Below are 57,671 nucleotides of genomic sequence, written 5' to 3' on the forward strand. Positions count from 1 at the left end.
TTTTCAAGCCAACATCGATGCCAACTTCTTTGCCTGTTTTGGGCAACTCATGGATGCTCGCTTCTGCAAGCACGGATACAAAGTATTTCCCGCTTGGCTTGCGGGTAATCGTAGCGTTCAGGATTCTCCCTTCAACTTCACGGCTTTTAGCCAATTTCACAAGTCCAAGTTTAGGCAACTTGATCTGATTGTCTACAATTTCAATATTTCCATTCGTGTAGTTTGTCTGATAAGACTGTACAGGATTCTTTTTACTCTTAAACTTTGGCGCACCGTTTTGTTTTTTAGGGATTGTTGTAATAGTCACCTAAACATGTATCGGATAGTTTACGCGGGCATAAGCCACGCCCTATCCGATGTTTTCTAACTCATGACTGAAGTCACGAGTTTGCGAAAACTATGTATCAATGCCCTTCCAGGCATCGTCACCGCCGTTGGTTCGAAGGTAACTACATATGTCCAAAACCATGCCAAGATTGTTTATCCCATGATGAGCTATCCAAGGCATTCCGCCATGTCGAGCAGGGTCACAAAACCGGTTCGTTACTCTTCCATCCCTGATTGATTCCCTATAGTTACCGTTTTGGCGGATATTCGTCACCTTATCGGCTGCATCATGAAAACAATAACCTCGAGACCATATCTTTCATCGTTCTTTTCCGAATGGAGATAACCTCTTCTTCGGAGATATCCCCGTAAAACTTTCGTATCGCCTTATGATGAGAGAAATAAAAGTAAACGGCTCCTAGCAAACTTACGATGAAATCTTCAGGATGATCGACCTTCCTGCATTCGCCGTTCTGAACGCCTAATAAATACATACTCATCACCCGCTCGAAAAAGATGTTCTGGTGATGCAGATTATTAAAAATGTCTCGACTATGCTTGACACACTGGTCCATGATTTTTACGAAAAACGGATTCTCATGAAGAAAATGCATAAAATGCTCCATGATTTGAAGCAAATTATCGCGTACGGATGTGCCTGTAGGCGTGATTGAGACGGACGCCGCTTTTTCGAATAAATCGTTAATAACCGCCGTATATAACTCTTCCTTGCTTTTGAAATGGTAATAAATTAATGCCTTATTGACACCAGCGCTTTTGGCAATGTAATCGATCCTGGATCCATCGTAACCTTTCTCTGCAAATTCCTGTAAAGAGGTTTGCAGTATTTTCTCTCTCCCATGACTCATAATCGATTCCTCCATCTAAAGCTCAATAATCCTGATTTTTTAGGTTTACGATAACATATCTGCAACTTTCTTCGCACTATCATAGCAGGGCATACCCAGCGCTCCGCACCCTTCAGTCGAATCTCCAACCAAGTACAACCCCTGTACCGACCGGCTTTGCAGCGGCAGCAGTTTTGCATTCGTTCTCCTGGCTATTCCGTTCACCATCGCTCTGTGAATGATCCGTTTGCCTACCACATATTTTTCCCATCCCGGGTATACTTTATGGAGCAAATTTTCAACTGCACTTTGAGAACCCTGAGCATGGCTATCGTCCAATTGCTCCTGTTCGCTCAAAAATTTCAGACCGTTGATCAACTGTCCGCCTGTAGAAACAGAAGAAGGATTATTTATGCTGTAGTCGTTCAAGTATAGACTTCCATCCAAATCCAACAAATTGCTGACATCGCCGCGCATCTTTTTGGAAAGCATAAGATCATAGACAAACACATACTGTGCCGGTTGATTTAAATAACCGCCGAACTCGTCTGCAAGGTAAGGATTACCTAGAAGCTTGCCTAACTCTTTCGGCGGAGCATTCAACACCACTTCATCGAATTCGTACTGTTCACCCTCACATACTACGCCTTTAACCTTGCCTGCTTCAATGATAACATCCGAGACTTGTTTGCCGCAAAGAATGCTGCCCCCATGATTCGTTATCACTTTTTGCAATTCATTCAGGAGTATGTCATATCCCATATAGCTTACAGGCTCATTCTTCTCATATCCTCTCGATGTAAGTTCGACGAAATGGTTCATGGAATACAAATCGAGAGCACCGTCGTAGACGGACAACGCTGCATATGCGGTAAGAACCTTAGCGATATCTGGGTTGCTGACGTTTTCTCGAATCCATTGTCCTACGGACATTGCATGTGAGAAGTCTGGGGCTTGCTTCACCATTTGATAGAATTGCTTCAAACACAGTATATGATTGAAAAAACCCGAAACCGCAGGAGATGTAAGCGCCCCGAAGCCGAGCGGGGTGGAGATCACCTTACCATCCTTAAATAGTTTGAATTTGGATAGGCTCGCCTTCTTATACACCATCGGCAGCTCAAGCTCGCGAATAATGGAACGCATCGGCTCCTGTTTAGGCGCAAGGACTGCATGGGCACCGTAGCTCATTGTAAAACCATTTTTAGAAATCACATGGCTCCTTCCACCCTGAATCGGCGAACGCTCCATAATAACGACCCGGTTCCCTCTCTTCGCCAATAAAGCAGCTGTTACTAAGCCACCTAAACCGGCTCCCACAATAACAACTTTTTTCATATCTCCAACCCCCTTAAAAATTAGACTAACCATTTAGTTTAATTTTACTATATCATACATCCGGGGGCAATAGTTTAAGGGACATTTTTCAACCATGACTACAAATAAAACGAAAGTTGCCATCTATGCACGTGTGAATACAGAACAGGAGAACTCAGCCTATGAGCTCATCGTTTTCTACCTTCATCGGCGACACTTTGGCGATCTGGCGAGAGGAGTAGAGGCGTTGTGTATAGGCATAGATCATAAAATAAAAGAACCGTCCCTGGGTCATATTCATGACTTTTGGAACAGTTCCTTCATTGACTCCTTATTTCATTTCCGCCTGCGTATGCCACAAACGCAATAGCAACGTAGTCGCTTCCGCCCTTGTGGCTGTATCCATTGGGCTGAACCGACTACCTTCACGCCCGTTCACAAGATTTCTCTGAACAGCGCCATGAACGTATCCTCTAGCCCAATCCGGAATATCCGCATCATCTGCAAAGGAGGTTCCTCCCTGCGCGATCTCCCACTTCATTGCCCTTGCCATCATGACAACCATCTCTGATCGGCTTACCCTGTGCATCGGGCGAAGTGTACGGTCCGAATAACCCTGCAATACGCCGTTCTCTACTGCCGTGCCAATCACACCGGTCGCCCAAGCAGGAATTTGATCCTGATCGGTGAAGGGGAGCTCGCTCCCGGCGGGCCCTGAATTGATGCCTAATGTACGTAACAGCATGGCCACAAATTCGACTCGGGTAATATTCGCTTGAGGTTGGAACGTCGTCTCGGACTGGCCTTCGACAATCCCTATCTCGAAGGCTTCACAAATGGAACTCTCTGCCCAATGACCCTTAATATCCCGAAATGTACAGGCGGGAATTTCTGCTTCTGGTTCCACGGGCTTTGTCAAACGATGAATTGTCAGGTTGTATGTCTTGAGGACGCCGCTCTCCGCTCTAACCTTGAATTCAAGCTCATTGTCTCCCTCATCAAGCGCAACTGTTATTTCTCCAACGTGATTGGCCTGATTTAAGGTTACAGTAGCTTTCGCATCGGATGGAATCGCTTCGATCGTTACCTCGTCCGCCGTCGTTTTCACTTCATAATGGGTTGTGCCCGCCGCGAACTCTGGCGTTAATGCCAGTTCGTCTTCCTCAGCCTTCACGGTAAGCTTTGCGAGATTCGCGTTGTCTGAAGGCTGATGACTATCTCCGCCTCCGCCCGAACTCCGCGCAATGACCTGTACCGTACGCGTTACCGGCACCGCAGCATTTCCCGCACGATCTGTCGCATCATATTGCAAGGTATAAGTGCCTGGAACCTGATGGTCTACGCTGCCCGTGATTGTGACCCGAATGTCTTCTTCCGCATCTGTTGAGGTCACACCAGGATCAACGAAGGATGTTCCTGCTGTGAGGGTGACCGACGCATCTCCCGACAGCGTGATGACAGGAGGCACCGTATCCACCGTGAACGCATGCTCCACCGATAAGCGGACTGGATTCCCGGTTGAATCGATTACACCAGCACTTACTGTATGCAAGCCATCTGCAAGTCCGCCAGGCGGCGTCCATGACCAGCCCCCATCATCCGCTACCGTTACCGTTGCCGCTTTGCTTCCATCCAGATTAATGACCACCGTTACGCCTTCATCCGCCGAACCACGGATCACCGGTGAGCGGTTATTCGTGTATTCACCGTTCATTGGTGTCATAAGCGCAGGTACAGCCGGCTGCTTCCAATCTGCATATAAAAGAATATTACTGCTCAATACGATCGTATCATGAGCACTATAAGCATCCCCGCTGCCATCTGCCGCTGTATTCCATCCATTAAATCGATAGCCCGCTCTCGTCCAATCGTGGCTTTTGTCCTGAACTTCCACTAACGATCCAGGCAAGTAGGACTGGCTGCTTAACTGTTCACTACCCCCATCCGTACCGTTCCCGACATAAGTTACAAAGGCTTGAATTGCCCTTATATAAGGGTATCCATCATGGTGTGGAGCTTGCATATCCCAAACCGTATCAAAGTCCCACGGGTAGTTCAGCATGTCCTTCATTTCATCAGAAGTTAGACCTTGCCCGCTACCACCTGACTGCCCTGTCGTATCCCTATTATAGAAGCTGCTGTTCACAGATCCACTACCGCTAATACCAACTAAGCCGCCTACGAGATAATCCCCTGTTACTCGCCCAATCGCATAACTATTTTCAATATCTCCATCGCTATTATCCCCTATTAGTCCCCCAACCGAGTCGCTTTGAAATCCAGATTCACATGAGCCGGTCACCGTTCCAGTTGCAAAACTGTTGGAAATGAGCGAGTTGCCGCCATTATCTCCTACGAAACCGCCGACATCTTCACAGCCTGCTACGTTACCAGTTGCATAGCTGTAAGAGATATTCGTATTCTCTTGTTTACCGATAAACCCACCAACATCAACCGGGCTGCTAACATCAACCGCAGCATAACTGTAGGATACAACCCCATTATCCATTCGTCCGCTTAAGCCGCCCACATCATTTGTACCAATTACAATGCCGGTCGCATAACTGTTCGATATATTTGAATCTTTACTTGCCCCCGTCAGGCCGCCTACAAAATTTTGACCGTACACGCTCCCTGTAACCCCAACGTTATGAATGGTCGTGCTATTCCTACCAGCCAATATCCCTACATAATCAAGGCCCCTTACTCCAACTGCATTTATGGTGAGATTTTGTATAAAACTGTTTGTCCCTCCTACAACACTGAATAGTCCCACAGGCTGACCAGAAGAAGGGGCATTGATGACCAAATTGGTAATTTTAAAATTTCGGCCATCTAAACTCCCTGTGAATGGCGTTGTCTGATTGCCAATCGGCTCCCATGGATGATCTGCATCGAACGTACTCATATCAATATCCTTATTCAAAATAAAGTGACTACCCAAATAATCCCTCACATGATTTAGTTGATCTGCCGATTCGATCTGAAAAGGGTTGCCTGTTGTGCCGTTTCCTCCTGCAAAGCCGCTTGCCGCGTAAACAGTCCCCCCAGTTACAATCAACCCTGGGTAAGAACCAACCAATAACACAAACATAAGAAAAGCCATCATAAATCGCTTTTGCATAACGTTCATTGTGCTACCCCCTAGTCGCAAATAAATTTGTAGTTTTCCCCTACGTACATCCACTCCATGATTTTCCACCCCATATCATAACATTGACCTATGAAAGAACTATGAAAGATTCTAAGTCTCAGCGATTACAGCTGAACCCAACACATTAAAGAGCCAGGCATTCCCCTAAGGTAAATGTCCTGGCTCCTTATCGTTGCATCTCGCATTACTGCTTGCTACCGTCTAACATCGAAGCTCCAAGACAAAAAAGCCGTTATTCCCGTTAAACTCCGTTGTGGCTATTATGGCGGGGCTTCTCTCTTACAAGCTCTGTTCGGTCACTCCCGTTACCGGATCGAAGATCAGCATTTTGGTCCCGATCTTATCAATGAAGAATCGATCATGGCTTACCGTTATGACCGCGCCGGGAAAATGGATCAGAGCTTGCTCCATAACCTGTATGCTCGTGAGATCCAGATGGTTGGTCGGCTCGTCCAAGATAATCACAGCTGCGCCCGAGAGAAGACACTTCGCCAGCGCCACCCGGGCTTTCTGCCCGCCGGACAGATGGCCGATCGCCTTGCTCAGATCCGCCTCCGAGAATTGCAGCATAGCCAGGAATTTGTTCACCTTTTTGCGTGGAGCGTCCAGCCCCAATCCATACGTATTCACCGCGTGGCTGACGGTATCCTTAGGATCGAGTTCCTCCCACATCCGGTTGAAGTAGGCGTAGCTGACTCCCTTCTCCCAGACAACCTCCCCGGAATCCGGCTTCTCCTGCCCGGTAAGCGCCTTAATGAGCGTGGACTTCCCGCTTCCGTTCGGTCCCACGATGACCAAGCGATCTTCCTTCTGAATATCGAAGCTTACGTTCTCGAAGATCTGTCTGCCCTCGTAGGTCTGCCCGATCGCCTTCACTTCGCATAGCTTGTCGGGAAAGCGCAACCTCTCGTAGATGTCGGTAATCAGCACGTTAACGGGATGAGGCTCTACCCGCTTCTTGTTATCCGCCAGCTTCCGCGAGAGACGGTCTTTCGAACCGGACTTCCGGCTCGCGCGATCGTCGATCGCCTCGGATTCCATGAGCAGCAGCTCTTCCTCCCACTCGAACTGGCGGTCCAGCTCCTTCTTGCGCATCTTCTTCTTACGGACGTAATCGGTGTAGTTGCCTTCGTATTCCTGGAAATGATAGTTCTCGATCTCGATCGTGCGCGTGACGACCTTGTCGATGAATTGCCGGTCATGCGACACCAGAATCAGGGCTCCCTTGAATCGGTACAACCACTGTTCCAGCCATGCGATCCCTTCCATATCCAAGTAATTCGTAGGCTCGTCGAGCAGAACGACGTCGGGCAGCTCGATTAGCATCTTCGCGAGCGCCGCGCGGTTACGCCATCCCCCGGACAACTCATCGATGGGCTGATGGCGAGATCTGTCATTGAACCCTAGCTTCGTAAGCACCGTATTGATCTCGACGGACACGTTCCAGCCATCGAGATGATCCATCTGTTCGAATAACTCCGCTTGCCTTGCTAGCAGCGCATTCATCTCACTATCGTCGGTCACCGCACCAAGCTTATCTCCGACTTCCTGTAACTCTTGTTCAATAAGGGCAACCTGCTTAAAGCATGCTTCCAGTTCTTGTTGAACGGACAAGCTTCCGCTGAGCTCCGAGAACTGAGAGAAATACCCGATTCTCACCTGAGGATCTATTTCCACTTTACCGGACGTCGGCTCTTCCTTGCCCATGATGAGCTTAAATACCGTCGACTTGCCGGCGCCGTTCCGTCCGATGAGGCCAATACGTTCCCCTTGCATAACTCGAAAATAAATGTCGCGAAAGATCATGGACTCTTCATACTTCTTCGTGACGTTCTCCAACCGTATTACGCTCATGGCTATCACCTTTCTCGCTCCAACACTCTGAAGTAATTATACCACCCTGGCCTCGCAGATACTTCCTCCCCCGTAACCAAAAGACACTGAGGTTCTATTCCTCAGTGTCTCTTTAGAAGGTTGTAATCTAAAGTAATTTAATCAGCTTTTCTAGCTCATCAACAAATCCTTTTGCAAGTTCAAAATCAGTATCTTTTAAAGCCAATTGTATTTTCATTTCAACTGCCTTTTTCTTTTGTTCCATTTCTAAATAGTCTTTATCAAAATGACTAGCATAAACCATCTGTCTAAATTTTCGCATACTCATTTTTCTGATCGTCTTATCCTCAATGATTAAAACATAATCCATACCGTTTACAACGGAATAGAAATCATGGGAAATCATGAGAATCGCACCTTTATAGTCTTCAATGGCTTTTTCCAACGCAATTTGTGTATAGGTGTCTAAATGACTTGTCGGTTCATCAAGAAGCAATACGTTTGCTCTACTGGCAGAAACTATAGCCAATTGAAGGATGTTTTTTTCTCCGCCAGATAAAGATTTTATCTTCTGACTAACGATTTCTCCTTCAAAACCATAGTTTGAAAGATACAATCTGACCTCATCATACGTGTTAAATCCCGCATCAATGAATTCTTCTAATATTGTATTAGAATCATTTAACATTTCACCTTGAAGCTGAGATAAATAAGCCACTTTAGCGTCGGCATTTATTTCAATTGAATCATGATTATTGCTAAAGATTTCTCGAAGTAAAGTCGTTTTTCCGGTACCGTTTGGACCGATAATGGCCACTTTATCCGTCGTTTTGATCTCAAAGTTAACCTTGTCTAAAAGCAGCTCGTCAAAAGCAACACTATAATCATGGACCTTTACAACAATAGCGTCTTCCATTTCATTATCCATACCGAAACGGATATTCGGTTGCTTAATCTCAACGAAGGGCGCTTTAATTCTACGCGCTTCCAACCTCTCTTGGAAACTAACTCTAGCTTTTAACGCTCTACCTCTAGAGGCATCTGCATTATAAGTTGCAATAGTCCTTAGATTATTGATGATTTTCTCGTTTCTTTCACTCTCCTCCTGTTCGGCGAATGCGAGTTCTTGCAACTCGATTTTTGTCTGAAGTAAGGAGAAGTTATACTCCATATACCGCCCATCGAACTCTTGGATCTCCTTATTCTCAAGGTGTATAATTTTGTTAAAGCAATGATTCAATAAATATCGGTTGTGCGTAACAACCAGTAGCATTCCTTTGTAGGAATTAATCAGTTTTTTAAGCGCGTTTAGGTTTTCGAAGTCTAAAAATACATCCGGTTCGTCCATAATCATGAAGTCGGGACGATTAAGCATTTCCTTCATCACTTGAATAAGCTTGAATTCCCCGCCGCTCAGGTCGGATACCTTATGATCTCTTCGCTTCATGAGGTTTGCTAGATTTAGCTGCTTATGAATGTTGCTTTCAAAATCATCCCCGCCCATTGCATCAAATGCGTCTAAAGCGAATTGATACTTTTCCAATAACGGTTCTATATCCGATGAAGTTTCCATTTCCGTGCAAATCGATTGAATTTCATTTTGAATCTTTATACATCGTTCTCCTATATATTCAAACACTGTTTTTTCTTTAGTGTTGTCTAGTTCTGAGAACTGACTTACATATCCAATTGTGCAATCGGGGTCCATTTCTAATTTGCCATCGAAAAGATATCTTTCCGGGTCCATCAGTATATCAATCAATGTACTTTTCCCACTGCCGCTTGTTCCAATAAAAGCGCAATGTTGATCTTCTTCTAACGTAAATGAAATGTTGTTATATAGTTCTTTTTGCGGAAACGAGAAGGATAAGCGTTCAACTTTTATCATCGTATTACCCTTTCTTTATAACTGAAATAGTAAGTATTATCATTAGATGTTTGCAACATAAGTTTCAAGTTTGCCGTTGTTAGCGTAACACCGTTTACAACCAAACTCAATCCATTTGTATCCCCTCTGATTCCTGAATTCCCCTGCGCTCCATCGGTAGCGAAAGACCGTTCTCGATGAGATTTTTAAAAGCCTCCAAGTATCTTACATTTTTTCGGCTTCCATACCATTTTAACCACACCTTGCAAAAGAGATTTGTTCTAATACTACAATAGAAAGGCACCCGATTAGGTGCCTTCTCTGTGGTGAATAAATGTTGATGCGATGCTTAAATGCTCTAAAAACTTTGACCGGCTTACTTTCCAGCATTGGATCGCCGTCTGTGGCGGCGGCCAGCCTCGCCGCTATGTCCGCGAGCATCGCCCTTGGATGGCGCACTGTTGACTTTGACTCGGTCCACCGCGACAGCCGCCGGTTCCGGCTTCGTAATTGTCATTGGGTAAGGATGATCGGTAATAACTGGGATTCTCTGCTTCGTCAACTTCTCGATTTCCTTCAGATAAGGAATCTCCTCGTTCTCGCAGAACGAAATCGCGATCCCACTTAAGCCCGCACGCCCAGTACGGCCGATCCGATGTACGTAAGTCTCCGCTATATTTGGCAAATTAAAGTTAATAACGTGCGATAGTTCCTCAATGTCGATGCCTCGTGCCGCAATGTCTGTCGCCACCAGCAAGCGTGTCGCACCGCTTTTGAAGTTATTCAGCGCCTCTTGCCGGGCATTCTGGGACTTGTCGCCATGAATCGCTTGCGCAGTAATCTTCACTTTCGTCAAGCCTCGCACTATCCGGTCCGCACCGTGCTTCGTACGGGTGAACACGATAGCGCTCGCGATCGACTTATCCTGTAGCAGATCGATCAACAACGACAGTTTATTCGGCTTGTCCACATAATAGAGGAGCTGCTTAATCCGCTCCGCCGTTGAGGAAACAGGAGTAATCTCAATTTTCACCGGATTCTTCAGCAAAGTGTTAACCAAAGATGTGATCTCAGACGGCATAGTCGCAGAGAAGAATAACGTCTGCCGCTTGGAGGGTAGCTTGGCAATGATTCGCTTCATATCATGAATGAATCCCATATCAAGCATCCGATCGGCTTCGTCCAACACCAGAATCTGCACGTGACGCAGGTCAACGAACCCTTGGTTCATCAGGTCGATTAACCGTCCCGGTGTTGCAATCAGAATGTCCGTGCCTTGCTCCAACAACTGCTCCTGAGCCCTCTGCGTGACACCACCCACGATCACGCCGCAGCGCACATTCGTGAAACATCCGTAAGATTTGGCATTGTCGGAAATCTGAATAGCCAACTCACGCGTAGGCGTCAGGATCAGTGAGCGTATAACGCGCTTACCTTTCGGGCGACCCTGCTGTGTACTCAGCAGTTGGATGATCGGCAGCAAGAAGGCCGCTGTCTTGCCGGTCCCTGTCTGGGCGCAGCCAAATAAGTCACGGCCTGCCAGCACCGGGGGAATTGCCTGCTCTTGAATAGGCGTGGGCTGCGAATAATTTTCCTTAGCTATTGCTTTAATAATAGGGGGAATCAACTGCAATTGTTCAAACGTCATACGATCTCCTTCTTCAAGAACCAGTCTATACGCAGGTTTCTATACTAGTATTATACCCTAGAAAAGGAGTAGAACTGCACTTCCACTGAAATAGTGAAAACATTTGATAACCTGATCATCATTAGTGCCGATGCGATGGAGAAACACCCTAACTTGAAGTCGGGAAAAACCATCAGAGAAATTGTACATAATCCCTTTCTTATTCGCACTCAACAATAAGACGGCAGAGTGGGGGCGGTTTCGGCATTGGCCGAAAAAAAGGGATCGATTGGCCTAGCAAATAAATTCCGTCCGCATGTAGCTGGCAAAAAAATCGCCTTACTTATGATACGGTTCTACGTATCATAAGTAAGGCGAAATTTCTTGCGGCGCAACGTCCGGAGTCACATACATCAGCATAGGATGGGCGGTGAGGCGTTGGCGTTTGCAAAGCTATCCAATAAGAAGCACAACGTAGGCGGCGACTTGTCTTTACTTTGGCAATGACGTGAAACCCTATGCGATTACAGGAGTTTGGCTTTGGTGACGATCTGCAGGCGTCCATCGGCTGTTCGATTCTTTTCGGTCAACCGCTGCAGCGCGGGGATGGACAAGAAATACCGGTCCAGCAAAAGCAGCGCTCCGCCAAAGGTGCGAGCGGCGGCGAAGGCTTGATCGATCATTTGCACGACGTGGAAGAATTGGCGTTCCTCGGCGTCGTCTGCCCATCCGAAAATGGCTTTCACACCATCCTGCAGATTCATGAACAATGGCAGGCAGAACCACTTTTGTGGCGTGCCCGCCAGAATGCCGATGGCACCGAACAGATGACCGACAATGTACTCGCCCTTGGAGACATTTTCGGATTCCTGATGCAGCTTCTTCACGCCCGACTTATGCCGTCTTCCTTGACCTGTTTCACGCCGTCGCCGACGAGCACGACGCGTCCACCCACGTACAGGAGCGGAGCGAAACGGCGAACGACTTCCTGCCAGGCAACGATCTGCTCTCCTTTCTGGTTTAGGAACCGTATCATTGCTAAATCGAAATTCATGTGCCGCAACGGATGCAGATTTCGAATCACATGTGATGTCTGTTGCTTTATAAAGAAGATAGATCGTCCGGAAAATCACCTAACGGTCCATGCGTCTGAATGACACAGCAACTTTTTAGTCTATAAATTCCGTATAATGCAGAAATCGCTTCAGCACTGCCGTCGCTTGCGCCCGGGTTGCATGTTCGGAGGGCGTAAACGTGCCGTCGGGCATGCCATTGATGATACCTGCAGCCACAGCTTGTGCAACCGCATCTATGGCCCAGGTGGAGATCGATGTACGGTCAGTGAACTTTACCAGCGCTCCCCTATCTGCCACTACTTCCTTGCCTGCGAATGATAACGCTTTGGCAACCATCACGGCCATCTGCTCGCGAGTGATCCGCTCATTCGGCGCAAATCGGTCCGGCGATATGCCGCTCGCCAGTCCTGCGTTCACCGCTGCCTCGACGGCAGGCATGTACCACGCATTCGCCGCTACATCCGCGAAGTCAGAAGTTTGACCGTCAGGGTTCAGCGATAGTCCCAGCGCGCGAACGAGCAGCGCAGTAAACTCCGCCCGCGTAATATCCGCGTTGGGTGCAAACCGGCTGTCCGTTACGCCATGGACGATCAGCTTTGACGCCAGCAGTTCCACATCCGCCTTCGCCCAATGTCCGCTCAGGTCGTCGAACGTCCTGCCCTTCGATTCCAGGACAGCGTACATGCTGTTGTGCGGCACATTCATCACGATTTCCGGTGTACCATCCGAGCGGGTACCTGAATGCGAAGGAACGAACGTGAATGTCTTCGTCTCCCGATCATACAGTACGCCCGTCAGGTTACGATTCGCCGCGCCTTCCTCCGTCACGATCGCCCGCGCCATATAGGTCCCGCCGAAATCGCGGATCTCCACCGTTTGACCGTTCGCCTCTACCGTCACCTTGAAATCGATGACCGCACTCACCAGGTCAAACCTTTCCATAACGGCGAGCTGCCGGATCTGTGTCTCCGTTGCTTCGTCCGCACGCTCCAGAATGATGTTTACCTTCAGGTCTTTCCGTTCGACGCCGAGCTGTTCCGCCAAAGCAGCCAGATCAAGCACACGGATAGCAAGTTGGTAGCTGGCCCCGTTCAGTACCACCTCGATAATCGCCCCATTCGGGTACGACTCGGCGGCCGCAGCGATCGAAGTCGCGGGAAGCTGCACCAGAACGACCCGTTCGGAATCGTCCGCTTGGATCGTGAGGATTGTTTTCCCGACAGCCTCCAATCGATTCAACGCTTCATCCAGTGTCTCTTCATCGAGCGAGACTTGCTCGATCATGACGCCGTCCGGACGGGTTACTTTCTTAATCGTCACTGATCCAATCACAGTCGAGTCTACCAGCAAACTCGCCTTCCCCTCCGGTTCCGATTGATCGCCGCTTGATCCTCCAGAAGTTCCGGAGCTGCTCGCAGCGCGCGTCACAGCGACGAAATAGGTGTTCCGCTCCCCGTTCAGCGCCGTTACTTCGATCTCGATTGTATTCGCTCCCGTATGCAATACCAGCGGTTCGCTCGCCAGACCGCTTGTCACCGTTGATGGCGTTCCGCCGTTGATGCTTACGGTTATGATGTCCGTCGCGTCGAGGGTAACCGGCGTAATGGTGATGCTCCTCACGTTGTTCGCCACGCTTGCCTTATAGTCCATCGTTGAAGCGTCGAACACCGTATCCAGCGTACTCGCCGAAAGCGCAAGCCCGTTCAATTCCGCGGCAGACGCATCCAGTCTGAACCGCTCCGATACGGCGCCCACCGTATTGCCAAGCGCATCCTGCGCCCGGATGTGCAAGTACCAGTCTCCATCCACTCCGCTTATCGTCAGATCAGCCCCGCTCGCGAACGTCGCCCAGACGCCTGCCGGTGCAGTGTCGCTTTGCGACCAAGCAAATTCAAGAGAACCCGAATTTAAGCCGCTCTCCGTATCGATCACCGATACGAACGTCGATCCGCTAATGCTCCACGTTTCCTTGCCGTTCGTGCCAAAATCGATGATCGGATTGGCTTGATCGATCTTAATGGTCAGGGCATCCTCCAATTCGTTGCCCGCCTCATCTTGAATTTTGACCTTGATCGTGTGCGTCCCGGCTCCCGAAATGGCAAGCGGTTCCGTGTAATTGCTCCAGATGGCGCCATCGTCCAGCGAATAGGCTATTGATGTGACGGCAATCCCTTGCCGATGGGAGGCATAGACCTCCGCAGTCACGGTCTGGTTCGTCCAGTTTCCAGAAACGTACGGATCGCCGCCCTGAGTGCTGGCTGTAATCGTGACAACCAGACCGTTTCGGTTGATTTTCACCGTCCTGGTTACTTGCCCTATATTTCCTTCCTCATCGATCGCTTTAAAAGTCAGGATATAAATGCCTTCCTCGCTGTAGGTCAATGCCCCGGCAACCGGCTGCCAGGAAGCGCCCCCGTCTTCCGAGTATTCCAGCGAAGCCAGTCCGCTGCCGTCATCCGTCGCGTATACACTGACGGTCACAGTTTGATTCGTCCACGTATCGTTCGTGTAGGGCGATTCATCCGCTTCTTCCATATGAACGGTAGTCGCTGGAGCGATGCTATCCAACCACGCCGCATATAGGGTTACATTGCCCGCACCCATCGAAAATACGTCACCCGGCATGTAGCTCGTGCCGCTTCCGTCGGCTTCGGTGTTCCAGCCCGCAAACGTGTAGCCTGTCCTGCCCAGGCTGCCCGTGTTATCCGAAACCGCGACGCTGTCGTTCAGGACGTATGTCTCATTGTCTGTCGGTATGCTGCCGCCGTCATTGTCGTTGCCGTCATACGTGACGGTGTACTGCGACAACGCAAAGTTTGCGACCAGCGTCCGTTCTCCCGTCACTTCAAAACTGTAGTCTGCATCAGCAGACACTTCCGCACCGCTTTCCGTCCAATTCACAAAATGATAGCCTTCACTCGGGGAGGCAAGTATCGTGATTTCTTGACCAATGGCATACTCCCCTCCGCCTGTGACGGTCCCTTCTACTTCCGATGCTGAGGTTACGCCGACATCAACCAATACCCCAAAATGAGCATCAAGAGTAGCCCAAGTACCAGAACCCGTTAGTTCATAAGTAATCACACGCTCCCTGGATAATTCCACGCCCCTCTCCATTGCATTGTATATAAGCCATTTCACAAATCCATAACCGTCATTCGGAGTGGCCGTTATTGTAAGAGGATTACCGCCATAATATTGTATGACGGAATCGGCGCCGGTAGCTGTACCTGCACTAAAAGGTACAGCCCGGACATTAATAAATAAGATAGGCGACTCATAGGCTCCGGCTTCTAACCCTGTATTGATAAATCTTGGTTTCCCCTCCAAATCCGTAGTAACGTGAGACAGAATACCCCCTTCCAAATAGAAGCTTTCGTCTGCTCTGCTATCTGCAGGTGAAAAATCAATCAACCGATAATCTCCTTCAGTGGAAGGCGCGTCATCGGCATCCAATGGATTTACGAAAAGATTAACCGGTTCTACGATCGCATTTTCCGCATCCAAACAGGGTCCATAGAAAAAGGCAGCATTGATACTATGCTCGAATCTCACATCACCGTTATAATCCTCCGCAGAATCCCCTTTGTTCCCGCAGACGATACTGTTGTATAGGGTAACACTATCCGAAGCTTCACCAGCGAAAAAAATGCCGCCCGAATTATAATCCGATTTATTCCCGCTAATGGTTAGGTTTACAAGCGTTAAATCACTGCTATCCATATATATACCGCCTACACGCCGTGAATAATTCCCACTAATCAGTACGCCCGCAAGCGTGGAATGATCATCTCTCATGTACATTCCCCCGCCAAAACCAGTCGCAATGTTCCCCCTAATATCAAGATTAATCATTTCACTCTCGCCATATTGGCTATATAATCCTCCGCCGATATCGGCAACATTATCCACCATTCGAACATTGTATAAACGAGCATCACTCAGGTAATTAAACACGGCTCCGCCATAAATCGCGGCTCTGTTATTCTTAAAGGTTACCTTCCTGACTGTAGGATGATTATTATCGTTATACATGCCGCCGCCGCTAAAATGATAGTCAGGATCATTCGCATTTCCCCCGGAAATGGTCACCCCATCCAAAACCGCAGTCTCATCCAGGTTGCCTGTAAATGGATTGTCAGCATGATAAAAGACATGATACACATTGTCAGCCATAGACGCAGCATCACCTGCAACATCATCCTGATGGATATCGCCGCTCAGTACCGTTTCATTTCCTGCAAAATCGCGATCTTCCAAATCAAAAGTCGCAGGGTCCTCATCCCCGGCAAAGCCTCCGAAAATCTCAACGTTGTTTTTCATATGATAATGAGCTGTCCTCGCGTCTTCAGAACTCTCAATTAATCGCGTAGGCACATATGTACCGGATGCAATCCAGATCCGATCCCCCGCCACCGCATCTTCTATCGCGTCTTGCAATTGCGTGTAAGCATCTTCCCAACTTGTACCGTCACCTTCGCCCACGGCATCGCTCTTTACGTAAATTACCCCCGATGCAGCTGTGGCTTCTGATAAAAACAAGACTCCCCCCAACAGGGAAATGAGGAATACACCCACGCCAATCATTGCACCGGCCTTTTTACCGACTCTATCATACACCACTTTACACCCCTCTTCGTTGATAAATCATGACGTTCGTCTTCAGTTACTGCAAGTACGTTGTTATCCTATCACGTTCATGCATGGAGTTATCTTAAAGGATGATTAAAGGATTTCAACTTATATCCCTGAAATTTGCAATAAATCCGACTCACTTATAGAATCCAATATGGGAAAATGTAGCGCAATATTGCTTCCTTATCAAAGCAAAAACCCCTAAACCCAAAGGCCGTAGAGGTTAAAATTCAATCTATTCCACAAGCGCACTAACACTTCAAACTTCAATTTTTCGCCGTCACTTATGATAAGGTTCGGCATATCACTCTAACGGCGAATTTTTATCGCGAATAAAAGAGGGGTGGATTGCTCCAATGTTCCCCTTAGAGTCTGCGACTTTTTGGACGCAGTGCCCAGGAAGCGATGCCAAGCGCGGCATAGAAAAGCGGAAGGATCATATGGAATCCGCCATTGCCATAATCGTTTGCGAAAGCGTGGGATAAGGCCGCACCCGTCATTAGAAAAAAGATACCGCTGTAAGCCCATTCCTTAAGCCGGGGGAAGCCTGGTATAACGATCGCGATGACGCCAAGCAGCTTCCAAGCTCCGAGAATGTTCGTGATGTATAACGGGAAACCAATACCGGCCACCAAATCGATATTGCCGCCATATCGCATCAATTGCCCGATACCGCTTAACGCAATAGAGAATGCGAGAATGACGGTGACGGTCCAATAAGCGACCTTCCTTCCAATAGGGCTGGATTCAACCTTCGCGATTTTTTCATGACTTGTCATTGTGCTCATTTCCATTCCTCCTATGATCTCGTTCAATTCTTGCAACCGGAATCCACATGTCCCCGTATACCAAGCCGTCTCGCTGCCCCTGCCCCATCTCAATCGTTGTATTGGAGAGTGATATTCCTTTTCTGTTGCTGAGATCATCGTACCCCCTAATCATGTCAAAAAATGATACTGTTAAAGTGACAGCGGAGCGGATCGGCCGGTGCCCTTAATACGGTTGGACGTACCGTGAAAAATGGCAAAAAAAAAGTCCCCGCGAATCACGGCGACTACTTGCGCATTTACACCTTGAAGCGATATCCCGCGCCCCATACGGTCTCGATAAACTGATGCTGCGACGGGTCCTTCTGGATCTTGTCCCGGATCTTCCCTACATGGACCGTGACCGTGGCGGTATCGCCATAATTGTCGATTCCCCAGACCCGATCCAGCAGCGCCTCCTTGGAATAGACCCGATCCGGGTTTTCCGCGAGGAACAGCAGCAGGTCGAACTCCTTAGCCGTCATCGTAACCTCCGCCCCGCGGATCGTCACTCGTCTTGCATCGACCTGAATCGCAAGATCGCGAATGTTCAGCTCGCGAGACTTCCGGCCATGCGAAGAACCGGTGCCTGCCGCGACACCGGTCAATCGATCATACCGGTCGAGATGCGCCTTCACCCTCGCCACGAGCTCCGTCGGGCTGAACGGCTTCGTCACGTAATCGTCCGCCCCTAGGCCAAGGCCTCGGATCTTGTCGATATCCTCCTTGCGGGCGGATACCATGAGCACCGGAATGTATTTCGTCTCCCGAATCCGCCGCAATAGATCAAAGCCGTCCATGCCCGGCAGCATGACGTCAAGAATGATCAGATCGTATTCCCGCTCCAGCGCTTCCTCCAGCGCTTGCCGGCCATCAGCCCGAAGGGTGACCTCGTAGCCATTCACCTCGAGAAAATCCCGCTCCAGCTCGGCGATCGCTTGATCATCCTCCACGATTAACACTTTGCGCTTCGACATCTCACGCTCTCCCCGCTTCCTTGCTATCCCGTTTCATCGGAATGCTAATCATCACCGTCATGGACTGTCCCGGCTCGCTTCTCGCATGGATCGTTCCGCCATGATTCGCGATAATCTGCTTCACGATGGCAAGGCCTAACCCGGAACCGGCCACGTTCTGATTGCGGAACGCATCCCCCCGATAGAATCGGTCAAAAATTCGATCCAGTTCGTCCGGTCCCATCCCCGGTCCGTTATCCGTAACCTCCACAACCCATTCCTCCGACTGCCGCCCGATGTGCACGTGGATATGGGGCTCCTGCTTATCCATGAATTTCACCGAATTGCCAACGAGGTTCAGCATGACGCGCTTCATCTTCTGGACATCCATCGTCACGACATCCTCTTGCCCCGCCTCATATTCGCTCGTCAGCCGCACGCCCGCGCGCTCGCACTCCATATGCAGCTCGCTCATCGTCTGCCTATAGAACGACTCGAGTGGCACCGTCTCCAAGTAGAAACGTTCCTGCTCGAGATCCAGCTTCGACAATAGGAACAGATCGTCGATCATCCGGTCCATATCGAGCGTCTTCGCATAGATCACGTCGATATACTTCTTCAGCTTCTCCGGATCGTCCGCTACGCCTACCCGAATCCCTTCTACGTAACCCTTGATCGAAGTTAGCGGCGTCCTGAGATCATGCGAAATATTCGAGATCAGCTCCTTGCGGTTCTCCTCGAGCGCCAGCTGAACGTCGATCGATCGCTGCAGCTCGCCGCGCATCTTCTCGTACGAGCGGATGACGCCTCCCACTTCGTTGCGCACCTTGGATTCCAGACGGAAGTTCAAGTCCCCTTCGGCAATGCGCCGGGAGCCCTGTTCGAGCTGTCGCAGCGGCCTAACGATATCCCTCGTCGTGATCCAGAGCAGCGGAACGAGAATGATGCCGACAAGAATCGCGATGCCAAGCAGCACGAACAACCCGAATCGGTTTGTCTTGGACTCCGCCATCGTCATGTCGGCCACCAGGTAATACGTCAATGGATCGTTGATTCCGGGAAAATCGTAGGCGATCGACAGCAAGTCGCGTTCCTCCCACGCGCTCATGACGAACATGCCGTCTTTTTTCGGTCCAGCCGCGGCCACATCCTGCCGTAGTTGTCTCAAGAACGCTTCTCCTTCGCTGAGCTCGCCGTAGCTTTCCCAGCGCTCGCCTTGCCGGACGACAAGGAAGCCCTCGAACGGCTTCAACCGTTCCCCGATAGAGGCCGCGAACTCGGGGGACTTCAGCTCCTCCGGCGCGTACCGCTCCGCATAGCGCAGGTCCACGAACAGGTCGATGCCCCGGGAGAAGGCTTCATGCGGGGATTGATCCTTCACGATACCACTTACGAGATACGATAAAATCGCCGTGACGATACCGATGCCGGTCATCGCAACGATAATCGCCGTCAGAATCGTACCCAATAAATACGTTAAAATAAGCTTCAATCGTATTGACATACATCAGAACTCTTTTCTTTGGAAGGCTAGCAAGCCCAATATAGTGCCAATGATATAGTAGGTAGCCATAAATAGCAACGTGGAAACCGTCATGCCGGCATCCCCTCCGTACAGGAGCGGCTGCAGCCAATCCGCATAGTTCGTGACGAGGAACCGATTCAGCCCCGGCTCGAGAAATCCGACCACGCTCATCGCCATCCACAGCACGACGCTCACCGCCATCCCGACAGCGCTGCTCCCTACCCATAGGGACACGCTGTTCGCTAGTACAAGCAACAAACCGCTGAATAGGATCGCGCCGCCAAGCTCCGCTAAACCTGCACCAAGCGTTGACGCCGCAGGCACGTCGTGAAGAATGAAGCCTCCAATGAAGGTCGGCACCAACATACACAGAACGATTAAAGCGCCGGCCGCCCACCCCGCGAACAATTTCCCCATGAAGAGAAACTCCCGGCTAATCGGCAGCTTAAGCGCATGCTTGATTGCCCCCTTGAATTCGCCGATCATTAGGTCGCTGCCGAGCGCCACCATGAGGAAAGGAAGCACGACCGCGGGCAGCAGTTCAATTGCCGCCAGCGGCAGGTTGTCTTCGAGTCCAAGACGGCCGCCGACAAAGACGAAGAGAACGCCAATGATGAAGGAGAGCAGCAGCAGAACCTTCAGCTTGCCTCCGCGGAACAGCTTGCGAAGCTCCTCCGCGGCGAGGTTATTCATCTGCGCGATCATACGGCCGCCCCTCTCCTTTCCTGTGCGAGATGATGCAAATAATAGTCCTCCACACCTGCATAGGACTCCCGGATCCCCGCGATGCCCGACGTATGGACATGCCGCCCCTCGTAAACGAGGCAAGCATGCGTGATCCAATCCTCCATGTCGTGCACCTGATGCGACGACACGATGACGCTCATCCCCGTTTCGGCCACGAGGCCGCGCAACATCATCGAGATCTCCCGCCTGCCCTCGATGTCCATGCCCGAGAATGGCTCATCAAGCATCAGCAGCTTAGGCCGGTGGAGCAGCACGCTGGCCAGCTCGAGCCGCTGCTTCATGCCGGTGGAGTACTTCTTGATCTTCATGTCTTGGTGCTTCGTCATGCCCACGAGTTCCAGCGTCTGCCGGATGCGCGCTTCGTCGACACCGGGATATAGCTTATGGTAGCACCTCAAATAGTCATATCCCGTGAGATAGAGGTACGGGGACGGCTCTCCGATCATCAGGCCCATGTACGGCCTCGTCATCTCGGGCCGGTCGGCGACGGAGACTCCGTTCCAGCATGCTTCCCCGCGGTCCGCCCCGATCCAGCCGGCCATCGCCTGCAGCGCTGTCGTCTTCCCGGCTCCGTTCGGCCCCAGCAAGGCGACAACCTCACCGGCTTGCACGGTGAGGTTCAGTCCTTGAATGCCGCGTCCGCCGGGGTAGACCTTCGTCAGATCGTTTACTTCGAACATAGCAGGTCCTCCCAGGGTCCATTGTGTTAGCTGCGGTCATCAAAGGTTGCCACGTCGATCCTTTCCACGGACTTGCCGGCAGGGTCATACGCATCCGGCGTCGTGGCATTGATGCCGCTTATGTTGCCTGCGCCTTCCAGCTCCACGCGGTGGGTGACGCCCGCCTTATCTTTGCCGCTCACTTCAAGCTCGCCCTGCACGCCTTGCACCTTGTTATTCGCATCGACCGTCATTTGCAGCCGTACATGCTCAATGGCAACGTCATCTGTCAGCTCCGGCAATTGCGCTTTCAGGTCGATCCCTTCAAGTCCTTGGAAGAAAGGAAGCTGTCCCAGCTGCCCCCACTCCGCATGCGCTTCCGGCGCATGCGCGCGCCCTATTTTGTCCTGAGCTGAAGCCGCGTCCATCAGTAAACGCAGCGGAAGCGGAATGTCCTCCTTGCTGATGTCGACCGTAATCGTCTTCGAGCCGTCCGCCTGGTTCGCCACGCTGAAGTTATCCTTCAGGTCGCCCACCAGGAAATCGAGGAGCGCTTCTTCCACCTTGTTCATCGGGCGATCCTGAAACTCCTCCTTATCCGACCAATCGCGGTGTTCGCCGGCATGTTTATCGTCCAAGTTGATTACCTGATAATGCAAATCATGCGTTCGGTCTACGAGATGGACCCCATCGTCGCCACTGCTATACAGGCTGGCTTGTCGTTCGACGCCCATGAGCGTAAAATCGAGGTCGCCACTAACGTTGTGCTCTCCGCCCGCTTTCCCCATCTTCCCCGTGCCGTCCGCCTTCAACACCGTCTCGCCGTCAACCGTCAAGCTGAAGTTTCCGTTGACCGTCGCGCTCCCCATGTCGGCCCCCGACGCATGGTTCGCTTTCAGCACCGCCTTGAACGCATCGTAGCCTGTCGTATTCGGACTATACGCGAACGCCGTCGCCGTGAATAACGTCATGGCACCAACCACCGCGCCGATCATGATAAATTTGTTTTTCTTTTTCATTTTCCCTCGCTCCTTTAAGGTTGTATGGTCTCTCTCTTGCCTACAACCTTAGTTTAGAGGAGGAGTCTAAAGTCCCTCGAAAGCAATTCGAAAAGTTTTCTAAAATCGGTACACTGTATTTATAGGATTCAAGACTGCTGTTCAGCACTTCATAATAAACTTCACTATTATCATTCCGCGTCAGATATTCAGGATGGTACTCCACGATATACCCCAGGCCAATCACTACAAACTTAAACAAATGTCTGCCTTTCGAAATGCTTCGTTCCAACTGTTCACGGATTCCATCAGTTGCTCACCGCCGCGCCGTTCGAACAGCGAAAAACGTTGCTGCACCTATTCATCAAGCGAATTACGATGAACGAAAGCAAGAAGATCGAGACGATTGAACTGAGCTTTGATGAAAACGTGGATTCCTACTTCTCCGATTCTCCTGTCGCAGCAGCGGCGGGGGATTCTCTCCAGCGAAAACAAGCGAGGAAACGAGAGAAGATCGACTTCGCCGGTGGGGTCGAGCGTGGGGAGCGTAATCTATCATTGGAGAACATCGGCAAAATCGTGGTTGCTTTAGATGTTGAACCGAAACTGCTGTTTGAGTTTGATGAACCTTTTATGTCACCTGTATCCGATGAAAAGGAAGCCGTCTTACAGGAAGTTCTGGCTATTTTGAAAGGCAAGGACGTTGCCCACATTCGCATGAGCAAAAATATACTTGCTGAAATATTTAATATGTTGTAATAAAAATGAAAGGCAAGCTCATTACTGAGTTTGTCTTTCATTTTTATTGCACACGTTTTTCTTAAAATTCTACATTTACGAATGCATGTTCCCGTTTTATAATACTAAATAAGGGATTTGAAATTAACGTTTGTTTTTCCTAACTTAGTGAATAATAAACATTAATTATATAGCCTTAAATAAAAATGATTTGTCACCCCAAAAGGATATTGACTTTTGCTTGTAGAACTATTATTATTTGTTGCCTGTATCCTTAGGAAAGGAGCTGATTGATTTTGGCAATCAGATTAAGTGATGTTACTGATCTCTATGAATCAAAAGAGAGTACACTCATTGACTCTTTTGAAAGTTATTTGATGCAGAGTTCTTCAAAAAAACATTCTGCATTAATTCGTGAGTTGGATTGCTGGCAGGGTAGGGCGGATGTAGTCGCTGCCTATGTCAATGAAGACTGGTCTCTGCCACAAGGAGCAGAGCATATTATTAGCCGCTTAGGCCCCGCGCAATTACTATCTGTTATGTTCCCTAAAAAGAAACAAAAATTTAAAGATATTATTTCACTATCTGGCTTATCTGAGTCTACCGTTCGTCGTCATTTAAAAGAACTACTTGAAGCAGATTTAATTCAAAAATTTGAACCTGATTCGTACACTCTTCATCCTAAAGTAATTTTACCCAATGTTACCTTTCATGCGTATGAGGGCAAACTTCATAATTGGAAACGTGCGTTGTATCAGGCTATAAATTATTTGGGCTTTGCACAATATTCCTCTATTGTGATGCCCGAACGATATATTAAAGCAGCCCTTGAAAACATAGATCATTTTAAAATTAATGGCATTGGAATTATATCCGTTTCGAACCAGAAATACAAAGTACATTTAAAACCAAGAAAAAACCGACCAAGGAAAAAATCATTTCACTTAGTCGGTATTGGCAAAACTCTTTTTTATGTAAATCAATCAAACATTTGCAATGCCTCTGAAGAGACGAATAGCCGATTGCCAGGTATTTAAATGCACTCGAGAGGAAGCCCTCTCCAGTTGAACAGCGTACCTCTCCATGAGCGTGTAGAGAGACATAGCATTTGTAATAGCGTTTTCCAAATGATCTAAACGGGTCGAGATATCTTTCGAACCTTTAAAAATATCAATAGATGCTTTTTTTATAGCAGACCAGTGTTGCTGATGTGACATCGCTCTGCTCCATGCGTCCGATGGGTTGGAGCCCGCAAGAATAATTTTATCTTCGACAGTATTAGAAAGAACACTTTGGAAAATGCCTGAAGGAGTGTTTGAAGCAATCGAATCCAGTTCCGAAACTAATATTGAGTTAAGTAATGGAATCGAGTTATATCGCTCCCTCGGTAATCTTCCACCCGTTGATGGTAGTATTCTCTGCTGAACTGTAAACTTCCTCGAACTATTATGCCACCCGGTTCCAATACCATATGCCCCCACACCCAAGTACAGTAACCCAATAATATCAGCGTAACCTACTACTACTTTAAATTCATTAATCTCAGATAATGAGTAGATAAAGTACAATAAATTAGCAAGTGCAAGATCAGAATCAAAGTTCTGATTATAGTCTTTATTATTCCTAGCAACTGTAATATAAAATCCTTCTAAATCTAAGACAGATATTTCATTTAAAAACTCATTTAATCGGTCCGTTTCGTTAAGTGCAGATTCGGAAAATACTAATGAAGTTAATAGCGGCTTAGCATGCCCATTGGTTTTCATTACGTTATTAGACTCTTCAGCTAAGCTCATGCATATCTGTGTTTGCCTATCACTAAAACTATTTATTAGTAAAGTAGGTGACAGAATATAATCTGCCCCCATAGACAATTGGAAATTAATTGCATCCTCTGCATACTTCTGAATATCTCTAATAGAGCGAAATGCTGACATTGTAAGATGTCCTGGATAGTATGAATAGTTAGTTAAGTTTTTGGTTGTACCATCCATATATAACGTATAATAAAATTGTGGATCTAATAAGGTTTCTGCTGTTGGATAATTGTCTATTAAATCCTTTCTAAATAACCTTAGATTATCTTCTGTATCGTCTCGTGGGCTTAAAATCACACCATCTACCGCTCCGTTATCCAGCGCCTGATGGATTTTATTACCTTTCCCGTACCCCTGTTGTACAAACAGCTTCACTGGATTTCCTCCCTTGCCTGCAATAGTTTTTCCATAAGGGAATCACAACTTTTGAATCTCAAATGAGGTTCCTTTGCCAGAAGTCTCATAATTATAGTATTTAAACTATTCGGTAGATCTTTACGAACTTTATTTGGCGATTCAATAGGATTGGTCACGATATTCGCAACTAGCTGCATAGAATTAATCCCTCTATTAAAGAATGGGTGCTGTCCAGTTAACGCTTCGTATAGAACAATACCTAATAGAAATAGATCAGATCGGAAATCTATTCCTCTTCTTACGTTCTTTAATTGCTCTGGTGACATATAGATTGGTGTTCCAACGGTTATAAATGCTGCTGTTAAGGATTCGTCGCTTAAATCAAACGCCAAGCCCGTATCTAAAAGGACGTATCCCCCAGTATCTCGCCTCATAATATTCCGTGGTTTAACATCCCTATGAACCATGTTAATGTTCCATAGATGCTTTATTGCTGTAGCTATGTCTATCCCTATTTGAATTCCTTCATTGAGACTTATGAACTTATCTCGTCTAATTATATTATGAAGATCATCGCCACTAATTAGTTCTTCAGTGAAATAGAGTAACTTTTTGTTGTCGTAATCTACGAGCGTCATGCCAATTGGTCCTAACTTCACTAAAGTTGAAGTTTCACACCGATCCATTATATCGATTTCCCTCTTGGCTCTTGCTAGGACATCTTCTCGAATGTCTTCTACAGGGGATACAGTGATATGAGGATCTTGAGTAATTGCACTATTTGGCGCTTGTTGATTTTGGATACTGGTCAAATCTAAAAACTTTATTGCATACTTTGTTCCAGCAAAAACGCCAGAAAATACCGTTTTTTGTCCTCCTCTACCCACATATTCAATCTGAGTAAAGTTAGGACAAATTTTTTGAACTTGTTCCACTGTCAAATCCGGTGCTCGCAAGGACTTTCCCCCTATTTTTCAGCGCTGTCATTAGTTCCAGTATACTACTTTCCATCCCAATGTTAACAGAATTTTGGGTAATTTTGTACTATAAATAATATTAGGCGCAAATAGTCAGCAAAATTAGCCACTACTCGCGCCTTATTTTAGTTCTTTGATACTAATTTTAATGTGCAACAACTACGCTTTATAAAGATGATATAGTACTTTCTTGAATGGAATATTCAATTCCAACCTTTCCTTTACCATCACTTGTGATACGGTTCCCCCCGTATAATCTTAAACCCCCGATAAACCTGCTCCACCAGCACCAGCCGGATCAGCTGATGCGGGAACGTGATTCGCCCGAACGACAGCTTCTGGTCGGCCCGCTTCAGCACGTCGTCGGACAGGCCGTTGGACCCGCCGATGAGGAAGGTGACGTGGCTCTTGCCGTAGGTGCCGAGGCGCTCCAGCTGCGCCGACAGCTCCTCCGACGTCCACAGGTGGCCGTCGATGGCCATGGCGATGACGTGGGTGTCGGCCTTCAGCGCCGCCAGGATGCGCTCGCCCTCCTTCTGCTTCACCTGCTGCTCCTCCGCCTCGCTCATCCGCTCGGGCGCTTTCTCCTCGGCGACCTCGGTGATGGTCAGCTTCGCATAGGCGCTGAGCCGTTTAGCGTATTCGGCGACACCGTCCGTCCAATATTTCTCCTTCAGCTTGCCGACTGCAATAATATGAATGTGCATCGTGTCTCCGTCCTTCCGTTGTAAGCCATCCTGTTCCGTACCAGCATGAAGCCATTGCTCCGCCTCTTAACCGCTTCAGTGTCCTCCTGCAGATTCCCCAAACAAAAAAGAAGGGAGCCCCCACAGGCCCCCCGCTACAGCTCATATCACCAAAAATTGCGGTTTGTTCCCGCACCGTTCGCAGGTAGCCGGAGGCTCCCAGGCGGTAAAGCTCACTTTGTTCAAGTCGTAGATATCCGGCGCTTCCTCGTACTCGTCGACGAACATATCGATCGCCAGCTCTACGTGTTCCTTGCATACGACAAACATGAATCAGTCCTCTTTCTTTTCGCCCAGTTGGACCGTTACGGTCGCTTTTTTACCGCCGCGGTAGTATGTCACCTTGATCGGGTCGCCGATCTTCTTGTCCCCGTATAAGTATTGGCGCAGCATCACGTTGTTCGAAATCGGCTTGCCGTCCAGCTCCGTGATGACGTCGTGCGTCGCCAGTCCCGCTTCCTTCGCAGGGCCTACCGCATCGATGACGATAATCCCATTTTTGACCGAATCCGGGAGTTTTAAAACTTCGATTCCCTTGAAAGCCCGAAGCGGCTCGCTAGTAATGCCGATGTACGGCCGCTTCACCTTGCCGTACTCGATCAGGCTGTTGATCGTTTCCTTGGCGGAGTTGATCGGGATCGCAAAACCGAGCCCTTCGACGCCCTTCTCCGCCACCTTCATGCTGTTGATGCCGACCAGCTTGCCCTCCAGATTGATGAGCGCGCCGCCGCTGTTGCCCTGGTTAATGGCCGCATCCGTCTGGATCACGTCCATCTCCCAATCGTAGTTGCCGTCTCCGGCGAACGAGATCGGGATCTTCTGATGCGGCGAGCTGATGACGCCGACAGTCGTCGTCTGCGCGAAGCGCAGGCCGAGCGGGCTGCCGATGGCAATGGCCGTCTGGCCCGCCTTCAGCTTATCCGAATCGCCGAATTCGGCGAATACTTTAAGCCCTGCCGCATCGATCTCGATCACCGCCAGATCAGTAATCATATCTTTGCCCGTCATCTTCGCTTTCCGGTGCTCGCCATTGGCCAATATCACTTCAATCTGCGTAGCCGATTGGACCACGTGGTTGTTCGTTACGATGTAAGCTTTATCTCCGTTTTTCTGGAACAATACGCCGGAGCCGATCCCCAGGCTCTGAGCATCGCCGGAGCCTTCTTCCTTGATCGCGCTTATAATGCTCACTACCGCCGGCTTCACCTGCTCCACCGCGCGGACGACCTGGTCTTCCTTCATCTGATAGCTGTCTCCGGTCGCTAGAACCGGTACGGCCGCCGGCTGCCCCGGCTCATCCCGGTGCGTGCCCAGCCCGATTAAGAGCGAAGCCAGCATAATCGCTGCTGCGCCTCCCGTTACCGCAAATAACGCCACTCTTCCATCCTTGCTCCTCGACACGGCGGGAACGGCGGAACCGTTGTGCGTCCAGCGGCTTTTACGGGGCAGCTTCGTTGTGTAGAAGTCGTCATCAAACAAGCTCATGCCCGTTTCTCCTCTCGGAAGACTTCGCTCTCTATTTTCACTCATTTTTCTGGCTGAAAAAAAGAGGAATGTTTTCGCGTCTAGCGGCCTATACTACCTATAAGAACCGCTCCCTCCATTTTACTAGATTTGCAGCGAAAGTTCGAGCCGGATTCACTGGAAAAGGAGAGAAATGTTTATGAATCGTATTCGTTCCCATCTGGATGAAGTGAACCTCATCGCCAAGCTTGCCGATCTGAAGGAAGAGCATTACCGCAACACGCTGCTCGTCACCGCGCTGATGGATCTGCTCATCGAGAAAGGCGTTCTGTCCCGCAGCGAGATCGAAGCCCGAATGGCCGCCGTCGATCAGATTATGAGTCAGGACCCAGCCTATCCCATTTCGTAGCCCGGTCGAAATACGTGTCCTTCAGCTCGACTTTCCGCTCGTCGGCCTGAATGCCGCGCTCCTCTAATATGTTATTCACGGTCAGTTTGGCCAAATCCATCAAGTTATGATCGCGGCTCAAATGGGCGAGATACACCGTCTCCGTCTTCCCGGTCAAAATGTCGCACAGTGCTTCGCCCGCCGCTTCATTGGACAAGTGTCCGGTATCGCCGAGAATGCGCCGCTTGATGTTCCACGGGTATTTGCCCATCCGCAGCATCTCGATGTCATGGTTCGATTCCAGGATGATCGCATCGGAGTCGGCGATCTTCTCCTTCACCTTACTGCTCACATAGCCGAGGTCGGTTGCGAGACTCAGCTTGGTGTCTCCGTCGTGGAAACAGTAACCGACCGGCTCGGCCGCATCGTGCGAGATCGGATAAGACTCGACCTGCAGCCCACCGAACTCGACGACGCTTCCGGTCTCCATGACCTTGATTTTCTCTTCCGCCAGCGCGCCGAGATGCTTATTCAGCGCTTCCCACGTCTTCTCGTTGGCGTACACCGGCAAGTCGTGCTTGCGCGCCAGCGCGCCGACTCCTTTAATATGGTCGGAATGCTCGTGGGTGATCAAGATCGCGTCCAGCTCCGAGCCCCTCACGCCCCGCTCCTCCATCAACTGCTCGATCTTCTTGGCGCTAAGGCCCGCGTCGACAAGCACCTTCGTTCCTTCATGATCCACCAGCAGCGAATTGCCTGTAGAGCCGCTTGCCAGTACCGTATAGCGTAATGTCATTGCCAGTTCCCCTCTTGTTCCCGTTCTTCAGTTCCCGCACCCGCTCTTATGGCTTGCTCGCATCCGTTCGCGGCGCATTCTCCACATCCCCGCGGAACCCGTGCACGTAATACATATCTCCGTTGTCCAGCGCTACGCGCCACGTCGGGAACGTCGGCAGCGTCGACCATTCCGTATCAAAAAACTGCCCGTGATACCCCAGCCGGATATCCGTCACAACCGCCCCGTTCGGGAAATATTTCTCCGCCAGCGTCCGCAGCACCGTGTAAGCCGAGATGACCTTCTTCTCTTCCTTTGCCTCGGAGCTCGTATCGACCTCTACGTACGCCTGACGATAACCGGTTACTTCCCCGCCGGTAATGAACAGCTCCATATTAATATCGAACAGCGGATAGTCGCCCACGAGCTGGTTCATCATAAACAAACCTTCCTTGCTCGTAGTCCGGTCATAGCTGTACGTCTCGATTTTGGGAATCCCCCGGTTAGACAAGTCCTTCAAGGAGCCCTTGCTTAGAAACAAGTTATAGCGGATCGGAGCAGACAGCTTCACTTTACGGCCATACGACTCATCCTCCACCGCCTTGACCACGATTTCCCGCATCTTCGGGGTTTCCTTCGGCACTTCGGCCGCCAGCTTCATTCCCCGGCTGATCATTATCCGGTTTAATTCCTCGGCAATATCGGCCGAAGCCTGCTTCGACTCGCCGATGTTCAGCTTGCCGCTCCACAGCTCATAACCGAGCAACAGGTTCAGTCCCAGAAAGGACAGGATCAATATCGTTTTGGCCCGGCTCCAATCCATCGCTGCCGCTCACCCCCGTTCCTGCTTGCCGTCTCTTATTTCAAAATATCGTACGTCCCGTCGCGCAGCTCGACAGCCCATACGGGATTCAGGTCCATCACTTTGTCGCGGAGAACCGGCTGATACGCCGGCGTCACGGACACGACCAGACTTCTGCGCGGATAGGCGTTCACCAGATCGTCCAGCGCTTTGCCGCCTTCGAGCTTCTGCAGCGATCTCTCGACCTGCGCCGAATCAAGCATCAGCAGCGATCTTTCGTAGTTCGCGATCACCCGGTTCTGCAGCACGATCCGGATCAATCCGAAGTTCTCGCCCCGGTCTCCGATGATCGGGAACGAATCATAGTATTGGCGGAACGTGAACAGCTGCCGCCCGATCACCTGCGACTGCGGGATCGATCTCGCCATGAAGCTGCCGTTCCAGCCTCCATGCTGGTTAATAAACTGAACCGCCGCATTCAGATTCTCTCGAATATCGTTGCGGCTGTCGACCGCCGGCACCGGGTCGGAATAGTTCATCCACAGCTGATCGGGCCGGATCTGCAGCCCTCTTTTACCGTCGGTGTAAATTTCCGAGCCGTCCTGCTTGCTGAAATTCCGCGTATTGCGCGGATCGACGAACAGCGTTTTCTGCAGCTGATCGATCGGAATCGTGTTGACCCCGATCCGATACTTCGGCACCTCGATCGGCTGGTCCGGCAAGTAGAAGTCGTCCTTGTAATGATAACTCGCCTGAAGCTCGCCGAAACCGACCATCTGTTCGACGTTTTTACTGTTCAGATCGGCACGGGCCTCATAGGTGCTGTACTCCGTCTGGAAAAACGTACGAACGTCCTCCACCTCGCGGTTTACATAAATCCAGATCCGGGTGACCGCTTCTGTCTCGAGAGGAAGATCGCCCTTCAACTGGAACACCGTTCTTAATATGCTAAACGGAATCCCTCCGCGGAAACGAACCTCTACACCAGTCTGCTTATTGCGGATTTCCTCCCAATCGATTCCGGACAAAATAGGCGCATTGCGGCGGATGTTATCGAACGTCCGGCCTTTTAGCGTCTTCATAATTTCCTTGAAATGCAGATGGTTCGGGTACAGCACCGTATGCGTCTGTTTCCCCGAGTGCAGCACGATCTGCTCCGGGAACAGCAGCTCCTCCGCCGTCATCTGAGTCCCGATCACATCCGTCTGGACGTATTCCGTAGGAATAGCCGGGCCGGGCCTCGGCGAGCTGAATACGAGCATGTAGCTTTGCAGCAGGCTTCCCAACACAAGTGCAACCAGCAGCCAAGACTTGAATCGCTCCATTACCCCGTATCCCCCTCCGTCTGCTGGATCGGCAGTGCAAAGATAACGCGGGTTCCCTGATTCAGCTCCGATTCGAGTGTAATCGTTCCCCCGTGCGCCTTCACTATTTCCCGGGCAATCGACAACCCGAGTCCGGTTCCCCCCATATTTCTGGAACGGGCTTTGTCCACCCGGTAAAACCGGTCGAATATACGGGAGAGATCTTTCCGCGGAATCCCCATCCCGTTGTCCTGCACCATCACTTCCAGCCAATCCTTGCCGGTTTGTCTAGCCCCGATCACGATCGCTCCCCGTTCCGGGGTGTACTTGATCGCATTGGAGACGAGATTATCGAGCACCTGATCGATCTGATCGCGATCCAGCAGCATGTCCTGAATGCCCGCTTCTATGTCCAGTTCAATCGAAATTTCTTTCTGGTCGAGCTGAAACGAGAACCGGTCCGCCACTTCCTCCAGCATATCCGGCACGTGAGTCAGCTCCTTGCTGATCAGCGCCTTGCGGGAGTCGAGCCTCGACAGATGCAGCAGATCGTTGACCAGCCGGATCATCCGTTCCGTCTCATTGCGCATTACGCCTACAAAGCGGTGAGCCAGTTCCGGGTCATCAAGCGCCCCGTCATCGAGCGCCTCCAGATAACTTTTCATCGTCGTCAAAGGCGTACGCAGCTCGTGAGACACATTCGCCACAAATTCCCGCCGCGCATCCTCCAGCTTCTCCTGCTCCGTCACATCGTGCAGCATCGCAATCGTACCGGTAATGCCCTTATCCCGGCGGTGAATGGCCGTAAAGACGACCCGCAGCCTCAAATCCCCCTCTTCCTCATTGGCGATTTGGATACTCGCATTGTGCTGCTCCCCCTTCACCTTGCCTTCGATGTTGCCGTCCGGCATGCCGAGCAGCTCTGTGATATCCTTATCGGTCACATCCTGGCTTCCGATGTTCAGCATTTGCTTGGCCCGGCGGTTCACGACGATGACTTTGCCCTGGTCGTCGGTCGCAATCACCCCGTCGTTCATATTGGACAGAACGGAGGCGAGCTTTTCCTTCTCCTCTTCGATCGACGACAACGCTTCCTTTAGCCGGTTCGTCATATGGTTGAACGCATTGCCGAGCTGGCCGATCTCGTCGGGCCCTTCCACCAGCATCCGCTGATTGAAGTTGCCGTCGGCGATCGCGGACGCTTGCTTCGTAATCGCTTTGATCGGGTTCGTAATCGTATGCGACAAAATAACGCCGAGCAGCACGGTCAGCACGAGCGCGATACCGGTTCCGGACAAAAAGATTTTGTTGATCCGGTTCATCGTTCCGTACAGCGATTCCATCGAGGCGACGATATAGATCGCCCCCATCACCTTGGCGCCTTCGCCGATCGGCTGGGCGACAATTTTACGGCGGGTTCCGTCAGTATCCACCGTTTCCGATTCGATATCTTTGATGCCCTGCAGCGCGGAAATAACCTCTGCCTGCAAATTTTTCTGGCCGATTAACGATTTCTGGCTCTGAGAGGACGTGGTCAGCACGATCCCGTTGGCGTCGATAATCTGAATCTCGGCGTCGCTGATGTTGAACAGATTCGTTACGATCTCGTCCAGGTCGGCGTACGTTTTTTTCCCTTCCGGCGTTGCTCCAGCCTCCTGGCTCGCATTCAGAAACGGCTCCGCGAAGTTGGCGAGCAGGTAAGCCTGCTTGCTCAGCGAATCGGTAAAGTTATCGATGAACGACCGTTCCATCGTGCGCACGAAGTAAACGCCGATCAGTTGCATCGCCATCAGGATCAGTAAGACATAGATAATGATGATCTTGCTCTGGATCGACTGGAAGAACCTCGTTCCTCTCAATAGGGAGCGCCTCCTGCCTTCGGGTTGCGCATCATATAGCCGAGCCCTCGGCGCGTCATAATGTATTCCGGACGACTCGGGTCGTCCTCGAGCTTCTCGCGGAGACGGCGGATCGTCACATCGACCGTACGCACGTCACCCAAATATTCAAAGCCCCATACGGCCTGAAGCAAATGCTCCCGCGTCATCACCCGTCCGCAGTTTTTGGCCATATAATGGACAAGCTCGAACTCCCGGTGCGTCAAATCGAGCGTCAGCCCGTCCTTGTACACCAAGTACATATCCGTATCGATCATCAGCCGGTGTATGCGCAGTCCCGCCGGCTCCGCGGCTTCCTGCTGGTTTTGCACCGACTTGGTCTGCCGGCGCAGATGGGCCTTCACCCGGGCCAGCAGTTCCCGAGTCCCGAACGGCTTGGTGACGTAATCGTCGGCCCCGAACTCCAGCCCGAGCACCTTGTCCACCTCGGAATCTTTGGCCGTCAGCATAATGATCGGCGTATCCTTCTTCGCCCTTACTTCGCGGCACACGTCCATGCCGTCCTTGACGGGAAGCATAATGTCCAGCAGGATGAGGTCCGGATCTTCGGAGAACGCCAGCTCCACGGCCGTCCCGCCGTCGAATGCACAGATGACCTGGTACCCTTCCTTCTCCAGATTAAACTTTAATATTTCCGCGATCGGTTGTTCATCGTCGACGACCAATATTTTTCCGTACATCCTCTTCACCGTCCATTCGCATTTCTCTCTTTATATTACCATAGAACCGGTTTCAAATCGCAATCGTTCGGGTAATAGGAAATATCCCCCGGCTTCACATAGAAAAAGAGGCATAAAGCTGACTTCGGTCAGCTTCATCCCTCTGGATTCGTACGATAGAACTTACATTTGCAGATAAATAGGATCAAAACGATAGCAGCTTAGCGGGATAAAAACTTGAGCGGGTTCTCGGCCGTACCGTTGCGCTGAATCTCGAAGTGCAGGTGAACGCCCGTAGAGAATCCGGTATCGCCCATGATTCCGATTTTCTCGCCTTTTTCAACGATCTTGCCTTTGGACGTCTCAATCTTGCTCATATGGCCGTATACGGTCACATAACCGTTCTTATGGTCAATAACAACTTTGTTGCCGTATCCGTCGCCTTTGTCGCCGGTATAGGTCACTACGCCGTTATCGGATGCTAAAATGTTTTTGTTACCCGTAATATCGATGCCTTTATGCATCTTGCCCCAGCGCATTCCGAAATAGTCGGAAAGCTTCGCGCCGACGACAGGCCAGACGAACTTGCCGGTACCTTCTCCAAGAATCACTTTCGTTCCCTTTTTGGCGTATTCCGGAACCGGTTGCTCGACGACTTCCTCGCCGACCATCTCCTGATCCAGCATATAACCGTTACCCTTCGTAACGAGGAACGTGACCTTTTTCATGCCGTTTTTGCCGGGCTTGATCGTCTTCGTCTCGCCAGCCCGCATCGTATCGTCTTTCTCATAGATGATCTCATGCTGGATTTCCTGATTTTCGACGACCTTCTCGACCGTCCGGACCGTAAGCGCCGGCTTGAGCACCGTTACGTCAAGCACGTCGCCTATCCGGATTTTATCGTCTTGAATCCACGGGTTTTTCTCGTAGATCACTTGCTTGGAGATGCCGAGCTTCTTGGCAATACAGCCGACGCAGTCACCCTTCTCGACCGTATATTTGGACGGTCCGACGTTGCCGGTCTCGAGCTTGGTCACCAGATCGTCCGGCTTCATCACCTGATCCGGCTTAATCTCGGTAATTTTCATGTCGACCTTCTCGAGGAAGTCGACGGATTGGACGACAGGTTCGCCGACGGTTGGCTCCGGCGCGACGGATAACACCGATACGCGGCTGCCGTCTTTTTTCTGAGGCAAATATTTGTTCTTGATGCGGTCGAGAATCTCTTCCGCGGTTTCCTTATCCTTCACTATACCGACCGTCTGTTCGTTCACGACCAGCTCTACGCCCACGGCATGCGCTTTCAGCAAGCCGTCCAGGCTCGTCAGAGCCGCTTGATCGTCGCTTTCGATTTTGTAAGCCTTTTCAGCTTTGTAGGCGACCTCATCGGAATTAAGAACCATATGTACATTAGGGTTATCCTCTTCGAGCTTCTTGACTTTCCCGATAATGTACTCTTCAACAATCTTAGGATCGCTGACCGTCCCGGCCATCTGATCCCCGACATATACGTGGTATACCTCATAGGTATGGAGCTTTACATATTCATTGCCTCCGACAGAGATTGAGGCCAGTATTCCGAGAGCGCCTACGCCTTGCAATAACCGGAGCTTATACGTCCTTAGCAGGGATTCTGTGCGGTGTAGAGGACGTTGTTCCCTGAGTTGTTCAGTCAAGCTATTATATTGGGCTTTGCTAAACAGACGCTTTACTTTATCAAGCGCGTTCTTCGCCCAACCTTTCTCCTTGAATGAGTTCATGAATTTCTCCTCTTACATTGGTTTTTAATCGAAACTTGGCAACATTCGGCAACAGCCGACACCAATGTTTCTACTTTACCACAGTCTGTCTATCATTTTCAACCTGCTGCGGCAAAGACCTGTGAGAGGATCGTGAAGGGGCTGTAAAGTGTCTCGGTCGTATCCCCGCTCCTGTCCGTAGAACTGGCGGTTCTAGTATTTGTTCACAATGCCTATTAATTTTTCGAATTCATCGGGTTTTAAATAGTTTTCCACGATCTTCTCGATCTCCGCAAGCTCCGCCGAAGTAATGCCGTCCTCCATCATCGCGGACAATTGCTGCAGTTCCTCCTGGGGCAACCTGGAGATGAGTAAGGAAAATACGGTCGTCTTGTCTTCCTCCGAAAGTTTTTCGCGCTTCGTCTGAAACTGTTCTGCGCTCATCACCACTTTGTCCTTCTGCGAAGCTTCCTTCGAGCCGGATCTGGACCAGACGGCGACGGCGTCGTCCGGCGGCGGTGTCGTACCCGTCCCTGTGCCCGTTTTGGTACTCGTATCCGGACTCGTACTCGTACCCGTCTGAAACTTCGGCGCGTTCTCCTCTCGGTCTTGCTGCGTACCTCCTTGCCCTACTATATTCGACTCCGTCCACAATTTTGCAACAAATTCTGAAAGTCCAAGCTGTTTTTCCGGCAAAACCGCCTGAAACGGCTTCATCAGCTCCTGTACATAGTGCTGGACCACATAAAAAGTCGTAACGACCGAGATACTCGCAGCCACGACCGCCGCAACCAATACTTTGCCGAGCCAACCGAAAAATTTCATGATGCACCGCCTCCATCTTCCGCGCTTCCCTTGAAGCAGGTTGTCCGAATAGCACCAGTATTGACGAAATCTCCCCGCTTGAAACGGTAAAAGGTGGAAGCAGGCCAAACAACAGCCGGCGACACTAGCGCCTGAACGCGCAAAAAAGCCGCCCGTACGGCCCAAGACCGGTACAGACGGCTTATTATAATGTCCGCTTACGCGCTTACGCGTAAACCGGACGTACCAGATTCGTTTGCTCCCGGTTGCGGCCGACCGAGAAGATCGAGATCGGGATGCCGGACAGCTGCGATACCCGCTCTACGTAATGTCTGGCCGCTTCGGGAAGATCTTCGAGCGACTTCGCGCCGGAGATGTCTTCCTTCCAGCCCGGAAGCTCCTCGTACACCGCCGTGCACTCGGACAGCATCTTCAGGCTCGCCGGATAGTAGTCGATCTTCTCTCCGCGGTATTCGTAATGGGTGCAGATCTTGACCATATCGAGACCGGACAAGACGTCGATCGAGTTCAGCGACAGTCCGGTAATTCCGCTGACGCGTCTTGCGTGACGGACGACTACGCTGTCGAACCAGCCGACACGGCGCGGACGCCCCGTCGTCGTACCGTATTCGTTGCCCTTCTCGCGAATCCAGTCGCCCGTCTCGTTGTTCAGCTCGGTCGGGAACGGTCCGTCGCCTACACGGGTCGTGTACGCCTTGGCAACGCCGATAATCTGGTGAATCTTGGTCGGGCCTACGCCCGAGCCGATGCATACGCCGCCGGCGGTCGGGTTGGACGACGTAACGAACGGATACGTGCCTTGATCGATATCGAGCATAACGCCTTGCGCGCCTTCGAACAATACGCGCTTGCCTTGATCGATCGCATCGTTCAGCACGACGGACGTATCGGTTACGTACTTGCGGAGGAACTCCGCATATCCGAGATATTCTTTGAGGATCGATTCCACTTCAAGCCCTTGGCCGCCGTACACTTGCTCGATCAGCGTGTTTTTCTCCGCTACGAGGTGGCGCAGCTTGCGCTCGAACTCCTCGGCGTCCATCAGATCGGCGATACGGATGCCGTTGCGGGCCGCCTTATCCATATAACACGGACCGATCCCTTTGCGGGTGGTGCCGATTTTGTTCGCGCCTTTGCGGTCTTCCTCCAGACCGTCGATAAGCAGATGATACGGCATGATCACATGCGCGCGATCGCTGATTCTGAGGTTGTCGGTTGTAAAACCGTTATCGTGAATGTATTGGATCTCTTCGATCAGAGCGGCCGGATTAATCACCATGCCGTTGCCGATCACGCAAATCTTGTTCGTATAGAAAATTCCCGACGGAATCAGGTGCAGCTTATACTTCTTATCCTCGATCAAAATCGTATGTCCGGCGTTGTTCCCGCCTTGATATCGTGCGACTACTTCAGCGGACTCCGCCAAAAAGTCGGTGATTTTGCCTTTCCCTTCATCGCCCCATTGGGATCCGACTACAACTACGGTTGACATGCACATACCCCCAGTTAAAGGTGTGACGAGCACCGAGATCACCGCTTCGTCTCGTCAAGGCGGCCATGTTCAGTGTACCAGTCGGCCTATTCAAAGTCAAATAAAAAGCGAACAATCACACAGTAGTCTGTGCGATTGTTCGGAATTCATACATATTTTCTATAAAGGGACCGATAAGTGCCGCTGCTTCGTTCCGTTTGCCGGTCCCGGCGCGTTATCCGGCTCCTGCCGCCGCTTCCTGGTGGGATCGGTCGAGGCTTACGAACTTGTTGAAGTTTTTCAGGAAAGCCAGCTCGACCGTGCCGACCGGCCCGCTCCGCTGCTTGGCGATAATAATCTCGATGATGTTTTTCTTCTCCGACTCTTTGTCGTAATAATCGTCCCGGTACAGAAACGCTACGATGTCGGCGTCCTGTTCGATCGAACCCGAATCCCGAAGGTCCGACATCATCGGACGCTTGTCCTGCCGCTGCTCGACGCCCCGGCTTAACTGCGACAGCGCGATAACCGGCACGTTCAGCTCACGAGCGATCTGCTTGAGCGCACGGGAGATTTCCGATACTTCCTGCTGCCGGTTCTCGCCCGCTTTGCCGCGGCCTTGAATAAGCTGCAGGTAGTCGATCAGAATCATGCCAAGCCCCTTCTCCTGCTTCAGACGGCGGCATTTGGCGCGAATATCCGCTACCGTTACGGACGGCGAATCATCGATATAGATGTTCGCTTCCGACAACGTCCCGATCGCCATCGTCAGCTTCTCCCAGTCGTCGCCTTCGAGGTGACCGGTCCGCATGCGGGTTGCATCCACGTTGGCCTCTGCGCAGATCATCCGCTGCACGAGCTGCGCGGCGCCCATCTCGAGACTGAAGATGGCGACCGTCTCCTTGGCCCTCACACCGACATTTTGCGCAATGTTCAGCGAGAAGGCCGTCTTGCCTACGGAAGGACGAGCCGCCACGATGATGAGGTCGGAACGCTGGAAGCCCGAGGTCATCTTGTCCAGATCGGGAAATCCGGACGGGATGCCGCTCGTGCCGCCTTTATTGGCATACAAATACTCGACTTTCTCGAACACTTCCATCAGCACGTCGCGGATCGCGATAAACCCGCTTCCGGACTGGCGCTGAGAGATTTCCAATATGCGCTTCTCGGCGTCGCCGAGCAAGCTCCCGACATCTTCTTCCCCCGCGTAGCCGTCGGTGACGATCTGCGTCGCCGTCCGGATCAACCGGCGCAGCATCGATTTCTCCTCGACAATCTGCGCGTAGTAATCCACGTTAGCGGCCGTCGGAACGGCACCTGCCAGCTGGCTGAGGTAGCTGACCCCGCCGATATGTTCAAGCTGCTGGTTGTCTTGAAGACGCGCCGTCAGCGTGATCAGGTCGATCGGCTCGTTCTGCTGCGCCAGCTCCAGCATGGCACCGAAAATATGCTGGTGCGAGGTGCGGTAGAAATCGTCGCTTCCGATCCTCTCCATAACGGTGATTAGAGAATCGCTATCGAGCAGGATCGCGCCGAGTACCGCTTGCTCCGCTTCCAGATTTTGCGGAGGGATGCGGTTTTCCAGTAGTAGTTCCCCGTTCATGCCGTCTCCCTCTTTCGTTTCAAGACCTTACTCCTCCGTAACCTGCACGCGCAGCTGTGCCGTGACGTCCGGATACAGCTTCACTTTTACCGTCATCGTGCCGAGCGAACGGATCGCATCCGCCATCTCGATCTTCCGCTTGTCGAGGTGGATTCCTTTCTTCTCCAGCTCTTCGGCGATCTGCTTGCTCGTGATCGAACCGAACAGCCGGCCGCCTTCGCCCGCCTTCGACTTGATGATGACGGTCATCTCGTTCAGCTTGGCAGCAAGCTCCTGCGCATCGGCCTTTTCCTTCTCCTTGCGCTTGTTTTCCGACTGCTTTTGGTGCTCCAGCTGTTTGACGTTGCCTTCCGATGCGATCGCGGCAAGCCCTTTGGGCAGCAGGAAATTACGGATATATCCTTCCGACAAATCTTTGATCTCACCTTTTTTGCCTTGTCCTTTAACGTCCTTCAGAAAAATAACTTTCATTCGAACAACCCCTCCTCTTCATCCATTTCCTTCAGTACTCGTTTCAGCTTGGCGAGCGCCTGCTCCACCGTGCCTTCCAGCTGTGTGGCCGCGTTCGTCAGATGGCCTCCTCCGCCCAGCCGTTCCATGATAACCTGGACGTTGATCTGTCCGAGCGATCTGGCGCTTATGCCGATCAGCCCGTCGGTTCGTTCGCTGATGACGAAGGATGCCATAATATCCGTCATATTAATAAGCGTATCCGCAACTTGCGCAATGAGCAATTGGGAATATTTGCGCCCCGGCGTCGTGGTCGCTACCGCAATATGACCGTACAGCATTTCCGCATGCTTGATGATCTCCGCCTTGCGGATGTACTGCTCCAGATCTTCCTTGAGCATTCGCTGGATAAGCGCCGAATCCGCTCCGCTTCTTCTCAGGAAAGAAGCTGCCTCGAACGTGCGCGCCCCCGTGCGGAGCGCAAAGCTTTTCGTATCGACGACGATGCCCGCGAGCAGCGCCGTAGCTTCCAGCACGTCCATCGACAGACGTTCGTGGAAATACTGCAGCAGCTCGGTCACCAGCTCGCACGTAGACGAGGCATACGGCTCCATGTAGACGAGGATCGCCTCGCTGAGAAACTCTTCGCTTCTCCTGTGATGGTCGATGACCATAATCCGGTGCGTCAGCTGGAGCAGCTTCGGTTCGGCTACCATCGAGGCTTTATGCGTATCGACGACTACGGCGAGACTGCGGGGCGTTGTGATCTGCATCGCCTGCTCCGGGGTAATGAACCACCGGTACAGCTTCTCGTCTTCCTTGATCGCTTCCATCAGCTTCTGGATCGAAGGATTGATGCCCTCGAGTACGATGTAGCCTTCCTTCTGGCTGACCTGCACCGCCTTCAGCACCCCGATGGCTGCTCCGATCGAATCCATGTCCGGGATACGGTGACCCATGATGATGACCTTATCGCTGTCCCGGATCAAGTCGCGCAGAGCGTGGGAGATGACGCGGGCTCTTACCCGCGTACGCTTCTCCACCGCATTGGAACGGCCTCCGTAAAAGGAGAGCCGCTGTCCGACCTTCACAGCCGCCTGATCGCCGCCGCGGCCGAGCGCCATATCCAGACTCGTCTGCGCCAGCTGGCCGAGCTCGATCAGGCTGTCGACGCCTGCGCCGATCCCGATGCTGAGTGTCAGCGGCAGCTTGTGTTCGATCGTCAGGTCGCGGACATCGTCCAGAATCTCGAACCTCGACTGCTCGAGCTGCCGGAGCGATTTGTTCGTCATGAAGATGAGGAACCGGTCGGATGCGGTACGACGAATATATACGCCGTTTTTCTGGGCCCAGCCGGTCAGCTCGCTCGTCACCTTGGCCAGCATGACACTGCGGCTCTGGTCGTCCATCCCCTGAGTCGCCTCGTCCAGATTGTCGAGCATGACGATGCCGGTCGAGATTCGTTCCTCTTCATGCTTTTTGGACAACGCCGAAAAAGCGGTTACGTCCTGGAAATAAAGCAGGCGGTGCTCGGCCTTCACCTGCACCTGGAAAATCTTTTTGCCTACAGCCAGCTCCAGCTTGCTTTCCTTCTCGTCCTTGCCCTTAAGTCCGGGCAGCACCTGGTGAAGGTGCTCGCCGATCACCGATTCGCGGTCCAGCATCTCGGCTACAAACCCGTTATGCCATTCGATCGTTTTCTCTTCGTCATACAGCACGATGCCGATCGGCATTTCATTAAATACTTCATTTCCTGCTTTTTTGATCCGATGGGACAGCGTTGCGACATATTCGTTCAGTCCTTTGCGAAACGTCCGTTCCGCCGCCAGCGTGTAATACGCGAGTACCCCGCCCGTAACAAGCCCGGCCGCTCCCAGCATCCAGTCGAAGAAAAAGAGGGCAACCGACAACAGGAGGATGACGACCTGCAACCAATAAATATGAAGGCCGTGCCAACGATTCAACAAGTACTTCGGCATACGTCTTCTCGCTCCTACATGTCTATGATTTCTTCATTCTGCTGCGGATCGGAAAAGCGACGTCGAACAACCCAAGCAAGGTGAACAGCTGAATAATTCCCGGCAGCAGCAGAAGCAGGAACGCCGACACGATCACCAGTACGACCGGAACGGCCTTCGACCACCCTTTCACATCGGCCAGGAAAAAGAAAAACGCAAAAGCTTGAACCGTAAAAGCCGCCATCAGGATCGGCATCACGTTAAGCAGCATCATGACGATCATAGAGCCGTCGGGCTCCAGGAAGATCAGGTTCAGCACAAGCGCAATCAGGTAATACCAGACGAACGATTTGGGAAGCATCCATTCCTTCGCGGGACGCAGTCCGGGAATCGACTCCCCGCTGCGGTTCAGCGCTTTGCGGGCGAGCCAGTGAGTGATGACGCTGTAGTACACCGATATTCCGATCAGATACAGCGGAAGCATCTGTACCATCACATCGATAATCTGATCGATCATCGTAGCCGGAATCAGCTCCCTAAGCTCGGCAGGTACGGTCTCCAGGCTGCTTCTCATAAACTGCCGGATCTCATCGGTAACCTGAACCCCGAACAGCGTCAGCAGAAGCAGAAAAACAAGCAGCTGCGCGAGAAACGCTACCGTACCGCCCGTAATGACCGATCTGGCGGACGATTTCTTCTTATACAGCACACCCATCACAATAGCGGGGATCAGCAGCCCGAGCGAAAAGACGACAGCTACCGTTCCTAAAGTTCCGCTTCCGAACATGGAGGTGACGGCATAAAGGGCAAGCAGCGACAATACATAATAAACGACGAACTTCTTCGTATCCAGCCGGACGAACAAATAGACCACCGGGATCATAGCCAAACTCATCGCGACCATGACCAGCGGGGTAGACAGCAGCAAGAGCAGCACCACCAGGATGAGGCTCCACAACAAGGCTTGCCTGTTCAACAAACGTCACCTCTTAACGAACGAATCAGGTTGTTCCGTCCTTCGCGCCTTGCACGACCGGCCCCATTCGGTTATGAAACAAATTATAGCATAAACCGTTGGCACTGTCCTGTCGTCGCTCCCAGCCGGAAAAAACGGCTGTTTTTGCAACGGTCCGGCAGGGGAACGCGTACCGGGAGTCGAATGTAGTATGTCATCTAGATCCACTATGTATCGGAGGAACGTAAATGAAAGTAAAACGCCCCTTATCTTCCCTGCTGGCCCTCGTCCTGCTGCTTACCGTATGGGTCTCGGCCGCTCTCGGAGCGGAAGCCAAATCTCCGGCGCCCGAGACCTACGTCTCCTTCGGCGATTCGCTGACGATCGGCTTCGAGCCCGGCATGACGCTGGAGTCCGTCCCTTACGGTTTCGTGGACCGCCTGTACGAGCAGGCGCTGATGCGCGGCCGGGTCCAATTGACCAATTACGGCATCGGCGGCATGACCAGCACCGGACTGAATAAGTTCATCCAAGCCGTCGCTGACGAGAAGCCCGTCAAAGCGTCCGATTTGCAGCCTTCATTCGCAGATCCGAGAGCCGACCAGGTCGTCAGCAATACGAAGCAGATCAAGGCCGACATTGCGGCCGCAACGCTTATTACCATTACGATCGGCGGCAATGACTTCGGCAAGGAGATTATAACCGAGGTCGATACGATGAGCGACGAACAGCTGGCTGCTTTTACGGATAATTGGATGAAAACTTACACGGAGAATTTGAACGCTACCCTTCAAAATATATTCGCCATCAACAAAAACGTCCGGGTGTACGTAGCGGATCAATATTCGCCCGCTCCCCAGCTGTACAAAAATTACGACAAACTGCAAAAGTTAAAAGATTTGTTCTCCGCCACTTTGGGGCAAGTCGCCCAGAAGTTCCAAAAGGACGGCTTCCAAGCAACCGCCGTATCGGTAGCCGATTCCTTCGTCGGCAGCGAAGGGACGTACACCCACATCTCGCAGAAGGACATTCACCCGAACCAGGACGGTTATCAAGTAATCGCCGAACAATTCGCCAAAGCGATCTGGGGCGAATACCGGAAAGATATGAAGCCGACCGAGCCGATCACCGTCGTTGTCGGAGGCCATACCGTAAATACACCTCACCTGCCGGCGTTATTGCAAGACAGCACGTTCGTTCCGCTCCGCGAATATTCGGAGGCGCTCGGGGCTGTCGTCAGTTGGGACGACACGACAAGGACGACTACTGTCCGTTACAAAGGCAACGCGGTTGCCCTCGACATCGGTTCAACGACGATCTCCGTTAACGGCGTACCGCAAACGATCACCACCGCTGCCCCATATTCGTATGAGAGCGCCGGGGAGACGAAAACGTACGTTCCGCTCCGGCTCATGGCGGAAGGGCTCGGCTTCGATGTCCAATACGTCCCGCAGAGCCGAACCGCTTATATTAATCCCTGAACAGCCATAGAGGCTGTTCCGAATATGTTCGCATGACATGAGAATGTCCGAATATACACACGAAAGGACCTCAATCTCCCTGTAAAGCGGAGGCTGAGGTCCTTTTTCTCAAGCAAATGCCAAATCGGGGCACAGAAAATCGCTAAATGACTGTTGTGACAGCCCCTGTTAGGTTAGTTAGGTCAATGTGTTATGGATCGTTACCGGATCAGTCAGCGGGCTTCCAGCAGCTCCCGCATCCGTTTCCTGGCCCGGTGCACCAGTGTCTTGACCGCATTCTCCGATACGCCGATATGCTCGGCAATCTCTTTGTACGACAGTCCCCGCTGAGCGAGCATAAGCAGCACGGTACGGTCTCTCGGCTTCAGCTCGTTCAGAGCGCGGCCGATCTCCATCCGCAGCTCCGCCCCCATTGCAGCGCCTTCCGGTGACATGTCGAGCACGGGCATCTCCGGGACCGAGTCCAGCGGAACATGTACGGCTCTCCGCTTTTTGCGCCACTGGTCTACGAACAGATGGTACCCCGTCTTAAACAGCCACGCTTTGGCCGTATCCGGCTGCACCTGCTTCTCGTACATCCGGACGAACGTCTCCTGGGCCAAATCGGCCGCATCGCTCTCGTTGCCCGTTCTTCTAGCCAAATACCGGTGCAATGGTACCTGGTATAAATTATATATGTTTTGGAACGTTTGTTCTCCACACCGATTCATATCCGGCCAGCCTCTTTCTTCTCCTATTCGCTTACGAGTTTCATTGTAACTGGCAAACCTTAAGGAGAAATGACCGGAATTCTTAACTTTCTCTTAAAATGTCGAAAAATGTGTATGTTTGATTGAAAAAAAAGACAGAGCCTGTAAGCTCCGCCTTTCTGCTGCTCCGTACCTTGTACAGACTACTCCGTCGTATAAGGAAGCAAAGCGATTTGACGAGAACGCTTGATCGCGACTGTCAGCATGCGCTGATATTTCGCGGACGTACCCGTGACACGACGTGGCAAAATTTTGCCGCGCTCGCTGATGAATTTCTTCAGCGTTTCGATGTCTTTATAGTCAATGTGAGTAATTTTATTTACAGTGAAGTAGCACACTTTGCGGCGCTTGTTGCGTCCGCCTTTTTTCGAGAACTTACGTTCGCTGCGCTCTTCTCCGCCATCACGTCTGTTGTTCATGCGAGATTCATTCCTTTCTGCCTAGAATGGCAAATCATCATCGGATATATCGATGGGTTTTCCGTCGTCCGAGAATGGATCCTGATTGTCCCGCGTACCGCCATATCGGCCGCCGCTGTTACCCCCGCCGCTACCTCCGCTGTTACCGCCTCCGCCGCTATTTCCGCCGCCTCCGAATTCATCCCGGTTCGCGCCGCCGCTGTTCGCCGATTCCAGAAAACGTACGTTATCAGCGATAACTTCAGTCACGTATACCCGTTTGCCTTCGTTGTTGTCGTAATTGCGGACTTGAATCCGGCCTTCGACCGCCGTCAACCGGCCTTTGCGCAAGTAGTTCGCGCAAGTTTCCGCCAATTGCCGCCAAGTGACTACCGGTATGAAGTCGGCTTCACGCTGGTTTTGCTGGTTCGAGAACGGTCGGTCTACCGCAATTGTAAACTGCGTAACAGCTACGCCTGCTGGCGTATATCGCAGCTCCGGATCACGGGTAAGCCTGCCGATCAGAATAACACGGTTCAACAATCGAAACCCCTCCCTAACGATCGACTACATCACTTACGTACGATTAAGCTACGTCTCTGACGATCAGGTAACGAACGATTTCATCGGAAATCTTCATTACACGATCAAGCTCAACGATAACGTCATTAGTCGCGTTGAAATGCACCAACACGTAAATCCCGTCACGGAACTTGTTGATCTCATACGCTAGACGGCGCTTGCCCATTACGTCGTGCTTTGTAACTTCGCCACCGTTGTTGATGATGCCTTGGAATTTCTCGATCGTCGCTTGAACAGCTTCTTGCTCGATGTCCGAACGAATGATGTACATCACTTCATATTTGCGCATGAATATTCACCTCCTTTTGGACTTAGCGGCTTCTGAATGCTTCAGAAGCAAGGAGCGGGCTTTGCTGTCAAAACTCGCACCATATAACTATATCAAAACCTTCTCTTCAATACAAGTCGAAATGAACGGTTGTCCCTTCTCAACTCATTGGCAGAACACCCAACAACTTCTTTAAGAAACGATTGGCACTCACAACGCCCCCCCTTATTAAAGAGGAGCGCTTCTGAAACATCTCTTATAAGGAAGAATAAAATCTGTGCACCCTCATCACATACGCACTTCCACTTTAACGCGTTAATTTAAAATTATTAAAATCCATGAAAAAAATGGTCGCTCCGCTTCGAATGATTTCGGCCGCACTTTCGCAACCTAATCTCATAACGAAGCGCGTTTACCTCATCCGAATCCTCTGTCTGAACCTTGGTGGCCGGCTTCGATCTTATCCATTCTGTCCAAGTAACCGGAGGTGAAACCAGTGGGAGAGCAAACCGAGTTTAAGCCGGGAATGAGAGCTCCGAATAACGGAACCTATATCGAGATCGGCGAAAATGATTTTCATATGGGCATCACGAACCCGAAGCAGATTCAAATGAAGGCAGGCGACAAATTTCCGGAGACCACCAACAAGGACCGGAAATGGACCCGAAAAGGGAATGAATGATTCTGCGTAAGAGGCGCCATCACATGGGCGTCTTTTTTCGATCCAGATGTTACAAGTTTTTAGCGAAGTTGATTATTTCTGCTCGTTTAAGGGAAATCATCCGGTAGGTCAAGGCGTCCAGCCGGTCTTTTTTCGTGTACGCCCTTACGTTTGTGCGTGGAGGCAATGGGTACCTTCTTTACCTCCGCTCGTTGGTGAGGTTTGGCTTCCCGTACCTCCATGAAGCCGGATGAAGATAGAGCCCTCCTGTTCCCTGAGGGCCTAGCAGCCCTTTATAGCCTGGAAAAGCTAACATATCGATCCTCATCCGCTGTACTTCTATTCGGAACGAGCTGCCTAATAAAAAAGAAGTCTTTGGTACCTTCATGTTGGGCCCTTTTTGGAAATCTGAACGAATAAAGGCGGTTCGCACCCCTTATTTCAAGCTATTAATGGGTTTGCACTCTTTTCACGAATTTTAGCAGCTTCAAACCGCCCCTATACCGTGTCCAGGCGGGTTTTCGAACAAATAAAGTTACAAACCGCTCTTATTTGGTTCCTTCCCCGCTAGAATCAGCGCAGAAAAGCTTTTCTTTTGCCTCGGAAAGTTATTCACATGTGGATAACGGCTGAAAATACAAAAACCTTACTATTCTTTCGTTATCCACAGTTTAAGGGCTGTGGATAATGTTCACTGTCTTCCCCTAATCCCTTACTCTTCGCGAATCTTTTCTGACACGCTCGTTTGCTCATTAACTATTTGCTGCTTTCTGTTTCACTTTTACAGCCGTCCAGCCTCAACCGTTTGCTCGGGCTGAATTTATTTTTTCTTAGGGTGTTCCGTTACTGCTTAATCAATTTTCCCCATTCAATCTAGCTGTCTTCTTCTGCCTTCTTCTGCTTTCTCCTGCATCCCCTTCCCTTCATCTTCGCTATAGTGATCTCATCTCTTCCTGCGCAACTCTGCTTCCGCAGATCGTCCCCTCAGCAGGTCTATAATCCTCTGCTCCCGACTGCGGCTGCCTAGTGCGGCTGCTGGCCTTCTCAGCGTCATCTCATTCAATCCCAGGTTCAGGGGGCCCATCAGCCCTCTCACGCGTTTGTGACGCCTCCCAGAGGCCTTGTACGCCTTATCGGTCTTAGTTCCCCGGATTCCTTGTGAAACAAGCTTATTCCGTGTCATTCAGGCTTCTATGTGCGCCAAAAAACTAAAAAGCGATTCCCGAGGGAATCGCTTGATTGGTGTATGTATGGCGGAAAGGGTGGGATTCGAACCCACGCACGCCTTGCGACGCCTAGCTGATTTCGAGTCAGCCCCCTTGGGCCTCTTGGGTACCTTTCCGCATCGGCCTATGTCACTCAAAAATGAGGACAAGAGCAATTATAGCACACTCATTTCACCTTTCGCAAGTAGTCCAATCGATATTAATGAAAGATTTTTTAGTGCCCCTCCGGATCGGATTGCGCCGAATCGGACGCCGCCTGACGCAGCACTTTTTTCATCTTTTTCTCGAATTCGGCGCGCGGTATCAGAACGCTGTGCTTGCAGTGGACGCACTTGATCCGGATATCCATCCCCATCCGTATGATCTCCCATTCATTCGTACCGCATGGATGCGGTTTTTTCATTTGTACGACATCGCCCAGATCAAACTGTTTTCTTTCCACGTCTTCCCTTCCCCTCCTGCGCTTTATCCGATCTTCTTCAGACCATGCTGCTCTAGTGAACGCATCAGCTCCATATTCAGCAGCCGTATAACTTCCGGTTGGGCGTTAGGGCGGCATTCCGCCGTTATACGCATCGTTACGTCCGTATTCGTTACCGCTTGAACGCCGAGAATGACCGGTTCCTTCACAATCAGGTCGCTATGATGATACACCTCTTTGGCCGTATCCTTCGTAATCTCCATCGCTTTCTCCAAGTCCGTATCGTAGGCTACGGTTACATCGAGAATCGCTAAGGAATTATGCGTAGAGAAGTTCGTCACTTGGGTTATGAGTCCGTTCGGAATAATATGAATTTCTCCGCTGGCGCTGCGCAGCCGGGTTACGCGAATGCCGATTTCTTCGACCGTTCCTTTATTGGCTCCGGTCTGAATCACGTCTCCTACTGCGAACTGATCCTCGAAAATAATGAAAAAGCCGGTAATTACATCTTTGACCAAACTTTGCGCGCCGAACCCGATAGCAAGACCGAGAACTCCGGCGCCGGCCAGGATCGGAGCAAGATTGAATCCGAATTGGGACAAGATGAGAATGATAACAAAGAAATTTACCGTATAGGTGATTACATTTCCGATGAGTCTGCCGATCGTATTCGTCCTTCTCGGATCGAACTTAAGCGGGCTTTTTTCTCTTTCCCTTACCATATGAGCGACAGCCCGTCTTGTAATGGCCGTCACCGTCCGGCCAGCTGCGTAAATCACCAATACTTTTATCGCTATCGTCAGCCAAACGGTCCAGTTAGCGGGGCTAACGATATAATCCCACGTCTCCCGCTTAATTTGTTCCCAGCCGCCGATCTTTAACAGAAGCGCCATGATAGGTTCGCCCTGCATCCGCACTCTCTCCCTTTTACGGATTCGCTCCGTCCATCAATTCATACGTTTCATTTATTTGTCTGAAAATTCCGCGAATTTCTACCTTTTCGCTTTGGATGATCGACTTTACTTGCTCATAGTGCTCACCCGGAAATTCAATCGATAAAGCGCAGCCCGCCGTGATTTGCTTGGGGGTTGGCCTTATGTCAATCTCTACATCCGCATACTCCAGCAGCATCTCCGTCCGGAGTGCCTGCTGGGTCGAGTCGAATGCGATCAGCATCGTTTCCATATGTATACCTCCGGCCGGATGACCCGAAAATGTTTGTCCGATTCTCTCGATTCCAACGTATAAACAAGCTCTCATATTCGTATACTAGGAAGAAAACCAGAACTTACCGTTTACGAGAGATTTGGCAGCCATATGTCTTTAACATAGTGGAACGCCGGCTCCATCAACATCATGAAACCTTCACTTCGCATATTGTGCCGCGGACTGCTCTGATTAAGCTTGTCCTTGTCATTATCCTCAACTATTACGCTTGTCAGGAGGAGCACTCATGAAATTTCCACTCGGCTTTCTAAACAAAACCGATACGGCCTCAACCCGTTTTAATTACAGCGATGCAAACGTGGTCGAGGCACTGACACAGCGGCTATACCAGTATTTTACCCAAGTCCCTTCCCGTCGGCAAATTGTTTTCGTCTGTATCGGCACTGACCGCTCAACCGGCGATTCGCTCGGGCCTCTAATCGGCACTCAGCTTCGCAAATATCATTATAGCGGTCTACACCTATTCGGTACTCTCGACGAACCGGTACATGCGATGAATTTAGCCGATACGATCGCAGAGATCGATCGTCTGTACGACTCTCCGTTCGTCGTTGCTCTGGATGCATGCCTCGGTCAGGTGTCCAGCGTCGGCTGTATTACGGTGGCGGACGGTCCGGTGAAGCCTGGTGCCGGAGTTCAGAAAGAGCTTCCCCCGGTTGGGGATATGCACATTACGGGCATTGTTAACGTCGGCGGCTTTATGGAATATTTCGTTCTCCAAAATACTCGTCTCAGCGTAGTCATGAACATGTCCGAGATCATTTCACGCTCCATCTTCCGTTCACTTCTCATTGCGAGACGGATTACTTCCGCTCAAGTGCCGAACATCGACTAATCGCTTCTTCCTCTTCAGGAGTCAGTCTATATTGAGATTGCCCTGCCGTAATCGGTTTAGCGTACATAAATGTGTCGTCCCGGTTATGTATGCCAGTCAGCACAACCCCGTCCTGACGCTCGCTTAGGATGGCTACGGAAAAACTCATTTCGGCTCCCAGATCGCCGAATGCATTGTACCGGTAAACGCCCACGTGCGCTTTCATCGACTTTAATGCTTCCTCGATCGATTGGAGCCGATTTTGATTGCTGTCGCTTACTTCGGTTAACTTGTCGATTCTCTCTTGCACCTGCAACAGCGCTTCTTCCACATTCGTTACTTGAAGTCCGCTCATCATTTTCGTATATGTTTTTCTGAGCTTCTTTAACTTTGCCGAAAGCACGATGACGAATACGAAGAACAAGATCGTGATCAAGAGCATTAGTGCGAGTAATACGGACGGTTGCAGCGAATTCAGCCATTCGTTCATGCTTTTGTTCCTTTCTGAACTTTATTGGTGCGTTAACTCCCCTTTTACTGCTCCAAAGTGATTATCCGCTGCGAATCTGCGAAATTCGGGAAATGTTCTTTATCTCGTCTCTTCCCTTCAATTAGCACCTGCAAGCTTATCCCCGATTTAACCAACATTTATGCTTTCCCATAAGGAACCCAAATCTGTTTTGGTTTATTCCATCTGCTTGTAGTGCTTCGCGATCTCTCGCATAGCTGCAACAAAATCGTTGATTTCGCCATCTGTCGTATAATAACCGATGCTTGCTCGTACCGCTCCTGTTCCTTTAGAGCCTGCGGCCTCATGAGCCAACGGTGTACAATGATAACCCGAACGTACCGCAATGCCAAAACTTTGATCCAGGATAAACGCGACTTCCGAGCAATCGGCCTTATCAAGCACGAATGCGGCTATTCCGGTTTTAGGTTCGCCGATAGCCGGACCTAGCAGCTTGAGCCCCTCGATCGATTGCAGCCCTTCCATCAGTGTTTGAATTTGCCGCCATTCTTTAGTATGGATCGCCTCGACTCCCTCATTCAGTAATAATTTGACTCCTTCCCTCAGACCGGCGATTCCTACCGTATTGGGCGTTCCTGCTTCGTATCGGTCGGGACGCACGCTCGGCTGATTGATTTCCTCCGATTGGCTGCCCGTACCTCCGTGAAGCAGCGGTTCCAATTCAAGCTCCGGATGGAGATAGAGCCCCCCCGTTCCCTGAGGGCCTAGCAGCCCTTTATGGCCTGGAAAGGCTAACATATCGATTCCCATCCGCTGTACGTCTAAAGGGATAATCCCGGCCGTCTGAGCGGCGTCAACGAGCAGCTTAATTCCTCTCCCCTTGATCGCTTCTGCGATTTGCTCAACCGGCAAAATCGTCCCTAGCAGATTGGAGCTATGGTTACATACGACCAGCGTCGTATTGGATTGAATGGCTTGAATCACATTTTGAACATTGATCTGCCCCGTTACATCCGCTTCAACATAAGTTACTTGTACCCGGTAGCGCTGCTTCAAATATTCCAGAGGTCTTCTAACCGAGTTATGTTCCACATTGGTGCAAATTACATGATCTCCTTCTTTGACGTATCCTTTGATCGCCTGGTTGAGTGCCATCGTCGTATTTAAAGCATAGCTGATATCGTTCGGATTTTTGATCTGAAACAGTTTGGCTAAAGTGCTTCTCGTTTCGAACAACACACGACTGGCTTTGACGGCCATCTGATGGCTTCCACGTCCCGGATTGGCCGACGCTTCCAGCAAGCATCGGTTCATTGCTTCCCATACGGCAGGCGGCTTGGGCCAAGACGATGCAGCATGATCGAAATATTTAATATCCATCGTTTCTCCTCCCTTTGCACAAAAATTTCGTTTTTCAGTCCAAAAAGCATACCTCATCATGACCCCAGGTTGGGATACATCTTTGGTATGCTCTGGCCCTTACTATCTTTAGCTTATTTTCCCCTGAAGCAGCTCCAGCAACCGTTCCAAATCATCCTTCGAATAATAAAGCAGTTCAATTTTTCCTTTATCGTTTTGATGCTTAATTTTTACAGTAGTCCGGTAGCGGTCCCGCAGCGTTTCCTCTACCTGGTTGATGTACGGGTCTTTCCTCTTTTCTTTGGTTTTTGCTTTTTGAGGCTGCTTCTCGTCTTCCATCTGCTTGATATAATCCTCGAGAAAGCGAACACTCCACTCGTTCTTAATCGTCAAGTTTGCCAGCTCTTTTTTCAGCTTATCATCCTTGACTCCTACGATCGCTCTGGCGTGACCCATCGATAATGTTCCACGTGAAACATGTTGTTTAACTTCTTCAGACAACTGCAGCAACCGCAAAAAGTTAGCAATATGAGAGCGGCTCTTGCCGACTTTCACCGACAACTCTTCCTGAGTGTACTGGAATTGGTCGACTAGTGCTTGATACGCATTCGCAATCTCGATCGCATTCAAATCTTCACGCTGCACATTTTCAATAAGTGCAATCTCCATAACTTGCTGATCGGTAAACTTGCGAACGACTGCAGGGATTTTCTCCAGACCGCATTGCTGGGAAGCGCGGAATCGTCTTTCCCCTGCTATGATCTCGTATCCTCTTAAGACGATTCGAACGATAATCGGTTGAATAACACCATGTTCCTTAATCGATTGAGCCAATTCACTGATGGAATCTTCATTGAAATTTTTGCGTGGTTGGTAAGGGTTCGGACGAAGCTCTTTCAAAGGAATTTCGATCACTTTATCATCTTCATTTACATGAAGTGACGGAATAAGAGCATCTAATCCTTTACCGAGTCGTTTACTCATAGGAGATCACTTCCTTCGCCAATTCCATATAAACTTCCGCGCCTTTGGAGCGCGGATCGTACGTTATGATGGATTCCCCATGACTGGGCGCTTCACTCAACCTCACATTACGAGGGATAATCGTTTGATACACTTTTTGCTGAAAATATTTCTTCACTTCCTCGATAACTTGAATTCCCAGATTCGTTCTGGCGTCAAACATCGTCAGTAAAACGCCCTCAATCTGCAGCGTCGTATTGAGATGTTTTTGCACCAGGCGAACGGTATTCAACAGTTGGCTAAGCCCTTCGAGCGCATAATACTCGCATTGGATCGGAATGATCACCGAGTCGGCTGCAGTCAAAGAGTTAATTGTTAAAATACCCAACGATGGGGGACAGTCGATCAAAATGTAATCAAACATATGATTGACCAGATGAAGCGATTTCTTCAACCGCACTTCCCTAGAGATCGTCGGGACAAGCTCGATCTCCGCACCTGCGAGCTGAATCGTTGCAGGGATTATCTTCAGATTCGGTATAGCCGTATCTGCAATTGCGTCCTTCGGATGGACATCATTAATGATTACATCGTAAATGCAGTGCACGACATCCGCTTTATTGATTCCAATCCCGCTAGTCGTATTGCCCTGCGGATCGATATCTACAAGTAATACTCGTTTGCCCAGCATGGCCAAGCAGGCACCCAGATTGACGGAAGTCGTCGTCTTCCCGACTCCGCCCTTCTGATTTGTAACAGCTATTATTTTAGCCAACATGTTCACCTCAATCAATAATCCATCCACAGCAATGCCGTGAATTCCGTTCCACGAACACAACGCTCCGAAAACCGTTATGTATAGTTTCTTATGAAAGCAGAATCGAACTGAATGTATTAACCCAACAATACTTCAAAGTGCAGACACTTATCCAACAATTCAAGCCATCTACCCTACACAAGATTCTACAGAACGCACCGATTCACGCGATGGAAGTTTCAGATTATATAACGAATAAAAAGATATCCATACCACATAGAGTCATCGTGATTGATTGCAACTTCATCCGATCAATATAATAACTCAAAACCCAACAAATTCCTTATTAACAACCAAACTATCGTTTACAAAAAAACGATAATTACAAAGCAAGCCTATCTTTTATCATACCACGTTGACCCAGCAGGCGAAAGCTTCTTTCTCATAGAATTCGCAGAAAAATGTCGGTTTGTGCACATAAAATCCACGATAAAACCCAAATATCACTTACTTTCGATGAATAGCTTAGCGTAAAATAGCCATCCTCTATAACCACGACAGAAGCGTTCCTCTTCCTCCCCTTTAGCCTCTTGCCTCAGCCCCGCTCATGTGCCGGAACCAATAAAAGCTAAAAAAGAAAAGCCCCAACATATGGAGCCTACAGTCGAAGTGTTTCATCTATGTTATTTCTTAGCCATAGCTAATGTTTTTTGGGGATGCGGATAATGAATTCGTAATGATCGTCATGATCCTTCTCATCAGTTCTAATCTGCAGGCCAGAACCAGCCACCATCTCTACCGATTGCCGAATCGTATTTAAGGCTAGCCGAATATCTTTGGAGAACGATACACGCTTGCTTTTCTTTATAGCCGCGGCTTCTTTGTAGAAATTAACCCGCGCCTCTGTCTGTTTCACGTTTAATTCTTTCGTAATGATGTCATCCAGAACTTTCATTTGCAACTCTTCTGTATCTAGAGCAAGCAAAGCCCGGGCATGTCTCTCGGTAATTTTCCGTTCCAAAAGCGCCTGCTTGATCGGTTCGCTTAGGTTGAGCAGCCGAATTTTATTCGCAATGGTAGACTGACTCTTCCCTAATCGCTGAGCTAAGCTTTCCTGCGTCAAGCCGTGAATCTCCATTAATTGCTGGTAGGCCACAGCCTCTTCAATCGAGGTAAGGCCTTCCCGCTGCAAATTTTCTATGAGTGCGATTGAAGCCGCTTGAGCGTCGTTAAATTCTCGTACGATAGCGGGAACTGTGTCCATACCAAGCTTGCGGACCGCACGCCACCTGCGTTCACCAGCTATGATTTCAAACTTTTGGTTCCGGACTCGTACGACGATAGGCTGAATAACGCCGTGAGTTTTAATCGTTTGACACAACTCATCGATGCGTTCGTCATCAAAAATGGTTCTCGGCTGATAAGGACTCGGCACAATTTCATGAACCGAGATGTTTTTGACTTCCTCCTGGTTCGTACGATCCGAGAATCCGAATAGTTTGGAAAATTGTTCTTTCATATGGAAACCAATCACCCTATTCCTTTCCATGCAATGAACGCATAGACCGAGGGTACACCGTCCAGATCGAGCGGCTGCCGCGATGTCGTTCTATGATTCGACCCTTTATGTATAGAAGCAGAACTATTGATCGTTCCATGAAACTAAGATATGACGCAAAGCTGACGGATAACTAACGACACTTCATTCACATCCCAAAATCCAACCGTTCACTTTACATACTAGCCGTACGTAACACGAAGATTCTCCTCTGAGCTTTTGATCCACACAAGACGACAATTCAATAAGAACACCCTGGTTTACCCATCACTTTAGGAAGCCTCTTCCTGTCGATTCCTTTACAAGCTACTCTAACAAATGAGGATCGATAGCTTGGACGGATTGAGGCTTCACTACCCTGTTTCAATTTTACATCTACTATAATAATTCTCCAGAAGCAGCCATATTCCTGCCTTCAAATCGGAAACATTTGCAAATGTTTCACGTGGAACAATGTGCCCTGTGGCGTGCCGAATGAGTCTAAACTTTCCCAACTAAAGGTTGCTTTAAAGGTGTCCCCGCTTTGCGAGGATATTTCCTCGGAGTCGCCGCCAGCTTACGAATGACAATGATATGTCTGAGCGACTGCTCGACAGGAAGCTCGAAACGATAATTCGCCTCCACCTCTCCGCGAAGCTCTTTCAGACTATACTTCGCTTCTAGCAATTCGTCTCCGGGGTCCGATCCTTTCATTGCAGCAAACATTCCGCCTTGCTTGACAAAGGGTAGACAAAATTCGTTCAGAACGTTCATCCTCGCTACCGCTCTGGCGGTTACTAGATCAAAGCGCTCTCGTAGCTCCGGTTTTTGCGCTTCATCCTCTGCCCGGCCATGTACGCAGCACACATGATCCAGACCAAGCGAATCGACCAAGTGATTTAAAAATTGAATCCGTTTGTTCAACGAATCGACTATAGTTACTTGAAGATGGGGGAACATAATCTTCAATGGAATGCTCGGAAAGCCGGCGCCGGAACCGATATCCGCCAAAGTGCGAACGTCCGTCAATGGCACATAAAAGCTGAGAGAGAGCGAATCGTAAAAATGCTTCAAAAACACTTGCTCCCTCTCCGTAATCCCTGTCAGGTTCATCTTCTCATTCCATGAGACGAGTTCACGAAAGTAAATCTCGAACTGGTTCCACTGCGTATCCGTTACAATTAACTGTCTTTGGCCGAGCAGCTCTGTGAAAAATGATTGTACTTGATCCATATGCAGCCTCAGCCTCGTGTTGCAGCAGTTTTATTGTAGTTCTCCATGTAGACAAGCAGAATGGAGATGTCGGCAGGTGTAACGCCGGATATACGAGAAGCTTGGCCGATCGAGATCGGGCGAATTTGCGACAGTCTTTGCTTCGCTTCGTTCGCAAGACCGTGAATGTCGGCATACGGCAAGTCTTCCGGAAGCTTCTTCTTCTCCATTTTGCTTAGCCGTTCG

52 protein-coding genes, 1 tRNA gene and 2 pseudogenes (1 of these 55 running past the window's edge) are annotated in these 57,671 nt (G+C 50.3%); 6 read left to right on the plus strand and 49 right to left on the minus strand.

The features are described 5' to 3' along the window. The 16 genes and pseudogenes from IDH45_RS01520 to IDH45_RS01595 all read right to left on the minus strand — a co-directional run. Positions 1-307, minus strand: a pseudogene (locus IDH45_RS01520) (IS200/IS605 family element RNA-guided endonuclease TnpB); the annotation flags it as partial. Between the two features lie 307 nt (positions 308-614). Beyond that, positions 615-1,196, minus strand: coding sequence for a TetR/AcrR family transcriptional regulator (locus tag IDH45_RS01525; protein WP_190924009.1), 582 nt, complete (start codon positions 1,194-1,196; stop codon positions 615-617). 45 nt (positions 1,197-1,241) lie between these two features. Beyond that, the gene (locus IDH45_RS01530) at positions 1,242-2,513 is read right to left on the minus strand and encodes a phytoene desaturase family protein (protein ID WP_190924011.1); all 1,272 of its coding nucleotides are present in this window, start codon (positions 2,511-2,513) and stop codon (positions 1,242-1,244) included. A 310-nt stretch (positions 2,514-2,823) separates the two neighbouring features. Next, positions 2,824-5,625, minus strand: a complete 2,802-nt coding sequence (locus IDH45_RS01535) for an S-layer homology domain-containing protein (protein WP_190924013.1) — start codon at positions 5,623-5,625, stop codon at positions 2,824-2,826. 300 nt (positions 5,626-5,925) lie between these two features. Beyond that, positions 5,926-7,500, minus strand: coding sequence for an ABC-F family ATP-binding cassette domain-containing protein (locus tag IDH45_RS01540; RefSeq protein ID WP_190924015.1), 1,575 nt, complete (start codon positions 7,498-7,500; stop codon positions 5,926-5,928). A gap of 127 nt (positions 7,501-7,627) precedes the next feature. After that, on the minus strand, positions 7,628-9,367 hold the full coding sequence (locus IDH45_RS01545) for an ABC-F family ATP-binding cassette domain-containing protein (RefSeq protein WP_190924017.1): 1,740 nt from the start codon (positions 9,365-9,367) through the stop codon (positions 7,628-7,630). A 355-nt stretch (positions 9,368-9,722) separates the two neighbouring features. Beyond that, the gene (locus IDH45_RS01550) at positions 9,723-10,994 is read right to left on the minus strand and encodes a DEAD/DEAH box helicase (RefSeq protein ID WP_190924019.1); all 1,272 of its coding nucleotides are present in this window, start codon (positions 10,992-10,994) and stop codon (positions 9,723-9,725) included. A gap of 503 nt (positions 10,995-11,497) precedes the next feature. After that, positions 11,498-11,860: a hypothetical protein gene (locus IDH45_RS01555; RefSeq protein WP_190924021.1), complete on the minus strand. Its 363-nt coding sequence runs from the start codon at positions 11,858-11,860 to the stop codon at positions 11,498-11,500. Continuing rightward, positions 11,857-12,009, minus strand: a complete 153-nt coding sequence (locus tag IDH45_RS01560; protein ID WP_190924023.1) for a hypothetical protein — start codon at positions 12,007-12,009, stop codon at positions 11,857-11,859. Before IDH45_RS01560 ends, IDH45_RS01555 begins: the two co-directional genes overlap by 4 nt. 133 nt (positions 12,010-12,142) lie before the next feature. Next, positions 12,143-16,636 (minus strand): S-layer homology domain-containing protein, encoded by a 4,494-nt coding sequence (locus IDH45_RS01565; protein ID WP_317891121.1) that lies wholly within the window; start codon positions 16,634-16,636, stop codon positions 12,143-12,145. 413 nt (positions 16,637-17,049) lie between these two features. Beyond that, positions 17,050-17,472: a DoxX family protein gene (locus tag IDH45_RS01570; RefSeq protein WP_190924123.1), complete on the minus strand. Its 423-nt coding sequence runs from the start codon at positions 17,470-17,472 to the stop codon at positions 17,050-17,052. A 278-nt stretch (positions 17,473-17,750) separates the two neighbouring features. Then, positions 17,751-18,467 (minus strand): response regulator transcription factor, encoded by a 717-nt coding sequence (locus IDH45_RS01575; protein WP_190924027.1) that lies wholly within the window; start codon positions 18,465-18,467, stop codon positions 17,751-17,753. A 1-nt stretch (position 18,468) separates the two neighbouring features. After that, entirely contained in the window at positions 18,469-19,950 is a 1,482-nt protein-coding gene (locus tag IDH45_RS01580) for a sensor histidine kinase (protein ID WP_190924029.1), read from the minus strand. Between the two features lie 3 nt (positions 19,951-19,953). Then, the gene (locus IDH45_RS01585) at positions 19,954-20,676 is read right to left on the minus strand and encodes an ABC transporter permease (RefSeq protein WP_190924031.1); all 723 of its coding nucleotides are present in this window, start codon (positions 20,674-20,676) and stop codon (positions 19,954-19,956) included. Beyond that, entirely contained in the window at positions 20,673-21,398 is a 726-nt protein-coding gene (locus IDH45_RS01590; protein WP_190924033.1) for an ABC transporter ATP-binding protein, read from the minus strand. Before IDH45_RS01590 ends, IDH45_RS01585 begins: the two co-directional genes overlap by 4 nt. A gap of 26 nt (positions 21,399-21,424) precedes the next feature. Next, the gene (locus IDH45_RS01595) at positions 21,425-22,396 is read right to left on the minus strand and encodes a hypothetical protein (protein ID WP_190924034.1); all 972 of its coding nucleotides are present in this window, start codon (positions 22,394-22,396) and stop codon (positions 21,425-21,427) included. A gap of 291 nt (positions 22,397-22,687) precedes the next feature. On the opposite strand from IDH45_RS01595, the gene IDH45_RS01600 reads away from it, so the two are divergent. Together IDH45_RS01600 and IDH45_RS01605 are read left to right on the plus strand one after the other, a co-directional pair. Further along, positions 22,688-23,134: a hypothetical protein gene (locus tag IDH45_RS01600; protein WP_190924036.1), complete on the plus strand. Its 447-nt coding sequence runs from the start codon at positions 22,688-22,690 to the stop codon at positions 23,132-23,134. A gap of 275 nt (positions 23,135-23,409) precedes the next feature. Continuing rightward, the gene (locus IDH45_RS01605; protein ID WP_190924038.1) at positions 23,410-24,150 is read left to right on the plus strand and encodes an ArsR family transcriptional regulator; all 741 of its coding nucleotides are present in this window, start codon (positions 23,410-23,412) and stop codon (positions 24,148-24,150) included. Here IDH45_RS01605 and IDH45_RS01610 read toward each other — a convergent pair. The 5 genes from IDH45_RS01610 to IDH45_RS01630 all read right to left on the minus strand — a co-directional run bounded on the left by IDH45_RS01610 (position 24,097) and on the right by IDH45_RS01630 (position 28,495). Beyond that, a complete protein-coding gene (locus tag IDH45_RS01610; RefSeq protein WP_190924040.1) occupies positions 24,097-25,305 on the minus strand; it encodes a hypothetical protein in 1,209 nt (402 codons plus the stop codon). The genes IDH45_RS01605 and IDH45_RS01610 overlap by 54 nt on opposite strands. Continuing rightward, a complete protein-coding gene (locus tag IDH45_RS01615) occupies positions 25,302-26,243 on the minus strand; it encodes a serine/threonine protein kinase (RefSeq protein ID WP_190924042.1) in 942 nt (313 codons plus the stop codon). Before IDH45_RS01615 ends, IDH45_RS01610 begins: the two co-directional genes overlap by 4 nt. Positions 26,244-26,491: 248 nt before the next feature. Further along, positions 26,492-26,971 (minus strand): 23S rRNA (pseudouridine(1915)-N(3))-methyltransferase RlmH, encoded by a 480-nt coding sequence (gene rlmH / locus IDH45_RS01620; RefSeq protein WP_190924044.1) that lies wholly within the window; start codon positions 26,969-26,971, stop codon positions 26,492-26,494. 141 nt (positions 26,972-27,112) lie between these two features. Beyond that, complete coding sequence (locus IDH45_RS01625; RefSeq protein ID WP_190924046.1) at positions 27,113-27,280, minus strand: CxxH/CxxC protein; 168 nt, start codon at positions 27,278-27,280, stop codon at positions 27,113-27,115. Positions 27,281-27,283: 3 nt separating this feature from the next. Further along, positions 27,284-28,495, minus strand: a complete 1,212-nt coding sequence (locus IDH45_RS01630; protein WP_190924048.1) for a S1C family serine protease — start codon at positions 28,493-28,495, stop codon at positions 27,284-27,286. A gap of 178 nt (positions 28,496-28,673) precedes the next feature. On the opposite strand from IDH45_RS01630, the gene IDH45_RS01635 reads away from it, so the two are divergent. Continuing rightward, entirely contained in the window at positions 28,674-28,883 is a 210-nt protein-coding gene (locus IDH45_RS01635) for a hypothetical protein (protein ID WP_190924050.1), read from the plus strand. Here the strand turns inward: IDH45_RS01635 and IDH45_RS01640 are convergent. From IDH45_RS01640 to IDH45_RS01695, 12 genes are all read right to left on the minus strand, one after another. Then, positions 28,849-29,658 (minus strand): MBL fold metallo-hydrolase, encoded by an 810-nt coding sequence (locus IDH45_RS01640; protein ID WP_190924052.1) that lies wholly within the window; start codon positions 29,656-29,658, stop codon positions 28,849-28,851. The two genes, IDH45_RS01635 and IDH45_RS01640, sit on opposite strands and share 35 nt — an antisense overlap. 46 nt (positions 29,659-29,704) lie before the next feature. Then, the gene (yycI, locus tag IDH45_RS01645) at positions 29,705-30,460 is read right to left on the minus strand and encodes a two-component system regulatory protein YycI (RefSeq protein WP_190924053.1); all 756 of its coding nucleotides are present in this window, start codon (positions 30,458-30,460) and stop codon (positions 29,705-29,707) included. Positions 30,461-30,495: 35 nt separating this feature from the next. After that, on the minus strand, positions 30,496-31,764 hold the full coding sequence (locus IDH45_RS01650; protein ID WP_190924055.1) for a YycH family regulatory protein: 1,269 nt from the start codon (positions 31,762-31,764) through the stop codon (positions 30,496-30,498). Continuing rightward, complete coding sequence (walK, locus tag IDH45_RS01655; RefSeq protein WP_190924057.1) at positions 31,764-33,602, minus strand: cell wall metabolism sensor histidine kinase WalK; 1,839 nt, start codon at positions 33,600-33,602, stop codon at positions 31,764-31,766. The genes IDH45_RS01650 and walK overlap by 1 nt, the downstream gene beginning before the upstream one ends. Next, a complete protein-coding gene (gene yycF / locus IDH45_RS01660; protein WP_190924058.1) occupies positions 33,599-34,321 on the minus strand; it encodes a response regulator YycF in 723 nt (240 codons plus the stop codon). Before yycF ends, walK begins: the two co-directional genes overlap by 4 nt. Positions 34,322-34,521: 200 nt before the next feature. Next, positions 34,522-36,060 carry a M23 family metallopeptidase gene (locus IDH45_RS01665; RefSeq protein ID WP_190924060.1) on the minus strand — a complete coding sequence of 513 codons (1,539 nt, stop codon included), beginning with the start codon at positions 36,058-36,060 and terminating at the stop codon, positions 34,522-34,524. 192 nt (positions 36,061-36,252) lie between these two features. Then, complete coding sequence (locus tag IDH45_RS01670; protein ID WP_190924062.1) at positions 36,253-36,864, minus strand: hypothetical protein; 612 nt, start codon at positions 36,862-36,864, stop codon at positions 36,253-36,255. Between the two features lie 205 nt (positions 36,865-37,069). Then, complete coding sequence (locus IDH45_RS01675) at positions 37,070-38,356, minus strand: adenylosuccinate synthase (protein ID WP_190924064.1); 1,287 nt, start codon at positions 38,354-38,356, stop codon at positions 37,070-37,072. A 214-nt stretch (positions 38,357-38,570) separates the two neighbouring features. Next, a complete protein-coding gene (gene dnaB, locus IDH45_RS01680) occupies positions 38,571-39,938 on the minus strand; it encodes a replicative DNA helicase (protein ID WP_190924066.1) in 1,368 nt (455 codons plus the stop codon). Positions 39,939-39,965: 27 nt separating this feature from the next. Continuing rightward, positions 39,966-40,409: a 50S ribosomal protein L9 gene (gene rplI / locus IDH45_RS01685; protein WP_190924068.1), complete on the minus strand. Its 444-nt coding sequence runs from the start codon at positions 40,407-40,409 to the stop codon at positions 39,966-39,968. Continuing rightward, positions 40,406-42,367: a DHH family phosphoesterase gene (locus tag IDH45_RS01690; protein WP_190924070.1), complete on the minus strand. Its 1,962-nt coding sequence runs from the start codon at positions 42,365-42,367 to the stop codon at positions 40,406-40,408. The genes rplI and IDH45_RS01690 overlap by 4 nt, the downstream gene beginning before the upstream one ends. Before the next feature lie 22 nt (positions 42,368-42,389). Beyond that, positions 42,390-43,322 carry a DUF2232 domain-containing protein gene (locus tag IDH45_RS01695; protein ID WP_190924072.1) on the minus strand — a complete coding sequence of 311 codons (933 nt, stop codon included), beginning with the start codon at positions 43,320-43,322 and terminating at the stop codon, positions 42,390-42,392. Positions 43,323-43,549: 227 nt separating this feature from the next. Here IDH45_RS01695 and IDH45_RS01700 point away from each other — a divergent pair, with 227 nt between their 5' ends. Further along, positions 43,550-44,782: a stalk domain-containing protein gene (locus tag IDH45_RS01700; protein WP_190924074.1), complete on the plus strand. Its 1,233-nt coding sequence runs from the start codon at positions 43,550-43,552 to the stop codon at positions 44,780-44,782. A 212-nt stretch (positions 44,783-44,994) separates the two neighbouring features. Here the strand turns inward: IDH45_RS01700 and IDH45_RS01705 are convergent, their stop codons facing one another. The 4 genes from IDH45_RS01705 to rpsF all read right to left on the minus strand — a co-directional run bounded on the left by IDH45_RS01705 (position 44,995) and on the right by rpsF (position 46,800). Next, positions 44,995-45,492: an RNA polymerase sigma factor gene (locus IDH45_RS01705; RefSeq protein WP_190924076.1), complete on the minus strand. Its 498-nt coding sequence runs from the start codon at positions 45,490-45,492 to the stop codon at positions 44,995-44,997. A gap of 182 nt (positions 45,493-45,674) precedes the next feature. Further along, a complete protein-coding gene (gene rpsR, locus IDH45_RS01710) occupies positions 45,675-45,950 on the minus strand; it encodes a 30S ribosomal protein S18 (RefSeq protein WP_190924078.1) in 276 nt (91 codons plus the stop codon). A 21-nt stretch (positions 45,951-45,971) separates the two neighbouring features. Beyond that, positions 45,972-46,472 carry a single-stranded DNA-binding protein gene (gene ssb / locus IDH45_RS01715; protein WP_190924080.1) on the minus strand — a complete coding sequence of 167 codons (501 nt, stop codon included), beginning with the start codon at positions 46,470-46,472 and terminating at the stop codon, positions 45,972-45,974. A 43-nt stretch (positions 46,473-46,515) separates the two neighbouring features. Then, positions 46,516-46,800: a 30S ribosomal protein S6 gene (gene rpsF, locus IDH45_RS01720; protein ID WP_190924081.1), complete on the minus strand. Its 285-nt coding sequence runs from the start codon at positions 46,798-46,800 to the stop codon at positions 46,516-46,518. A 475-nt stretch (positions 46,801-47,275) separates the two neighbouring features. Here rpsF and IDH45_RS01725 point away from each other — a divergent pair, with 475 nt between their 5' ends. Further along, positions 47,276-47,461, plus strand: a complete 186-nt coding sequence (locus tag IDH45_RS01725) for a YjzC family protein (RefSeq protein WP_190924083.1) — start codon at positions 47,276-47,278, stop codon at positions 47,459-47,461. Between the two features lie 198 nt (positions 47,462-47,659). Here the strand turns inward: IDH45_RS01725 and IDH45_RS34885 are convergent. From IDH45_RS34885 to IDH45_RS01750, 5 genes and pseudogenes are all read right to left on the minus strand, one after another. After that, positions 47,660-47,783: pseudogene (locus tag IDH45_RS34885) on the minus strand (aminotransferase class V-fold PLP-dependent enzyme); the annotation flags it as partial. Between the two features lie 908 nt (positions 47,784-48,691). Then, positions 48,692-48,782, minus strand: a tRNA-Ser gene (locus IDH45_RS01735). A 98-nt stretch (positions 48,783-48,880) separates the two neighbouring features. Then, complete coding sequence (locus tag IDH45_RS01740) at positions 48,881-49,108, minus strand: DUF951 domain-containing protein (protein WP_190924085.1); 228 nt, start codon at positions 49,106-49,108, stop codon at positions 48,881-48,883. A gap of 23 nt (positions 49,109-49,131) precedes the next feature. Continuing rightward, positions 49,132-49,998, minus strand: coding sequence for a mechanosensitive ion channel family protein (locus tag IDH45_RS01745; RefSeq protein WP_223836305.1), 867 nt, complete (start codon positions 49,996-49,998; stop codon positions 49,132-49,134). Between the two features lie 16 nt (positions 49,999-50,014). Beyond that, on the minus strand, positions 50,015-50,272 hold the full coding sequence (locus IDH45_RS01750; RefSeq protein WP_190924087.1) for a DUF3343 domain-containing protein: 258 nt from the start codon (positions 50,270-50,272) through the stop codon (positions 50,015-50,017). A gap of 268 nt (positions 50,273-50,540) precedes the next feature. Here IDH45_RS01750 and yyaC point away from each other — a divergent pair, with 268 nt between their 5' ends. Continuing rightward, the gene (gene yyaC / locus IDH45_RS01755) at positions 50,541-51,149 is read left to right on the plus strand and encodes a spore protease YyaC (protein WP_190924089.1); all 609 of its coding nucleotides are present in this window, start codon (positions 50,541-50,543) and stop codon (positions 51,147-51,149) included. On the opposite strand, the gene IDH45_RS01760 is transcribed toward yyaC, so the two are convergent. From IDH45_RS01760 to mnmG, 7 genes are all read right to left on the minus strand, one after another. Beyond that, positions 51,118-51,618, minus strand: coding sequence for a DUF4446 family protein (locus IDH45_RS01760; RefSeq protein ID WP_190924091.1), 501 nt, complete (start codon positions 51,616-51,618; stop codon positions 51,118-51,120). The two genes, yyaC and IDH45_RS01760, sit on opposite strands and share 32 nt — an antisense overlap. Before the next feature lie 195 nt (positions 51,619-51,813). Further along, positions 51,814-52,977 carry an aminotransferase class V-fold PLP-dependent enzyme gene (locus IDH45_RS01765; protein ID WP_190924093.1) on the minus strand — a complete coding sequence of 388 codons (1,164 nt, stop codon included), beginning with the start codon at positions 52,975-52,977 and terminating at the stop codon, positions 51,814-51,816. A 108-nt stretch (positions 52,978-53,085) separates the two neighbouring features. Continuing rightward, on the minus strand, positions 53,086-53,940 hold the full coding sequence (locus IDH45_RS01770) for a ParB/RepB/Spo0J family partition protein (protein ID WP_190924095.1): 855 nt from the start codon (positions 53,938-53,940) through the stop codon (positions 53,086-53,088). Next, positions 53,933-54,694 (minus strand): ParA family protein, encoded by a 762-nt coding sequence (locus IDH45_RS01775; RefSeq protein WP_190924097.1) that lies wholly within the window; start codon positions 54,692-54,694, stop codon positions 53,933-53,935. Before IDH45_RS01775 ends, IDH45_RS01770 begins: the two co-directional genes overlap by 8 nt. A 682-nt stretch (positions 54,695-55,376) precedes the next feature. Next, a complete protein-coding gene (gene noc / locus IDH45_RS01780; protein ID WP_190924099.1) occupies positions 55,377-56,195 on the minus strand; it encodes a nucleoid occlusion protein in 819 nt (272 codons plus the stop codon). 519 nt (positions 56,196-56,714) lie between these two features. After that, the gene (gene rsmG, locus IDH45_RS01785; RefSeq protein WP_190924101.1) at positions 56,715-57,446 is read right to left on the minus strand and encodes a 16S rRNA (guanine(527)-N(7))-methyltransferase RsmG; all 732 of its coding nucleotides are present in this window, start codon (positions 57,444-57,446) and stop codon (positions 56,715-56,717) included. Between the two features lie 8 nt (positions 57,447-57,454). After that, positions 57,455-57,671 carry the 3' end of a tRNA uridine-5-carboxymethylaminomethyl(34) synthesis enzyme MnmG gene (gene mnmG, locus IDH45_RS01790; RefSeq protein ID WP_190924103.1) on the minus strand. The gene runs 1,673 nt beyond the window's last position, so the window shows 217 of its 1,890 coding nt (coding positions 1,674-1,890); its start codon lies off the right edge, out of view; it ends in the stop codon at positions 57,455-57,457.

The sequence above is a fragment of the Paenibacillus oceani genome (assembly GCF_014705615.1).
GTDB lineage: Bacteria > Bacillota > Bacilli > Paenibacillales > NBRC-103111 > Paenibacillus_AB > Paenibacillus_AB oceani.

Bases quoted from the DNA above. Each gene is read 5' to 3' on its own strand.
- IDH45_RS01525 (WP_190924009.1), bottom strand. From the start codon at position 1,196: ATGAGTCATGGGAGAGAGAAAATACTGCAAACCTCTTTACAGGAATTT.
- IDH45_RS01530 (WP_190924011.1), bottom strand. From the start codon at position 2,513: ATGAAAAAAGTTGTTATTGTGGGAGCCGGTTTAGGTGGCTTAGTAACA.
- IDH45_RS01535 (WP_190924013.1), bottom strand. From the start codon at position 5,625: ATGAACGTTATGCAAAAGCGATTTATGATGGCTTTTCTTATGTTTGTG.
- IDH45_RS01540 (WP_190924015.1), bottom strand. From the start codon at position 7,500: ATGAGCGTAATACGGTTGGAGAACGTCACGAAGAAGTATGAAGAGTCC.
- IDH45_RS01545 (WP_190924017.1), bottom strand. From the start codon at position 9,367: ATGATAAAAGTTGAACGCTTATCCTTCTCGTTTCCGCAAAAAGAACTA.
- IDH45_RS01550 (WP_190924019.1), bottom strand. From the start codon at position 10,994: ATGACGTTTGAACAATTGCAGTTGATTCCCCCTATTATTAAAGCAATA.
- IDH45_RS01560 (WP_190924023.1), bottom strand. From the start codon at position 12,009: ATGATACGGTTCCTAAACCAGAAAGGAGAGCAGATCGTTGCCTGGCAG.
- IDH45_RS01565 (WP_317891121.1), bottom strand. From the start codon at position 16,636: ATGATTGGCGTGGGTGTATTCCTCATTTCCCTGTTGGGGGGAGTCTTG.
- IDH45_RS01570 (WP_190924123.1), bottom strand. From the start codon at position 17,472: ATGAGCACAATGACAAGTCATGAAAAAATCGCGAAGGTTGAATCCAGC.
- IDH45_RS01575 (WP_190924027.1), bottom strand. From the start codon at position 18,467: ATGTCGAAGCGCAAAGTGTTAATCGTGGAGGATGATCAAGCGATCGCC.
- IDH45_RS01580 (WP_190924029.1), bottom strand. From the start codon at position 19,950: ATGTCAATACGATTGAAGCTTATTTTAACGTATTTATTGGGTACGATT.
- IDH45_RS01585 (WP_190924031.1), bottom strand. From the start codon at position 20,676: ATGATCGCGCAGATGAATAACCTCGCCGCGGAGGAGCTTCGCAAGCTG.
- IDH45_RS01590 (WP_190924033.1), bottom strand. From the start codon at position 21,398: ATGTTCGAAGTAAACGATCTGACGAAGGTCTACCCCGGCGGACGCGGC.
- IDH45_RS01595 (WP_190924034.1), bottom strand. From the start codon at position 22,396: ATGAAAAAGAAAAACAAATTTATCATGATCGGCGCGGTGGTTGGTGCC.
- rlmH (WP_190924044.1), bottom strand. From the start codon at position 26,971: ATGCACATTCATATTATTGCAGTCGGCAAGCTGAAGGAGAAATATTGG.
- IDH45_RS01625 (WP_190924046.1), bottom strand. From the start codon at position 27,280: ATGTTTGTCGTATGCAAGGAACACGTAGAGCTGGCGATCGATATGTTC.
- IDH45_RS01630 (WP_190924048.1), bottom strand. From the start codon at position 28,495: ATGAGCTTGTTTGATGACGACTTCTACACAACGAAGCTGCCCCGTAAA.
- IDH45_RS01635 (WP_190924050.1), top strand. From the start codon at position 28,674: ATGAATCGTATTCGTTCCCATCTGGATGAAGTGAACCTCATCGCCAAG.
- IDH45_RS01640 (WP_190924052.1), bottom strand. From the start codon at position 29,658: ATGACATTACGCTATACGGTACTGGCAAGCGGCTCTACAGGCAATTCG.
- yycI (WP_190924053.1), bottom strand. From the start codon at position 30,460: ATGGATTGGAGCCGGGCCAAAACGATATTGATCCTGTCCTTTCTGGGA.
- IDH45_RS01650 (WP_190924055.1), bottom strand. From the start codon at position 31,764: ATGGAGCGATTCAAGTCTTGGCTGCTGGTTGCACTTGTGTTGGGAAGC.
- yycF (WP_190924058.1), bottom strand. From the start codon at position 34,321: ATGTACGGAAAAATATTGGTCGTCGACGATGAACAACCGATCGCGGAA.
- IDH45_RS01665 (WP_190924060.1), bottom strand. From the start codon at position 36,060: ATGAACTCATTCAAGGAGAAAGGTTGGGCGAAGAACGCGCTTGATAAA.
- IDH45_RS01670 (WP_190924062.1), bottom strand. From the start codon at position 36,864: ATGAAATTTTTCGGTTGGCTCGGCAAAGTATTGGTTGCGGCGGTCGTG.
- IDH45_RS01675 (WP_190924064.1), bottom strand. From the start codon at position 38,356: ATGTCAACCGTAGTTGTAGTCGGATCCCAATGGGGCGATGAAGGGAAA.
- dnaB (WP_190924066.1), bottom strand. From the start codon at position 39,938: ATGAACGGGGAACTACTACTGGAAAACCGCATCCCTCCGCAAAATCTG.
- rplI (WP_190924068.1), bottom strand. From the start codon at position 40,409: ATGAAAGTTATTTTTCTGAAGGACGTTAAAGGACAAGGCAAAAAAGGT.
- IDH45_RS01690 (WP_190924070.1), bottom strand. From the start codon at position 42,367: ATGCCGAAGTACTTGTTGAATCGTTGGCACGGCCTTCATATTTATTGG.
- IDH45_RS01700 (WP_190924074.1), top strand. From the start codon at position 43,550: ATGAAAGTAAAACGCCCCTTATCTTCCCTGCTGGCCCTCGTCCTGCTG.
- IDH45_RS01705 (WP_190924076.1), bottom strand. From the start codon at position 45,492: ATGAATCGGTGTGGAGAACAAACGTTCCAAAACATATATAATTTATAC.
- rpsR (WP_190924078.1), bottom strand. From the start codon at position 45,950: ATGAACAACAGACGTGATGGCGGAGAAGAGCGCAGCGAACGTAAGTTC.
- rpsF (WP_190924081.1), bottom strand. From the start codon at position 46,800: ATGCGCAAATATGAAGTGATGTACATCATTCGTTCGGACATCGAGCAA.
- IDH45_RS01745 (WP_223836305.1), bottom strand. From the start codon at position 49,998: ATGCAGGGCGAACCTATCATGGCGCTTCTGTTAAAGATCGGCGGCTGG.
- IDH45_RS01750 (WP_190924087.1), bottom strand. From the start codon at position 50,272: ATGGAAACGATGCTGATCGCATTCGACTCGACCCAGCAGGCACTCCGG.
- yyaC (WP_190924089.1), top strand. From the start codon at position 50,541: ATGAAATTTCCACTCGGCTTTCTAAACAAAACCGATACGGCCTCAACC.
- IDH45_RS01760 (WP_190924091.1), bottom strand. From the start codon at position 51,618: ATGAACGAATGGCTGAATTCGCTGCAACCGTCCGTATTACTCGCACTA.
- IDH45_RS01765 (WP_190924093.1), bottom strand. From the start codon at position 52,977: ATGGATATTAAATATTTCGATCATGCTGCATCGTCTTGGCCCAAGCCG.
- IDH45_RS01770 (WP_190924095.1), bottom strand. From the start codon at position 53,940: ATGAGTAAACGACTCGGTAAAGGATTAGATGCTCTTATTCCGTCACTT.
- noc (WP_190924099.1), bottom strand. From the start codon at position 56,195: ATGAAAGAACAATTTTCCAAACTATTCGGATTCTCGGATCGTACGAAC.
- rsmG (WP_190924101.1), bottom strand. From the start codon at position 57,446: ATGGATCAAGTACAATCATTTTTCACAGAGCTGCTCGGCCAAAGACAG.